Consider the following 56,151-nt stretch of genomic DNA (forward strand, 5'->3'; position numbering starts at 1 on the left):
ATCGGGGAAGACCTGTCCCCCGCCGACGGGGATGTCGGCGACAGCCGCAAGCGGTTGTCCTGCGGACGCGCCGGCCGGGGTCCCGCTGCCGGCATCCTGCGCTGCGGAGGTCTGCCCGGAGGCGGGCTCGTCGCCGTAGGTACTGCAGGCCGCGGTGGCAGCGACGGCGGCCACCCCGGCCCCCAGCAGCACCGAACGGCGGCTGACGGGAAACTGCTCGAGATCCATTTCCGGCTCCGATCGTGGGAGGGACACAGTGGGTTGGGGCGTCAGAACGTGATGCCCGTCGTGCGGAAGAAGTACAGCGCCGAGGTCGTCCACACGACCACGATCGCCGTGAACAGGACACCGCCGGCCAGGGGAACCGCCCATCCCGGCAGGCCCCGCCGGCTGAGGAGCAGCATCTTGGTCACGAACGCCCCGTAGAGGAGGCAACCGGCCAGCGAGTGCCACAGCACCCGCGGCTCACCGGTGCGGAAACCGAGCGCATACAGGCAGTGCACGGCGACGGGGACGGTGGCCAGCACGGCGAGGCGACCCGACCACACGTGCAGGGTCCCGATCCAGCTCGGCGCGCGCAGTCCCGGCAACCGTCCGTACATCCCGGCCGCCGAGACGAGTTGCACCAGTGCCAGCACACCGGCGAGGGTCGCCAGCCACGTCTTGACGGCGGTCGGGCTGGAGAACCCAGCGACGTTGATCGAGAAGAAGGCGGGCTCGTGCACGCTGCCGTAGACACCGAGGCCGACCGCGACGAGGGCGCCGACCAGGAATGCGACGATCACCGGGGTCGTTCGCGGCGGCGCGGTGGGATGGACCTGCGGTGTGCTCATCCGTCCTCCTCTCGGCGTCACCACCCGGTGGCACCGTCAGAATGTGTCGCTGCCGGACACCGGGTCCGCGGTCACGGTCTCCCCGTCGACGACCGCCGTCCCGTCCGGCGCGAGGGCAGGGGCGGGTGTGGTGCCGCCGTCGCCGCCGCGGAGCACACCCGTGACGGTCCCGTCCTGCGTGACGATCCAGCTCGCCCGGACATCGCCGACGTTCGCGAGGTAGAGGCCGGCCGGAGGTTCGGCCGGCGCGGCGTCGAAGGTCCAGCTGCGGTCACCGAGCCACAGGGTGCCGCGCACCGTCTGGCCGTCGAAGTCGCCGTCGAGACGGGCTCCTTCCCGGCCCTCGAGGTCGAGCCGGCCGGCGTCTGCATCGCCGGCCAGCCACGATTCGATCGCGCTGCCGTCGCACGCGTACGCGACGGCGTCCCCGCCCTCGACGGCGATCGCGAGCGTGAGTGTTCCGGTCGCGACGGGGATCTGTCCGACGTAGGTGGCCTGCGCGGGGAATTCCACTGCGGCCGGGGTCGCTGTCGTCGTGGTGGTGGAGTCCGGCGCCGCCGTCGCGGCGGGAGCCGGGGCCGGCGTCGCGTCGTCGTCCTCCTTGGAGACATTCACCGCGAGCAGCACGGCGGCGAGGACCACCACCGCCGCCAAGGTGATCAACGGCCCCCTGCGCACCATGGGGTCCCCTTTGCCGGTCAGCACTTCAGGGATGATGTCGCGGTCGAATCTACTCCGGCCTCCCCCGTCCGCTCAGCGGATCGCGCGGATCAATCGACCACGACGTCCGCACCGCGGGCCCCGGCCGGCCGCGCCTTCAACGGTTTGCGGGCGGGACCTCTGCTCACGGTCCCGTCCAGGCGGAACCGGCTGCCGTGGCAGTCGCAGACGATCTCGTCGGCCACGACACCGGTGATGTTGCACCCCGAATGCGTGCACAATGCGACGAACGCCCGGTAGTCCCCGGCGACGGGTTGCGTCACCACCAGACGCCGGTCGGCGAACAGGACGCCGCTGCCCACCGGGATGTCGGCCGCGGCGGCGACGACCGCGGCGTCCGGACCGGGCTCCGGCGGCGTGGTCGGCGCTGCGGGGGTGCTGTCGGTTTCCTCGGTCTCGGCGCTGCACGCGGACAGGACCGCGGCGGCGGCGACGGCGCCGGCCCCGCCGAAGAGGGCGCGTCGGCACAGGCGCGGCTGTCCGCCTGTCGGCGCGGGGCGTCGGTCGGGGGTGGGGTCGATGCTCATGAAAACGTCCGTTCGGGTCGCCGTCGTGGTGCCGGAACGAGGTTAGCCGCAGACACGCGGAGGGGCCGCGACGTACGTCACGGCCCTTCCGACGGGTGGTTCAGTGGACGACGACCGGCTGCAGTCCCTCTCCTGCCGGATACTTCGCGCGTGTGCGCGGCAGGAACAGCGCGGGGATCACCGCGAGCGCCATGAGAACCGTCGCGACGAGGAACGTGGTCGCGAAGGCGTCGGCGAGCGAGGTGAGAATCGACTCCTGGACGGGTGCGGGCATCTGGTCGAGCGCCGCCGGGTCCATCTGCCCGCCGCCCTCGGGTGCCCCCGCCGGGGTCGCGAGGCGGCTGCTCAGGATCACCGACATGGTCGCGGTGCCCACGGAACCGGCGGCCTGCTGGACGATGTTCATCAGCGTCGACCCGCGGGCCACGCTCTGATGGGTCAGCGTCTGCAGGGCGGCCGTCATCGTCGGCATCATCGTGGCGCCCATTCCCATGCCCATGACGAACAGCGCGCCGAGAAGCAGGACGTAGGAGGTGTCCGTGCCCACCTGCGTGAAGACCGCCATGCCGAGCGTGACGAGGGTCAGGCCGACGAGCACGATCTTCCCGGGACCCATCCGGTCGACGAGCCGGCCGGCGATCGGCATGGTGAGCATGGCGCCGAGGCCCTGTGGTGCCAGCAGGATGCCCGCCGCCAGGGTCGACTCGCCCCGCACCTGGAGGAAGTAGCTGGGGAACAGCAGACCTGCGCCGAAGAACGCGATCGCGAACACCGACATGGTGAGTACCGCGAACGTCAGTTGGCGGTTGCGGAACAGGTACAGGTCGATCAGCGGGTTCCGGGCGCGCAAGGCGTGGAACACGAAGGCGACGATCAGCGCGACGCCGATCACGCCCGGAACGAGGACCCGCGTCGCGGCAACGGTGCCGACCTCCGGAATGGAGGAGACACCGAACAGGAACAGCGCCAGCCCCGGCGACAGGAGCGCCATGCCCACGAAGTCGAAGGACTCGGACCGGCTCGGGCGGTCCTTGGGCAGGATCACCACGGCGGCGACGAGCGCCACGACACCGATAGGCAGGTTGATCAGGAAGATCCAGTGCCAGCTGGCGGTGTCGATCAGCCACCCGCCGAGAATCGGGCCGCCGATCGGGCCCAGCAGCATCGGGATGCCGAGCACCGCCATCACGCGGCCGACCCGGTGCGGGCCCGCCGCGTGGGTCATGATCGTCATGCCCAACGGCATGAGCATGCCGCCCCCGAGGCCCTGCACGACCCGGAATGCGATGAGCGAGGTGATGTCCCACGCCATGCTGCACAGCACGGAGCCGGCGACGAACAGGACGAGTGCGGCGAGGTAGAGGCGCTTGGTGCCGAACCGGTCCGCGGCCCAGCCCGTGAGCGGAATCACGCTGGCGAGGGCCAGCGTGTAGGCGGTCATCGTCCACGCGACGGTCGCGTAGCTGGAGTCGAACTCTTTCATGAACGTCGGCACGGCGACGGAGACGACGGTCACGTCGAGGATCGACATGATGGCGCCGAGCACCACCACCGAGGCGATCTTCAGAACTGCCGCGTCGAGCTTGTCGCTCACCGGCGCGGCGGCCGGGCCCGCATGGGGGGCTGTCATGGGTAGGTCCTCTCGAGGCGCGAGGGCAGGCGGACCTGCCGGAACGGAGTCGAGGGCCGGGCAGTGCCGGACGGCGACGACCGTCTCGGCACGAGCCGCGTGTCACCGCCGGCGTGGACTGCGTGTCACCCTCGACGTGCCCGGCGACCAGCGCGCGCCCCGACAGCGCGGCGGATCGACCTCCCGGCCTGCGCTCCCCCGGCGGACGTCGCCGCGGGCGGTGCCGGGCACCGTCGGACGATTCTAGTGCCGCCGCAGGCGAAGCCCCAACCGGTTATCGGCGGACCAGACGCAGCAGGCCGCGCCCCGACCGGGGGCGGCCGGCCGCCGTCGTCGTCAGGCGTGCGCGATCGGTCAGCTTGACCCGTGGCCGGCCGGCCGCACGGCCGGCGGCGCGCTCGGCCTCGTCGATCTCGTGCCATCCGCTCAGTCCCACGCGGCTCGGGCGCCGCTGCCCGAGCAGGCGATCGAGTTCCCGCCGGCCGTACGCCGGCCGCGTGAGCCGACCGGCGTCGAAGTCGGCGAGCAGAGCCGCGACGGTTTCCTTGGCGCATGCCTTGTTGGTTCCGATCACGCCGCTCGGTCCGCGCTTGATCCACCCGGTGACGTACACACCCGGTCCGGCCCCGGTGACCCGCCCGTTCTCGTTGGGGACGATCGCGCGCCGCTCGTCGAACGGCACCCCCGGGAGCGGAACCCCGCGGTAGCCGATCGAGCGCAGCACCAGCTGCGCGTCGAGGTGCAGAGCCTGCTCGGTGGGGCGGGCGACGAGCGCACCGTCGTCGCCGGGGATCAGTTCGTTGCGCACCGCCCGCAGGCCCGCGACCCGGTCGGTGCCCTCGATCTCGGTGGGTGACACGAGGTAACGGAACACGATGCGCTTGTTTCCCGGCCGGGGTTCGCGGCGCGCGTATTCGCGGGCGAGCCGCATCCGCATGGCGACCGCCGGATCCGCCGCGGCGAGCTGCGCGCTGGCGGGGTCGAGGTCGAGTTCGGACTCGTCGACGACGACGTCGACCCCGTTCAGATCACCGAGGGCGAGGAATTCCGGATTGCTGTAGGCCGCCTGGGCCGGTCCGCGGCGGCCCAGCAGGACGACCTCACGGATGTTGCTCCGGCGCAGCGCCTCGAGGGCGTGGTCGGCGATGTCGGTCCGGGCCAGTTCGTCGACGTCCATGGTGAGGATGCGGGCGACGTCGAGTGCGACGTTGCCGTTGCCGACGAGGACCGCGCGGTCACCGGAGAGGTCGAAGGCCCGGTCGGCGTAGTCGGGGTGGCCGTTGTACCAGGCGACGAACTCGGTGGCGGCGTGGCTGCCGGGCAAGTCCTCGCCGGGAATGCCGAGGCTGCGGTCGGCGGATGCGCCGGTGGCGTAGACGACGGCGTGGTGATGGGCGAGCAGCTCGTCGTGGTCGAGGTCGCGGCCCACCTCGACGTCGAGGTGCAGGGCGAACGCGTCGCGACGGAACGACCATTCGAACGACTCGGTGACGGCCTTGGTCCCGGGGTGGTCGGGCGCGACGCCGCTGCGGACCAGGCCCCAGGGGGTCGGCAGCCGGTCGAACATCTCCACCTCGACGTTCGAGCGCTCGAGCAGTTCCTGCGCGGCGTAGCACGCCGCGGGGCCGGCTCCGACGACCGCGACCCGCAGGGTCTCCTGCCCCCGGGGCGGGGCGGGGGTCGGGGTGAGCGGGTTCCAGTTCTCGGGCATCGGGTGCGCCGTGTAGTAGTCGGCGTTGATGTCCTTGAACCGGGCCTGGGTTTCGGTGAGCCGGTCCTCGGGGAAGATCGCCTCGACCGGGCAGGCGTCCGCGCACGCGCCGCAGTCGATGCAGGTCTGCGGATCGATGTGCAGCATCTCGGTCTGCGCGAACTCGCGCTCCTCCGGGGTGGGATGGATGCAGTTCACCGGGCACACGGCGACGCAGCTCGCATCGTTGCAGCATGTCTGGGTGATCACGTAGGCCATGTCGCGTCCTCGAAGAGCCGGGACCGGATTTCATGTGACATCCGGTAACAGTTATATCGACTGTAGCCTCGGGGTTCGCCCCTCGCAAGATTCGCTGCGGCCCAGCCCCGCAACTGTCAGAATCGGCGGGGCCCGACGAAGACCAGGGGGACGCATGGGTTCGGACACCGCCGCGGCAGCGGCAACCGCGGACACCGCTGCGGAAGCGGCACCGGGAAAGCCCGCACCGGAGGACGCGTGGGCGCAGCCCCTCGACACCACTCCCCCGCCCGACGACGCGTTCCGGTCCACGCGCACGGTGCGCACCGGCGACGTCGACAGCCGGGAACGGCTCCGGCTCGACGGCGTGGCCCGCTACCTGCAGGACATCGGCACCGACAACCTCGACGCCGTCGACGCCACCGACACCGATCCGCTGTGGATCGTGCGCCGCACCGTCGTCGACGTGCACCGGCCGGCCCGCTTCCGGGAACAGCTCGAACTGCGCCGGTGGTGTGATGCCCTGTCCACCCGGTGGGCCAACGTCCGCGTGCGGTTCGAGGGCACCGGCGGCGCCGCGATGGACACCTCGGCGTTCTGGATCAACATCGGGCCCACCAACGGCATGCCGGCTCGGATCAGCGACCGACTCTGGGAACACATGGCTCGTCACGCCGCGGACACCCGCCTGCGGTGGCGGGCGTGGTTGCCGCCTACACCGTCCGCCGACGCCGACGCCGGCACGCACTTCCCGCTGCGGGCCACCGACATCGATCCGTTCGACCACGTCAACAACGCCGCCTACTGGCACGGCATCGAGGAGCACCTGGCCGGACGGCCGGAGTTGCAGACCGCTCCGTATCGTGCGGCGATCGAGCATCTTCGACCGGTCGTCGCCGGCGACACGCTCGTTCTGCGGGCCCGGCACGACGCCGACTCGCTGACCCTGTGGTTCACGGTCGACGACGAGGTGCGGGCGGTGGCACGCGTCGGCCGCCGGTGAACGTCACCGCCTAGGGTGAACCCATGACCCGCACCCTGATCCTGTTGCGGCACGGGAAGTCCGCGTACCCGGACGGCGTCGCCGATCACGAGCGCCCGCTCGCCCCCCGAGGGCGGCGTGAGGCCGGTCTCGCCGGGCGCTGGCTGCGGGCCCACCAGCCCCCCGTCGACGCCGTGCTGTGTTCGACCGCGACGCGGGCCCGCAAGACGCTCGCAGAGGCCGCCGTCGAGGCGGCCACGGACTTCCTCGACGATCTCTACGAGGCCACGCCGAAGCGGATCGTCGACGCGATCCGCCGGGTTCCGGACGACGTGTCCACGCTGCTCGTCGTGGGACACGAGCCCGTCCTGTCGGCGACGACGCTGCTGCTCTCGGCCGACCACGACTCCGACGCGGCCCGTCAGATCCTCGAGAAGTTCCCGACTTCCGCCGTGGCGGTGCTCGAGGTGCGCGGGACGTGGCACGACCTCGGCGCCCGTGGGGCCACCCTGGTCGATTTCCACATCCCGCGCTGACCGGGAGCCGCTACTTCACCGCCGCGGCGAGCGCCTCCAGATAGGCGTCGATCCCCCAGGTCAGGGACAGGACCGTGGGGGGCGACACCGCGGCGATCAGTTCGGTGCCGTTCACCGTCGCCACCCTGCCCTCGGTGACCTGCTGCATGGTCTGTGCCCACGGCTGGGCGAGCGTGCGTTCCTGCGCTGCGGCGTCGTCGGCGTAGGAGAGGAGAATGTCGCTGGTGAGCTTGCCGGCCTCTTCGAAGCTCATCGTGAAGTAGAAACTGGACTCGTCCGTGCTCAGTTCGGTCACGCTCGGGGCGCTGACGAGACCGAGGTCGGTGAGGAACTCCACGCGCGAATCGGCGGGCTTGTAGACGTAGAACGTGTCGCCCGTGTCCCACACCGCGGCGACGGTGCGGCCCTGCAGCTGCGGATACGCCGCGGCCTTGTCGGCGATGATCGCCTCGGTGTCGGCGATCAGGCGCTCTGCGTCGTCGGAGCGGCCCAGCGCCTGCCCGACCGTGGCGACGACGTCGCGCCACGGGGTGGCCCACGGCTCACCGGGGTACGCGACCGTGGGAGCGATCCGGCTGAGGGTGTCGTACTGGTCCTGGGTGAGCCCGGAGTAGTTGGCGAGGATGACGTCCGGGCGGGCCGCCGCGATCTGCTCGACCGGCACGTCCGTGCCGTCGTTCTGCAGGATTGTCGGTGTCTCGGCCTCGAGTTCGGTGAGCTCGTCTCCGATCCACGGCAGGACGCCCTGCTCGTCACCGCCGTACGACTGTGCCGGCATGGCGACGGGGACGACCCCGAGGGCGAGGGCGGCATCGGTGCTCCCGAAGCCCCAGGTGACCACCCGTTCGGGCTCGGTCTCGATCGTGGTGTCACCGAGGGCGTGCTCGATCGTCACAGGGAAAGCGCCCCCGCCCGGCCCGGACGCCTCGGCGGGGTCGTCGCCTCCCGACGAGCACGCGGTCAAGGCGAACGTGAGAGCGAAACCGGCTGCGGCAAGCAACCTCGGGATTCGGGTCGACGGCACTGGCGTTCCCTTCGAAGAATTAGGAGTGCCTACCCAAACTATCGGATCGACCGTGCTGCCGCGCGGGTACCCCCGGAACCCAGAAGGCCCCGCCCCCGAAGAGAAGAGGGCGGGACCTTCGTGGCTACGGCAGGTGCCTGACCGCGGCCGGCGGACCGGCTGCGGCGACGGCTCTACCGGTAGTCGCTGGAGTAACCGTAGTCGTCGAGCGGGACCGCGGCGCCGGTGTTCTGGCCGAAGCCCTCCGGCGAGTAGTACTGATCCTCGTACGACGGGATCGCGTACGCGGCCGCGCGGGCCTCCTCGGTCGGCTGCACCTGGATGTTCCGGTACCGGTTGATGCCGGTGCCGGCCGGGATCAGCTTGCCGATGATCACGTTCTCCTTCAGACCGATCAGCTTGTCCGAGCGGCAGTTGATCGCCGCGTCGGTCAGCACGCGAGTGGTCTCCTGGAACGACGCCGCCGACAGCCACGAATCGGTGGCCAGCGACGCCTTCGTGATGCCCATGAGCACGGGACGGCCGGCAGCCGGCTCCCCGCCCTCGGCGACGACGCGCCGGTTCGAGGCCTCGAACTCGCTGCGCTCGACCAGCGATCCGGGGAGGAACTCCGTCGACCCCGAGTCGATGATCGTCACGCGGCGCAGCATCTGGCGCACGATGACCTCGATGTGCTTGTCGTGGATCGACACACCCTGGCTGCGGTACACCTCCTGGACCTCGTTGACGAGGTGGACCTGCACCTGGCGCGGTCCCATGACCCGCAGCACCTCGTGCGGATCGGCCGCACCCTCGAGCAGCTGCTGACCGACCTCCACGTGGTCGCCGTCCGTCAGGACACCTTCGGTCCCGTCCGCCTTACGGATGACGTGCAGACGCTGACGCTTCGACAGCTTGTCGTACACGACCTCCTCGCCACCGTCGTCCGGGACGATGGTGATCTTGTAGAAGCGGTCGTCGTCCTCGAGTCGCACGCGACCGGAGACGTCGGCGATGGGCGCCTTGCCCTTCGGGACACGGGCCTCGAACAGCTCCTGCACGCGGGGCAGACCGCCGGTGATGTCCTCACCGACGCCACCCTGGTGGAACGTACGCATCGTCAGCTGCGTACCGGGCTCACCGATGGACTGGGCGGCGACGATACCGACGGCCTCGCCGATGTCGACGAGCTTGCCGGTCGCCATCGAGCGGCCGTAGCAGGTGGCGCACACGCCGGTACCGGTGTCGCAGGTCAGCACGGAGCGGACCTTGACCTTCCGGATGCCGGCGGCCAGCAGCGCCTCGATCGCCGGGTCGCCGAGGTCGCTGCCCCGGGTGACGACGACGTTGCCGCCCGCGTCGACCGCATCGGTGGCCAGCGTACGGGCGTACGTGCTGGTCTCGATGTGGGCGTCGCGCACCAGGCGACCGGTCTCGGCGCCCGTCCCGTCCCGCTCGGGCTCGGCGATGATCATCTCGATACCGCGCGGCGTGCCGCAGTCGGTCTCGCGGACGATGACGTCCTGCGACACGTCCACCAGACGACGGGTCAGGTAACCCGAGTCGGCGGTACGCAGCGCGGTGTCGGCCAGACCCTTACGCGCACCGTGGGTGTTGATGAAGTACTCGAGCACGGTCAGGCCCTCGCGGAACGAGGACTTGATCGGGCGCGGGATGAACTCGCCCTTCGGGTTCGTCACCAGACCCTTCATGCCCGCGAGCGAGCGGATCTGGGTCATGTTGCCCGCGGCGCCGGACTTCACGATCGTCGGGATCGGGTTGTCGTCCGGGTAGTGGGCCTCCATGGCCTGACCGACCTCTTCGGTCGCCTCCTGCCACAGCTTGACGAGCGAGTCGCGCCGCTCCTCCTTCGAGAGGGCACCACGAGCGAACTTGCGCTCGAGCTGATCCGCCGACGCCTCGTAGCGCTCGAGGATGTCCTTCTTCTCCGGCGGCACCAGCACGTCCGCCATCGACACGGTCACACCCGAACGGGTGGCCCAGTAGAAGCCGGCGTCCTTGAGCTTGTCGACGGTCTGCGCGACGACGATCATCGGGTAGCGCTCGGCGAGATCGTTGATGATCGCGGCCTGACGCTTCTTCGGCATGACGTCGTTGACGAAGCCGTAGTTCACCGGCAGCAGCTCGTTGAACAGCACGCGACCGAGCGTGGTCTGCACGGTCCAGCCGTCGCCGAAGTTCCAGCCGTCGGGGAACAGTTCCGTCTCGATGTCCCGTGACGGACGCTGCTGCTCCAGGCGCACCTTGATGGGGGCCTGCACCGACAGCACGCCGCGGTCCACGGCCATGATCGCCTCGGCGGGAGACGAGTACACGCCCTGCTCCGGCTCACCGTCGGTGGCCGGCCGGTACGCACCCGGCGCGTCCTCGACCAGACGGGTCAGGTGGAACAGACCCGTCACCATGTCCAGACGCGGCATGGCGAGCGGACGGCCCGATGCCGGCGACAGGATGTTGTTCGACGACAGCATCAGCACACGGGCCTCGGCCTGCGCCTCCGCCGACAGCGGCAGATGCACGGCCATCTGGTCGCCGTCGAAGTCGGCGTTGAAGGCCTCACACACGAGCGGGTGCAGCTGGATGGCCTTGCCCTCGACGAGCTGCGGCTCGAACGCCTGGATGCCGAGACGGTGCAGCGTGGGAGCACGGTTGAGCAGCACGGGGTGCTCGTTGATGACCTCTTCGAGGACGTCCCACACCTGCGGACGCTGCCGCTCGACCATCCGCTTGGCGGACTTGATGTTCTGCGCGTGGTTCAGATCGACCAGACGCTTCATCACGAACGGCTTGAACAGCTCGAGAGCCATCAGCTTCGGCAGACCGCACTGGTGCAGCTTGAGCTGCGGGCCGACGACGATGACCGAACGGCCCGAGTAGTCGACACGCTTGCCGAGCAGGTTCTGACGGAACCGGCCCTGCTTGCCCTTGAGCAGGTCGGACAGCGACTTGAGCGGACGGTTGCCCGGACCGGTGACCGGCCGGCCGCGACGGCCGTTGTCGAACAGCGCGTCCACGGACTCCTGCAGCATCCGCTTCTCGTTGTTGACGATGATCTCGGGGGCACCGAGGTCGATCAGTCGCTTGAGGCGGTTGTTGCGGTTGATGACGCGGCGGTACAGATCGTTGAGATCGGAGGTCGCGAAGCGGCCACCGTCGAGCTGCACCATCGGGCGCAGCTCCGGCGGGATCACCGGCACCGCGTCGAGGACCATGCCCATGGGCGAGTTGCCGGACTGCTGGAACGCCGCGACGACCTTCAGTCGCTTGAGGGCGCGCAGCTTCTTCTGGCCCTTGCCGCTGCGGATGGTCTCGCGCAGCGACTCGGCCTCGGCGTCGATGTCGAAGTTCTCGATGAGCTTCTGGATCGACTCGGCGCCCATCGCGCCGGTGAAGTACTCGCCGTAACGGTCCTGCAGCTCGCGGTAGAGCAGCTCGTCGACGATCAGGTCCTTCGGCTTGAGCTTGGTGAAGGTGTTCCAGATCTCCTCGAGCCGGTCCAGCTCACGCTGGGCACGGTCGCGCAGCTGACGCATCTCGCGCTCGCCGCCGTCCTTGACCTTGCGGCGGACGTCGGACTTGGCACCCTCGGCCTCGAGCTCGGCCAGGTCGGCTTCCAGCTTCTGCGCGCGAGCCTCGAGGTCGGCGTCGCGCTGGTCGGCGACGGACTTCTTCTCGACCTCCATCTCGGCCTCGAGGGTCGAGAGCTCGTTGTGGCGCAGCTCGTCGTCCACGGCCGTGATGACGTACGCGGCGAAGTAGATGATCTTCTCGAGATCCTTCGGCGCCAGGTCGAGCAGGTAACCGAGGCGGCTCGGCACACCCTTGAAGTACCAGATGTGCGTGACCGGCGCGGCGAGCTCGATGTGGCCCATGCGCTCGCGGCGCACCTTGGCGCGAGTCACCTCGACGCCGCAGCGCTCACAGATGATGCCCTTGAAGCGGACACGCTTGTACTTGCCGCAGTAGCACTCCCAGTCCCGGGTGGGGCCGAAGATCTTCTCGCAGAAGAGGCCGTCCTTCTCGGGCTTGAGCGTGCGGTAGTTGATGGTCTCCGGCTTCTTGACCTCACCGTACGACCAGTTGCGGATGTCCTCCGCGGTGGCCAAGCCGATGCGGAGTTCATCGAAGAAGTTGACGTCGAGCACGTAACTTCCTTTCCCCTTCACGGGTTTTGTTGCTGCTAGTTGTCGCTGTTGCTGCCGGGGCCCGACGAGATGCAGTCCGCCGTGCGGGAGTGCATCTCATCGGGTCGGCTCCTAGTTCGCGAGGTCGTCGACCGTGGCCGACTCGTTGCGGGAAAGGTTGATGCCCAGGTTGGCCGCCGCCCGCTCGAGGTCCTCGTCGTCGCCGTCGGCCATCGCGATGGCCGCGCCGTCGCTGGAGAGCACCTCCACGTTCAGGCACAGCGACTGGAGTTCCTTGAGGAGCACCTTGAAGGACTCGGGGATACCCGGCTCCGGGATGTTCTCGCCCTTGACGATGGCCTCGTAGACCTTCACGCGACCCACCACGTCGTCCGACTTGATGGTGAGCAGCTCCTGCAGCGTGTACGCCGCACCGTAGGCCTGCATGGCCCAGCACTCCATCTCGCCGAACCGCTGGCCACCGAACTGCGCCTTACCACCGAGCGGCTGCTGGGTGATCATCGAGTACGGGCCGGTCGAACGGGCGTGGATCTTGTCGTCGACCAGGTGGTGCAGCTTGATGATGTACATGTAGCCGACCGACACCGGGTACGGGAACGGCTCGCCGGAACGTCCGTCGAACAGCGTCGCCTTGCCGTCGGCGCCGACCATGACCTCGCCGTCACGGTTCGGCAGCGTCGAGCCGAGCAGACCCGTCAGCTCGTCCTCGCGGGCACCGTCGAACACCGGGGTGGCGATGTTGGTGTCCGGATCGGCGGCGAGCATGTCGTCGGACAGGTTCTTCGCCCACTCGGGACGCTCACCGTCGCCGGCGACCTGGACATTCCAGCCGGCCTTGCCGATCCAGCCGAGGTGCGTCTCGAGGATCTGGCCGATGTTCATACGACGCGGGACACCGTGCGTGTTGAGGATGATGTCCACCGGGGTGCCGTCGGGCAGGAAAGGCATGTCCTCCTGCGGGAGGATCTTGCCGATGACGCCCTTGTTGCCGTGCCGGCCGGCGAGCTTGTCGCCGTCCTGGATCTTACGCTTCTGCGCCACGTACACGCGGACGAGCTCGTTGACACCCGGGGGCAGATCGTCGTCGTCCTCGCGCGAGAACACGCGGACGCCGATGACCTTGCCGGTCTCACCGTGCGGCACCTTCAGCGACGTGTCACGCACCTCGCGGGCCTTCTCACCGAAGATCGCGCGCAGCAGCCGCTCCTCGGGGGTCAGCTCGGTCTCGCCCTTCGGGGTGACCTTGCCGACGAGGATGTCGCCGTCGCGCACCTCGGCGCCGATGCGCACAATGCCGCGCTCGTCCAGGTCCGCGAGGACCTCGTCCGAGACGTTCGGGATGTCGCGGGTGATCTCCTCGGCACCGAGCTTGGTGTCGCGGGCGTCGATCTCGTGCTCCTCGATGTGGATCGAGGTGAGCACGTCCTCCTCGACGAGGCGCTGCGACAGGATGATCGCGTCCTCGTAGTTGTGGCCTTCCCACGGCATGATCGCCACGAGCAGGTTCTTGCCGAGTGCCATCTCACCGTTCTCGGTGCAGGGGCCGTCGGCGAGGACCTGGCCGGACTCGACGCGCTGCCCCTCGTCCACGATCGGCCGCTGGTTCGAGCAGGTGCCCTGGTTCGAGCGGTCGAACTTGCGCAGACGGTAGGTGCGGCGGGTGCCGTCGTCCGCCATCACGGTGATGAAGTCGGCCGAGACCTCCTCGATCACGCCGGACTTCTCGGTGACGACGACGTCGCCCGCATCGACGGCGGCACGCAATTCCATGCCGGTACCGACGACAGGAGCCTCGTTGCGCACCAGCGGCACGGCCTGACGCTGCATGTTCGCACCCATGAGGGCACGGTTGGCGTCGTCGTGCTCGAGGAACGGGATCATGGCCGTGGCCACGGACACCATCTGCCGCGGCGAGACGTCCATGTAGTCGACCTCGGTCGCCGCGACGAATTCGACCTCGCCGCCCTTCTTGCGGACGAGGACGCGCTCCTCGCTGAAGCGGCCGTCGGCGTCGACCGGCGAGTTGGCCTGTGCCACGACGTGGCGGTCCTCCTCGTCGGCGGTGAGGTAGTCGACCTGATCGGTGACGATGCCGTCCTCGACCTTGCGGTACGGGGTCTCGATGAAGCCGAACGGGTTGACCCGCGCGTACACCGACAGGGAGCCGATCAGGCCGATGTTCGGGCCTTCCGGGGTCTCGATCGGGCACATGCGGCCGTAGTGCGAGTGGTGGACGTCGCGGACCTCGAGGCCGGCGCGCTCACGGGACAGACCACCCGGGCCGAGCGCCGAGAGGCGGCGCTTGTGGGTCAGACCCGACAGCGGGTTGTTCTGGTCCATGAACTGCGACAGCTGGGAGGTTCCGAAGAACTCCTTGATCGCAGCCACGACGGGACGGATGTTGATCAGCGTCTGCGGCGTGATGGCCTCGACGTCCTGGGTGGTCATCCGCTCACGGACGACGCGCTCCATACGGGACAGGCCGACGCGGATCTGGTTCTGGATGAGCTCGCCGACGGTACGCAGGCGACGGTTGCCGAAGTGGTCGATGTCGTCGACCTCGACGGGAACCTCGACGCCGCCCGGCGCCGTCATGGTGTTCTCACCGGCGTGCAGGCGCACCAGGTACTCGATGGTGGCGACGATGTCTTCCTCGGTGAGGGTCGACGCCTCGATCGGCTGGCCGGCGTTCAGGCCCAGCTTCTTGTTGATCTTGTAACGTCCCACGCGCGCCAGGTCGTAGCGCTTGTCCTTGAAGAAGAGGTTCTCCAGCAGGGTCTGCGCGCTCTCCTTGGTGGGCGGCTCGCCCGGGCGCAGCTTGCGGTAGATGTCCAGCAGAGCCTCGTCGGTACCGGCCGTGTTGTCCTTCTCGAGGGTGGACATCATGATCTCGGAGAAACCGAAGCGCTCGACGATCTGCTCGTTGGTCCAGCCGAGCGCCTTGAGCAGCACCGTGACCGGCTGGCGGCGCTTGCGGTCGATCCGCACGCCGACGGTGTCGCGCTTGTCGACGTCGAACTCGAGCCACGCGCCGCGGCCCGGGATCACCTTGACGCTGTGCAGGTCCTTCTCGGTGCTCTTGTCGACCGTGCGGTCGAAGTACACGCCCGGCGAACGCACCAGCTGCGAGACGACGACGCGCTCGGTGCCGTTGATGATGAAGGTGCCCTTGTCGGTCATCATCGGGAAGTCACCCATGAAGACCGTCTGGCTCTTGATCTCGCCGGTGTTGTTGTTGATGAACTCGGCAGTGACGAACAGCGGCGCCGCGTACGTCATGTCCTTGTCCTTGCACTCCTCGACCGAGGCCTTGACCTCGTCGAAGCGCGGGTCGGAGAAGGACAGGGACATCGACCCGGAGAAATCCTCGATCGGAGAGAGCTCCGCGAGGATCTCCTCGAGGCCGCCGACGACGGGACCGTCACCGCGTTCGGCGGCGAGCGCGCGCCAGCGCTCGGAGCCGATCAGCCATTCGAAGGAATCTGTCTGTAGATCGAGGAGCCCGGGAACTTCGAGAGGTTCGCGAATCTTCGCGAACGAGACCCTCTTCGGGGCTCCGGGGATTCCGGCAACTGCCTTGGTCTGGCTAGAGACTGCCAAGATGCGTCCTTCCAGCACCTCACGCGGGCCGCTCCAACCGGTGCGACCGCCGCTGTACCTGCTTCTTCATGTGGGGCGTTATCGCTGGTTGCAACCCGAAAGACAACCCCACCGCGAAGTCGGCGGAACGAACCCCGGAGGGCAACGCTCCCCGCGATGCGGTCGAGAGATGGACAGGAGGCAGCCAGCGCAAAGTCCGAACTTACACCCAAAAGTCGCAGATGTCGAGCGACGGCACGAAAAGAAGCGCCCGACCCCGGGCGCCCAGGACGCATATTCGTGCGTGCGTACCGATAGAGTGACCGCTCACGCCGTCCGCGTCAAGAGCAACCGGGCCGATCCCCGGTCACCGCGCTCGTCAGCGGTCCCGGATCTCGGAGACCAGCCACTTGCCGTCGATCTTCTCCATCCGCACCAGCAGCGGCGCCGACGCACTGCCCTGGGCGACCGCGTCGCCGGTCGCGCTGACGCTGATGAACGCCGCGACCTCGGCCCGGTCGTCGTCGAGCATCGACGCACCGATGTGGTCGATGCGCACCTCCGTCGCGGTGTGCGTCTGCACCGCGGCCTGCTTGGTGACATCCGCGGTCAGATCGAACTCCTCCCGCATCGGCGGGGTGAGGACCTCTCGGATCGCGGCGAAGTCCTCGTCGATCGTCTCGTGGTTGTAGCCGTGCATCGTCTCGATCGCATTGCCGGCGGCGGCGGTGACCTCGGACGTCGCGGCGCTGTCGACCCATGCCTCGTTGGTCACCGTCGCCCCGGGACGGGCGGCGGCGACCGCGGCGAACGCACCGAGCGCAAGCGCGGCACCGCCGACGATCACCACCGGACGCCAGCTGCCGCGCGAGACGGTGCCGCCGGTCTGCGCTGCCGGTTCCGCCACGTCCCCACCGTCGTCGACGGGCGACGGTTCACGCGGCTCCGGGGCGCTCTCGAGGTCGGAGTCGGAGTCCTGCCCTATCGGGGCCGCCGAGGGCTCGGACCCGGTTGCTTCGGGGGCCGCCGTTCCCGCCCGGGCCGTCGGAGACGGGGTGGGCTCGGGCGGGGTGGACGCGGTCGGGGCGATCTCGGTCGAGGTCGGCTCGGTCGAGGTCGGCTCGGTCGGGGTCGGCTCGGTCGGGGTCGGCTCGGGGCGGGCGGCACCGCCCGCAGCCGGGGTCCGGCCCGTCCCCGCGATCTTGGGCCGTCGGCCCCTCGGAGGACCGGCCGGATTGGGCTTGCGACGCTGCGGGGGCACTACACATTCTCCTTCATCGGCTCACTCGCCTGCGGCGGGTCCGGGTTCGGCCGGGGGCACGGGGGTGGGTTCGGGCGGCGCGGGTTGCTGCGCTCCCTCCGCCGGCCCGGCACCGAGCTGCACGGAGTCCAGCGGCTGGATCGTCTCCGCCTTCCACACGTCGCCGTCCTTGCGCATCGCCACGTTCACGGTGACCTTGTTCTCGACGAAGTTGTCGGGCCAGGTGGTCTTCACCGCCAGGACGACCAGGGCCTGCGCCGTGTCGGCGTCCGTGTCGAGCGCCGTCAGCGAACCGAACAGCACGTCTGCCGACATGCCCGTGCCCGTCTGGGCCACCTGTTCCCGGATCTGCTGCTCCGTCGCGGCGAGATCGTTGTTCAGGGCCTCGCCGGTGATCGAGGACCGCATGTTCTCGATCGACGTGTCGACATCGGCGGCGTCGACGCTGTTGAGATTGATCGCGGCCTGCATCGCCCCGGACAGGGCGGCGTCCCGCGCCTCGGCGGCCGGACGGTCCACGAGCAGGGTCCGCCCCCATCCGAAGCCGAACCAGGCGGCCGCGGCGAGCGCGATCACCGCCAGCACGCTCACCACTACCAGAACGATCCTGCGCATCTTGTCGCCGCCCGCCCCCGCCGTCTGCGGGGGACGGGACGTCGTGTCTGAACTCACTACACCAACCTACTTACCTACTTCGGGGTGACTCCGAGCAGCGGCGCGAGCTGCGTCGCGATCGGATTCAGATTGAGCTTGTCCGGGTCCTTCTTCGGTGTGAAGTCCCACGGCTGGATCGTGGCCGGGTCGGCGAACACGATCCGGTTCGCGCTGCGCACGCCGGTGACGCTGCCCTGCGGAACCTCGCAGGACGCCTCCGTGTTGAACGGGAAGTCCTGCTGGGTGTCGTCGAAGTTGGGGTCACGGCGCTGCATCTCGTCGAGGATCGCCTGGGTGCCCTCGTACCCGATGGTGCACGACGGCGGGTTGTTCGTCTCGAACAGGATGCCCTGCCGGACCGTTCCGTCGCCGGGCGCGACGGTCCCGGCGCTGGCCGCGACGGCCGGCAGGAACGCGAGCAGCGGCTGCAGGGCTACGGCCTGCGGGCCGAGCTTGTCGCCGAGCAACGCCAGGTTCGTCAGGTTCGCCGTCAGACCGGGGCCCGAGTCCGCGACCAGCTGCGTGAGTTCCTCGCTCGCCGCGGTCCCGGTCTCGAGGAGGCGCCGGACGTCCGGGTCGCTGTCGCGCAGCTGCGCGGTCACCAGGTCCAGGTCCGCACTGAACTGCCGGATCGCCGACGCCTGCACCGACTGGGTGTCGAGCACGGTCTGGCTGTCGCGGATCAGCGACACCGTCTGAGGCAGGTACTGCACTCCGGCGTCGCTGAGCTGGGCCAGGGAGTCCACGAGGGTCTGCAGCTGGCCGCCGCGGCCGTCGAACGCGGCCCCCAGTTCGGTCACCACCGTGCGCAGCGAGTCCACCGGCACCGAGCGGACGAGCGCGTTCGTGCTCACCAGGAGGTCCTGCACCGGCACCGGCACATCGGTGGCGTCCTCCCCGATCACCGATCCGTCCTCGAGGTACGGACCCTCGTCGGTGTCCGGTAACAGGTCGACGTACTGCTCACCGATCGCCGAGCGGTTCGCCACCACGGCGCGGGTCGACGCCGGGATCTGCGGCCCGCCGTTGTCGAGGAGGAGGGTGACGTCGATGCCGTCCTCGGTCAGACCGAGTTCCCCCACCCGCCCGACCGGCACACCCCGGTAGGTGACCTCGGCGTTGGTGAAGATGCCACCCGAATCGGCGAACCGGGCGTGGACGGTGTACTGCCCGAACCCGAGCAGGTTGTCGAGGCGCACGTACCGCGCACCGACGAACACCACGCCGAGCAGCGCGATCACCACGAACGCGACGATCTGTACCCGCAGCAACCGCGATCTCATCATCGCCCTCCCCCGACTCCGAGCTGATCGAGCAGGCCTTCCAGCGGATTGGCCGGCGCCGCACCGGAGTCCGGCGCCGCGGCGGGCAGGCCGGGCAGCGTCACCCCCGGCGGCAGTTCGAGTCCCGCCGGCAGCCTCGGCTCCGGGAGTTCCGGCAGCAGCGAGACCGTGGGCCAGCCCCGTCTCGGCCCGTTGCCGTTGTAGTACGGATTCGACGGATCCACGACGGGCTTGGGCTCACCGAACTTCGGCTGCCGGTAGACCGGATCACCCTGTCCGACGCCGAGCGAAGCCAGCGCGTCCCCGATCTGCAAGTCCACGGCGAGGAACAGGTTGACCGAGCCGCCGAGGGCGATCCTCTCGACCCCGTCCGGGAAGGGCACCGTCGGGATGAACGGCAGCGCCTTCACCAGGTCGTCCCCGGACGCGGCGAGCTGCTGCAGGGTGGGGCGCAGGGCCAGCAGATCCGCGATCAGGTTCTCCTTGGACTGGTCGAGCACGTCGGTGCCCACGGTTCCCAGTCGGTCGAGCTGGACGAGCAGCTCCGTCAGCTGGGGACGCTGCTGCTCGAGCACCGCCGTGGCCACCGGAAGGTCGTCGAGGATCGCCGCGACACGCTCGTTCTGTTCCGCGACCCGGACGGTGAGCACGTCGAGGCCGTCGAGGGCGCGGGTGATGTCATTGCGTTGCTGATCGAGACCGTCGATGAGCCGATCCGCCTGCTGCAGAAGGCTTTTCGTGGTACCTTCGCGTCCCTCGAACGCGGTGGACAGCTCCTCGACGACCGGCTGCAACTGGCCGACGCCGCCACCGTTGAGCAGCAGCGAGAGGGCACCGAGTACGGGTTCGAGTTCCGTGGCGTGCCGGGTCCGGTCCAGCGGAATGACGTCGCCGTCGGCGAGCAGTTCGCTCGACGGGTCGCTCGGCGGCGGAGTGAGCTGGACGAACTTCTCGCCCAGCAGGCTGGTCTGTTCCACCGCCGCATACGCGTTGGCCGGCAACTCCACCGCCGAGTCCACCACGATCCCGACGTCCGCGGTCCACCCGTCGGGTCCCACGGAGACCGTCTCCACCCGGCCGACGGGCACGCCGTCCACCTTGACGGTCGACTGCGGCACGAGGTCGAGCACGTCGTCGAACTGCACGGTCACGTGGATGGGGTCCGAGCCGACGTCCGCGCCACCGGGCAGGGGCAGGCTCTCGGCGCCACCGCACGCAGACACCGTGAGGGCCGTCGCGCATGCTCCGGCACCGAGAATCACCGAGCGTCTCACTGTCCGCCCTCCTCGAGGTTCAGGCGCTGGGATTCGACGCCGGGCACCGTGCCGGGCACCACCTGACGCTGGATGTTCTCGCCGCTGAGGACACCGAACGGCAGGATCAGATCCGGGGTCCGGATGTCGTTGGTGATCTGTTCGGCGAGGCCGGAGCACTGGTCGATCAGCGGCTGCATCTGCCGGCCCAGCTGCTCGAACCTCGGGTCGCCCGGCACGAGCCGACCCAGATCGATGAGCTTGCACATCACGCCGGCCGGGTCCTGCAGATCGGTCACCACCAGGCGGGAGGCGAGCGACCCGGACTCCGCGTCGTACGAGTTGACGAGGTTGCTCACCGCCAGGGGCAGCAGGGTCAGCGAGTTCACCAGTGAATCCCGGTTTGCGGCGAGGTTGTTCGTCACCGGGACCAGGGCGTCCACGTTGTCCTTCAGCGCCGCCTGGTTGTCGTTCACGAACTGCGCGACCACCCCGAGCGACTCCGACAGCTGATTCAGCGCCAGCCCGAGGTTCTCCCGCTCACCGGCCAGATAGCCGGACAGGTCCGACAGCTGGGTATTGAACTCGCGCACCTGCTGATCGTTCGCCGCCAGTGCGGACACGAAGATCTGCAGGTTCTCGATGGTGCCGAACAGGTCACCCCGCGACTCGTTCAGCGTGCGCGACGCAGCGGAGAGCTGCTCGATGGTCTGGCCGAGCGCAGCACCGTTGCCCTCGAGGTTCTCGGCGCCGGTCTCCACGAAGCGGGTCAGTGCCCCGTCCTTGTTCGCGCCCTCCGGGCCGAGAGCCCGCGACAGCTCGTCGACGCTGGCGTACAGCTCGTCCACCTCGACCGGGGTGGCGGTCCGTTCCCGCGGGATGACGGCGCCGTCGGTCATCGTCTCGCCACCGGTGTACGCGGGGGCGAGCTGCACGTAGCGGTCCGCGACGACCGACGGGGTGATCTGCACGGCTTTGGCATCGGCGGGGATGTCGACGCCACGGTCGACACGCATGTCCACCCGCACCTGGTCCCCTTCCGGGACGACCGCGGTGACCTTACCGACCTCCACGCCGAGGACCCGGACGTCGGACCCCTCGTACACGCCGACGGCCTTGTCGAAGTACGCGGTGATCTCGGTGGTGCCCATGCGGTTGAAGACCCACCACAGCACGCCCGCGATCAGCACCACGGCCGCGACGATCGCGGCGATCAGCACGATCGGGCCGCGCCGGGAGCCGCCACCGGACTCGGCATGCGACATCAGTTCTCTCCCAACGTGCGAACCGGATCGCGGTATCCGGGGATCTCGGGCAATCCGGGCGGAATGAGGTTGACGACGACCTGGTCGAACCAGCGGCCGTTGCCGACGACGTTCGAGTACAGCCGGACGAACGGCTCGTACAGCTTCATCGCCCGGTCCAGGTCGTCGTTCCGGTCCTGCAGGATCTGGACGACACCCCGCAGCTGATCGAGCGCCGGACCGATCGTCGCCTCGTTGTCGCGAACCAGGCCGGTCAGCTCCGCCGACAGACGCTGCGTCCCCGTCAGCAGCTGTGAGATGGCCTGCTGGCGATTGTTGAGTTCGGCGATCAGCAGTGCTCCGTCGCTGATCAGTCGATTGAACTCCGCGTTGCGGTCCGCAAGGATCTGCGACGTCCGGCCGGTCGCCTCGAGCAGCCGCTTCAGTTCCTGGTCCCGGCTCGCCACGGTCTGCGAGAGCCTGGTGACCCCGTCCAGCGAGGCCCGGATGTCGTCCGGTGTCTGGGAGAACGCCTCCGAGAGGGTGTCGAAGCTCGTGGCCAACTGCTCGGAGTCGATCTCGCCCAGGGTGGTGGCCGCCGACGAGAACGCCTCGATCACGTCGTACGGGGCGACGGTGCGCGACAACGGGATCCGGTCGTCCGGATCGAGCACCTCGGTGCCCCGAGGTTCGAGGGCGAGGTACTTCTGGCCGAGGATGGTCTTGATCTGGATCGAGGCGGAGGTGTCGTTGCCGAGCCAGGCGTCCTTGACCTTGAACGACACGAGCACCCGGTCACCGTCGAGTTCGATGTCGGTGACCTGGCCGACCTTGACGCCGGCGATGCGCACCTCGTTGGTGGGCTTGAGGCCGGCCGCCTCGGTGAACTCCGCGCGGTAGGTGGCGCCCGCCCCGATGATCGGCAGCGAATCCAGGAAGAAGGCCGACAGGGTGGCCAGCAGGACCACGAGAATTCCGAGGGCGCCGGACACGGCCGGACTGCGACGTCTGCTCATCGTCCCTGCAACTCCTGCATCCCGTCCTGCGTACAGCGCTTCGCGGCGTTGGTGTAGATCGGCTGGTTCACCGTGGGCAGACCGGTCGGCAGATTCAGGTACGGAACCGAACCCGGCCCGGCGATCACGTCGATGCCGCACAGGTAGAACTGGAACCACGACCCGTAGCTCGCGACCCGGCCCAGCTTCTCGAGCTTGACCGGAAGGGTCGCGAGGACCTCGTCGACCGCGTCGCGGTTGTTGTTCAGGTTCGCCCCGAGCTGCTCGACCGCCGTGATCGAACCGGCGATCGCCGGCCGGGTCGGCTCGAGCAGATCGGCCGTCGCGTCCGTCAGCCCGGCCAGCGACTGTACGGCCGCACCCACCGTGTCGCGGTCGGCGGCAAGCCCGCTGACCAGCGCCTGGGTGTTGACGAGCAGCGAGTCGAGCTGCTCGTCCCGCTCGTTGATGTTGGTGAGCACCGAGTTCAGGTTGTCGATGACCGCACCGATCACCCGGTCCTTGTCGGCGATCGTGTTGGTCAGGCTCGCCGTCGTGCGCACCAGGTCGTCGACGGTTCCGGATTCGCCCTGGAACACCTGGACGATCTGGGACGAGAGTCGGTTGACGTCGTCGGCGCTGAGGGTCTGGAACAGGGGGCGGAAACCGTTGAACAGGGTGGTCAGGTTCACGGCCGGCTTGGTGCGTTCGAGCGGGATGGTGTCGCCGTCGGTCAGCTTCATCCCCTGCATGCCCTCGCCCTGGTCGAGAGCGATGTACCGCTGGCCGACGAGCGTGCGGTAGCGGATCGTCGCCGTGGTCGCGGCGGGCAGCCAGTCCCGATCGGACACCGAGAACGTCACGCGCGCCTCGCTGCGGTCCACGATCTCGATCTTCTCGACCTGGCCGACCCGGACGCCGGCGATCCGGATGTCGTCACCCTCGTTGAGCGAGGTCACGTCCGAGAAGATGGCGTGGAACTTCGTCCCGCCCCCACCGCCGAGGCTCGCGATGGTTGCCGCGAGCATTCCGGTGGCGAAGATCGTCACCACGGCGAAGACGATCAACTTGATCAGCGGTGCTGCCAGGCCTCTCATCGGAAGCTCACCTCCGTTCCACGCAGCGCAGGCGCACCCAGGCGGGTCGTCCAGGTCGGCACGTCCTCGGGCGCGATGCCCGTCGCCTCCGCATACACGACGTCGAGGGCGTCCTGCTCGGCACGGGACCCGGAGTACGAGACCTGCGTCGTCGCCGGGGTCGTCCCGGTCAGCTCGCCGACGTCGTCCGGCACCCCGGACCCCTCGGGCGCCGGGAAGTAGGACATGGACTCCGGTCCCGGATTCCGGGACGGCACCTGGTAGGAGCCGTCGTTGATGGAGCCGCCGGGGTACTGCGGGAAGAACCGTCCCGGAGCCGTGACGTTGTCGTAGCAGGTGGGGCCACGAGTATCGAGCAGGCGCGGCTCGTCCTGGTTCGGCAGGTACCGGCCCTTCGGATTGACGAACTGGACGCTCGCCCGGACGCCGGGGAACGGGTCGTCGGCCGCGAGCACGCCGGCAGCCGCGGGCGCCGCGTCGGCGAAGCCCTTCAGCATGCACGGGTACGACGGCGAGTACCGCGCCAGCAACTGCAGGGCCTGCTTGGAGTCGGCGGCGATGCTGATGATCGAGGCTGCGTTCTGTTCGAGCAGCCCGGCGGTCGCCGACGACGCTCCTGTCGCCGTGACGAGCAACGTCTCGAGCTGGTTCTCCTGCTCGACCACCGTGTTGCCGGTGGTGCGCAGGTTGTCGAGGGCACTGATCAGATCGGGCGCGGCGTCGGAGTAGGTCTGGGAGAAGTCCGCGAGTCCGCGCAGGTCCTCCTGCACGGCCGGGAGTTCCACATTGACCTCACGGAACACCTGTTCGAGCCGGTCCACGGTCTGTCCGAGGGTCTCGCCGCGGCCGCTCAGGCCCTGAGCCAGGGCGCCGAGGGTGTTCGCGAGGTCCTGCGGCGGGATGGCCTCCAGGAGGGGCAGCAGCCCGTCGAGCACCTGGCCGAGTTCGACGGTTTCGGCACTCGTGTCCTGCACCAGGGTGTCCCCTGCCTGGACCGGGCGCGCCGGCTGGTCCGGCAGGATCAGCGAGACGTACCGTTCGCCGAACAACGTCTTCGGCAGCAGTTGGGCGGTCGCGTTCGCGGGGATCAGGGCGGCCTTGTCCGGTTCGAGCGCGAGATGCGCGGTCACCGTCCCGCCCTCGGCCGTCGTGCCGCGAACCTCGCCGACGATCAGTCCCCGCACCTTGACGTCCGCGTTCAGCGGCAGCGCGTTACCGACCTCGTCGGTCACGAGGTCCACCTCGACGACCTTCTTGAAGGTCTTGTTGTACATCGCAATCGTGACGAACAGGAACAGTCCCAGCACGACGAAGAACATGAGGCCGAGGACCCTCCGCTTGAGGGTCGAGGGGGTCGAGTTCATCCGGCCACCCTCACGGTCGTGGTCGTACCCCAGATGGCGAGGCTGAGGAAGAAGTCGAGCACTGCGATCGTGACGATCGCGGTGCGCACGGCACGGCCGACAGCCACGCCGACGCCGGCGGGACCACCGCTGGCGTTGAAGCCGTAGTAGCAGTGGATGAGGATCAGGAAGAACGCGAAGACGAGAACCTTCGCGAAGGAGTACAGCACGTCCTCCGGTGGGAGGAACAGGTTGAAGTAGTGGTCGTACGAACCCGACGACTGCCCGTTGAACATTGTGCTGATCACGCGTGTCGCGAGGTACGCGGCGAGCAGGCCGATGATGTACAGCGGGATGACGGCGACGAAACCGGCGATCATCCGGGCGGTGACGAGGAACGGCACCGACGGCACCGCCATCACCTCGAGCGCATCGATCTCCTCACTGATCCGCATAGCACCGAGCTGGGCGGTGAAGCCACAGCCCACCGTCGCCGACAGTGCCAGCGCCGCCACGATCGGCGCGAGTTCGCGCGTGTTGACGTATGCCGACAGGAAGCCGGTGAGCACCGAGGAGCCGAGTTGCTCGAGGGCGGCGTAGCCCTGCAGGCCCACGACGACGCCGGTGAATCCCGACATCATCGCGATCACGCCGATGGTGCCGCCGATGACGGCGAGCGCGCCGCTGCCGAAGGTGACCTCGGCGAGCAGCCGCAGCACCTCCTTGCGGTAGTGGACGAGGGTGCGTGGGGTCCAGGCGATGGCCCGCGCGTAGAACGACATCTGGTCGCCTGCCCGATCCAGCATGTCGAGAGGAGCGCGCACGATTCTGCGCCCGCGGAGCCAGATGACATCTCCGCGGCCCTTTGCGATTGTCATCGAGTCAGGATCCCTTCGCCGGAACGATCTGCAGGTACACCATCGTCAGGATCAGGTTCGCGAAGAACAAAAGCAGGAAGGTGATGACGACGGTCTGGTTGACGGCCTCACCGACCCCCTTCGGCCCGGCACCGGGGTGCAGGCCCTTGTAGGCCGCGACGACGCCGGCGATGACACCGAAGATCGCCGCCTTGATCTCGGCCACGTAGAGGTCGGGCAGCTGGGCCAGGGCCGAGAAGGAGGCCAGGTAGGCGCCCGGAGTTCCGCCCTGCAGGATCACATTGAAGAAGTAGCCGCCGGCGATGCCGACCACGGACACCAGTCCGTTGAGCAGCAGCGCGACGAGAACCATCGCGAGCACGCGCGGGACCACGAGGCGCTGCACGGGGTTGATGCCGAGCACCTCCATCGCGTCGATCTCCTCGCGGATCGTGCGCGACCCGAGGTCGGCGGTGACCGCGGAGCCGGCCGCACCGGCGATCAGCAGCGCGGTCACGATCGGACTGCCCTGCTGGATCACCGCCAGGACGCTGGCGGCACCGGTGAACGACTCCGCGCCGAGCTGCTTGATCAGCGACCCGGTCTGCAGCGAGACGACGGCGCCGAACGGAATCGCCACGAGGGCAGTGGGCAGGATCGTCACGCTCGCGATGAACCACGCCTGCTCGATGAACTCGCGGAACTGGAACGGCCGGCGGAACATGTTGCGCACGACGTCGACGAACAACTCGACGATGTTTCCGGCCTGGGTGAGTGCACCGTGTATCGGACGCACGAACGAGCTGGTGCCCGAACCGACCCCCATGTGTTCTCCTAGCTGGTGTGGTGGCGGGCGGACTCGTCGTACCCGTCAGCGGGGTACGCCGGAATGACCTGTGTGTCGTCGTCGCGGTAGGAATGGTCCTGATACGCCGGTGCGGCGTGCGATCCGTTGTTCTCCTCGAAGGACTCGAGGATGGCATGCTGGGCGGGCTCGGGCAGGGTGTGGAGGATGTGCCGCACCCGGTCCTGCCGGCGGCGCACCGCCTGACGCTCGGGCATCCCCGGGGTGGCCTTCATCTGCGGGACGATGCCCTCGATGTCGTCCACGCCACCGGCGTGGTGCCCGGCCTCGACGAGCGCCTGTTCCTGCGCCATCGTGGCCTCGTCCTTCTCCTCCGACATCCCGATCGGGCCGATCATCGTGCCGTTGAGGAACTGCTTGACCACCGGCTCGTCGCTGGTGAGCAGCACCTCACGCGGACCGAACATCACCAGCTCGCGGCGGAACAGCATGCCGATGTTGTCCGGCACCGTCCGCGCCAGGTTGATGTTGTGCGAGACGATCAGGATCGTCGCGTCGATCTCGGCGTTGATGTCGATCAGCGTCTGGGAGATGTAGGTGGTGCGCACGGGGTCCAGACCCGAGTCCGGCTCGTCGACCAGGATGATCTGCGGATCCAGCACCAGGGCGCGCGCCAGTCCCGCACGCTTGCGCATGCCGCCGGAGATCTCGCCCGGCAGCTTGTCCTCGGCGCCGAGCAGACCGACGAGCTCGAGCTTGTCCATCACGATCTTGCGGATGTCGGATTCGGACTTCTTGGTGTGCTCCCGCAGCGGGAACGCCACGTTGTCGTAGAGGTTCATCGACCCGAACAGCGCGCCGTCCTGGAACAGCACCCCGAACAGCTTGCGGATCTCGTAGAGCTCCTTGCTCGAGCACTGCAGGATGTCGGTGCCGTCGATGACGATCGAGCCCTGCTCCGGCCGCAGCAGACCGATCAGCGACTTGAGGAACACCGACTTGCCCGTGCCGGACGGGCCCAGCAGGGCACTCACCTCGCCTGCCGGGAGGGTCAACGTCACGTCCTGCCAGATCCGCTGAGACCCGAAGGACTTCGTCAAGCCCTCGACAGCTACTTCGACTCCCACCATTACCTCCGCACGGCTCGATGCTGTTCCCCACTGTGGATTGCGTCACTGTAGCGCATCGAAGTGTTACCTGTGACACGGGATCCTACTAGCGAGTAAGAACACAGGTCAACTCGGGCATAACACCCGTCGATCAGGGTGATGACCTGCGTCTTTGCCGTCCCCGTGCGGCATCGACTCAACCTATCGCGGATGGAATCCGCGTGCCTGCCGAACCGGTCACGAATAGGCGAAAAGGCCGCTGCCCACGGACGTGAATCCGTGGGCAGCGGCCTTGCCGAATCGCTCGACCGGGATGCGGTCGGGCAGCCTCGTACGTCTTACTTGACGGTGACCTTGGCGCCGGCCTCTTCGAGCTTCGCCTTGGCGGCGTCGGCAGCGTCCTTGGCGACCTTCTCCAGGATCGGCTTCGGAGCACCCTCGACGAGGTCCTTGGCCTCCTTCAGGCCGAGGCCCGAGACGATCTCGCGGACGACCTTGATGACCTGGATCTTCTTGTCGCCGGCACCCTCGAGGATGACGTCGAACTCGTCCTGCTCGGACTCGGCCTCGGCGGCGGCGGCCGGGGCACCGGCAGCAGCGACGGCGACCGGAGCGGCAGCGGTGACCTCGAAGGTCTCCTCGAAGGCCTTCACGAACTCCGAGAGCTCGAGGAGGGTCAGTTCCTTGAACGCGTCGAGCAGCTCTTCGGTGGTGAGCTTCGCCATGGTGGCGGTCCTTCCTTGTGGATCCCATGTCGCTGATCCGCGACCGGATGGGATACGCGCCGGGGCGCGCGGGGTGGGTGGGTCAGTGATTCGCGATGGTGCGGATCAGCTTGCGGCAGACTCCTGGTCCGCCTTCTTCTCCTGCAGAGCAGCCGCGAGACGGGCCACCTGCGAGGCAGGAGCGTTGAACAGGCCGGCGGCCTTTGCCAAGTTGCCCTTCATCGCGCCGGCGAGCTTGGCCAACAGCACCTCGCGGGACTCGAGGTCCGCGATCTGGTTGACCTGTTCCACGGACAGCGCAGCGCCGTCCATGTAGCCGCCCTTGATGACGAGCGCCTTGTTGTCCTTCGCGAAGGTCTTCAGGGCCTTCGCAGCGTCGACCGGCTCGCCCTTGATGAACGCAATGGCGGTCGGTCCGACGAACAGGTCGTCAAGGCCCTCGACGCCCGCCTCCGCGGCGGCACGCTTGACCAGGGTGTTCTTGGCGACGGAGTAGGTGGCACCCTCTCCGAGAGCGCGTCGCAGCTGCGTCAGACTGGTCACCGACAGACCACGGAACTCCGTGATCACGGCGGCAGTCGAGTCCTTGAACTGCTCGGTGATCTCCGCAACCGCGGAAACCTTCTCAGGCTTTGCCATACTTCGCCTCCTCTCAGTAACAGTCGTTTTCCCGCTCGGGAAGTTCCACTCGAAATCCGCAAAATGCAAAACGCCCCGGTGCAGGGCACACGGGGCGTACAGAGAGAAGGACGGCATCGCGAGCGATGTCGTATCTCCCCTACCTCGTCCTCCTGCGTGGGCCGCCGGGCAATCCCGGACCTTCAACCGAATCCGCACGCGGACCCGGTGACCAACGGTCTTGGGTAGAACATGATCGGGGTGAAGATCGGCACGCGCCGAACTCCGCAAGCCAGCGTACCGGACGAGGCGCACGGACGCAAAACGGCCGGCACGGAGCAGTTCCGTGCCGGCCGTTCGGTGCGTTGCCTGCGAAGACCGGGTACCGGTCTCCTTACTCGGCGTCCTCGAGGAGGTTCCGGGTGCGCGACGGGTCCACCGGGATGCCCGGGCCGGTGGTGGTCGCGATCGTGACCTTCTTGACGTAACGCCCCTTCGCGGTGGACGGCTTCGCACGCAGGACCTCGTCCAGCGCGGCAGCGTAGTTCTCCACCAGCTTCGCGTCGTCGAACGACGCCTTGCCGATCACGAAGTGCAGGTTCGAGTTCTTGTCGACGCGGAAGTTGATCTTGCCGCCCTTGATGTCCGCGACAGCCTTCGTGACGTCCGGGGTGACCGTGCCCGTCTTCGGGTTCGGCATCAGGCCGCGCGGGCCGAGGACACGCGCGATGCGGCCGACCTTGGCCATCTGGTCCGGGGTCGCGATTGCGGCGTCGAAGTCCAGCCAACCGCCCTGGATCCGCTCGATGAGGTCCTCGGCGCCGACGGCGTCCGCACCGGCGGCCTCGGCCTCGGCGGCCTTCTCGCCCACCGCGAACACGATGACGCGGGCGGTCTTACCGGTGCCGTGCGGCAGGTTGACCGTGCCGCGGACCATCTGGTCCGCCTTGCGGGGGTCCACACCGAGGCGCATGGCGACCTCGACGGTGGCGTCGTAGTTCTTCGACGAGGTCTCCTTCGCGAGCCGAGCGGCCGCGAGGGGGCTGTAGAGCGTCGAGGCGTCGATCTTCTCAGCGGCGGCGAGGTACGCCTTGCTGCGCTTTGCCATTGTTCTGTCCTAACTTGTCACCGGAAGGTGAACGGTTCGGTCGTGGTTGTCGAGCCTGGCCGGCCCTCCCACGGATTACTGCTGCCGGGCACTCGGCCCTGCGGGTTCCGAGCGGCGCTGCGCTCAGCCCTCGACCGTGATGCCCATCGAACGCGCGGTGCCGGCGATGATCTTCGCGGCGGCCTCGACGTCGTTGGCGTTCAGGTCTTCCTGCTTGGTCTTGGCGATCTCGCGCACCTGGTCCATGGTGACCTTGGCGACCTTGGTCTTGTGCGGCTCGCCGGAGCCCTTCTGCACACCCGCGGCCTTCAGCAGCAGCTTGGCAGCCGGCGGGGTCTTGAGCTTGAAGTCGAACGAGCGGTCCTCGTAGACCGTGATCTCGACCGGCACGACGTTGCCGCGCTGCGACTCGGTCGCCGCGTTGTACGCCTTGCAGAACTCCATGATGTTGACGCCGTGCTGACCCAGCGCGGGGCCGACCGGCGGAGCCGGGTTGGCCTGACCTGCCTGGATCTGGAGCTTGATGAGCCCGGCAATCTTCTTCTTCTTCGGGGGCATCTCTATTCCTAGTTTCTTGCTCGGTGTGGTTCTTGCGTACTGCTATCGCAAGTTTGAGTGGGTCGGACCGTCAGATCTTCGACACCTGGTTGAAGGACAGCTCCACCGGGGTCTCGCGACCGAAGATCGACACCAGGACCTTGAGCTTCTGCTGCTCGGCGTTGACCTCGCTGATCGACGCCGGCAGCGTCGCGAACGGCCCGTCCATGACGGTGACGGACTCGCCGACCTCGAAGTCCACCTCGATGGTGGGCTTGGCAGCGGTCGCAGCGCCTTCGGCGGCAGCGGCAGCGGCGGCGGGCTTCTTCTTCGCCTGCTGCGGCAGGAGGAACTTCACGACCTCCTTGATCGTCAGCGGCGACGGGCGCGAGGTGGCACCCACGAATCCGGTGACTCCGGGAGTGTTGCGCACCGCGCCCCACGATTCGTCGTTCAGTTCCATCCGAACCAGGATGTAGCCCGGCAGAACCTTGCGGTTGACCTGCTTGCGCTGGCCGTTCTTGATCTCGGTGACCTCTTCGGTGGGCACCTCGACCTGGAAGATGTACTCCCCGAGGTCCAGGTTCTGCACACGGGTCTCGAGGTTGGCCTTGACCTTGTTCTCGTAACCGGCGTAGGAGTGCACGACGTACCAGTCGCCGGGCTCGAGCCGCAGCTGCTTCTCGAGGGCCTCCGCGGGATCGACTTCCTCCGCCGGGGCCTCCGCGGGCGTCTCGGACTCGTCACCGGCCGTCTCGTCGGTCTCGATGCCCGCCACCGCCGAGCCGTCGGCCGCTTCCACCGCCGACTCGTCGGCCGGCTCTACTGCCGACTCGTCGGCCGGCTCGGCCGTCACGGAGTCGTCGACAAAGACCTCGTCCGAAACGCGCTCTTCGGCCGAGGGCTCGTACGAGTCGTTCTCGGGGGTGCTCACCGGGCACTTTCCTCTCGTCGATCACATTTGCCGGCACGCTGACGCGCTAGCCGAACAACCAGCTGACGCCCTTCACGAACGCCAGATCCAATCCAAAGATGAGCGCGGTCATGACCGCCACGAAGACCACGACGACCGTCGTGTACGTGACCAGCTGCTTGCGATTCGGCCAGATCACCTTGCGCAGTTCGGCGAGGACCTCGCGGAAGAAGCGCCGCAGGCGCTTGAAGATGTTCTCCGTGCCCTGGGCACCGGAGCGAGCAGCGGACTTGGCCGGCTGCGATTCGGCCCGCCGAGCGGGCGCCACCGCGGTCGACGCCGGAGCGGCGGAACGTCGCGGGGACTTCTTGCCGGTGGGGGCAGCGGATGCGGAGGAAGCGCCGGGGGTCGCGTCGGTCGCCGATCCGGCGTCCTCAGGGCTGGAAGTCCCTGCGGTACCGCCGTCGCGCTTACCGCGCTCCTCGCTCACATCGTTCCTCTCGGTCGCTGGCAGTCCGGGGGCAGGGGCGACAGGACTTGAACCTGCAACCTGCGGTTTTGGAGACCGCTGCTCTGCCAATTGAGCTACGCCCCTCTGGTCGATGCCTCCGCCGGAAACCGGCGTCTCGATCGACCCATCTGCGACCACATGACATGCGCGCCACCCCGTGGGCCGTTACGGCCTTCGAGAGCAGCGCGCTGCGCTATGCGATCCCAGAAGTCTTAGTGTACTTCATAGCCCCGGGACAAACCCAATCCGCCGGCCGGTCAGGCCAGACGGACCGTTGCCGTGGCTCGCCCGAAGATCTTACGTCCTTCGGACTTCGCCACGATCGCGACCACTGCTGTCTTGCTGTCCGCGTCCACCGACTTGACCTTGCCGGAGAACTCCACCTCGGCGGCCCGATGGGCCTCGACGTAGACCGGACTGGTGAACCGAACGTTGTACTCGGTCACCGCTCCTGGGTCACCGAGCCAGTCGGTGACGAAACCGGCCGCGATGCCCATGGAGAGCATGCCGTGGCCGACCACGTCGCGCAAGCCGGCGAGCTTGGCGACCTCGTCGCTCCAGTGGATCGGATTGGGATCACCCGACACACCTGCGTAGTTCACGAGGTTGCCACGGGTGAGCGTCACCACCCGTACGGGCAGCTCCTCACCGACCGAGACGTCCTCGAACCTACGGCGCGACATGCATCATCACATCCTTGACTGCGTGGGCGATGTTCTCGTCCACCTCGCCACCGGTGCGGCCCACCAGGGTGGTCCACGTGGTCATCACGACGTTGTCGTGCTGATCGGTGATGATGTTCTTGGTGGTGATGATGTCGCTGCCGGCGGCCTGACGGAAATCGTCGAGGTACACATCGCAGAACAGTCGATCGCCCACCTGGATCGGCCGGTGGAACACCAGCCGCTGGTCCGTCTGCATGATCTGGCTGAGGTCGTATCCGGTGACGACCTCGTCGAACAGCTTGCGCTGGGCGATCATGCCGACGATGGAGATGAAAGTGAGCGGCGCGACGAGGCCGTCGTAGCCGAGGCCCTTCGCCGCTTCCTCGTCGTGATGCGCCGGATTGTTGTCCAGCACGGCGCGCGCGTACTCGCGGACCTTCTCCCGCCCGACCTCGTAGAAGTCCTCGACGCGATAGTGGTGACCGACCATCGAGGCCGCATGTGCCGCTACATCGAACTGGATCCCGGCCTGTTCGGTGCCGTCCACGACCGATTCTTCACTCACGAATGTGCCCGTCATACGCAGAACTCCCGCAACTTCGCCCGGACGCCGGCCGGCGTGGGCGATTGTGCGGGGAGCTCACGCGTCGACGTCGACCCTGTACGACTACTTCGACTCGCGGTGTGCGCGATGAGTGCCGCAGTTGGGGCAGAACTTCTTCAGCTCCAACCGATCGGGGTCGTTACGACGGTTCTTCTTCGTGATGTAGTTGCGGTGCTTGCACACCTCGCAGGCCAGGGTGATCTTCGGCCGAACGTCGGTGGAGGAGGCCACGGGATGCCTTCTTTCGCGTCAATCTGATCAACGACGATCAGGGTGGTTCATTCAACTGTGGTAGCGGTGACCGGACTTGAACCGGCGACGCAACGATTATGAGTCGTTTGCTCTACCAACTGAGCTACACCGCCTCGGTGTCGAGTGTCGCGAACAACGGCGGCACACAATCCAGCGAGCCCCCTGACGGAATCGAACCGTCGACCTTTTCCTTACCATGGAAACGCTCTGCCGACTGAGCTAAGGGGGCGCGACCACCGTGAGCATCTCTGCTCGCTGCGGCCTCCAAAAGATTACACACACTCCTCTGCAGGAACAAAATCGGCAGTTCAGGGGCTGTAAATCCACTTTTCACCCCCTCTCGGCCGAGCGTCCGAAGGTGCTCTCGGCGTGCGCCGGCCGCACACCGGGACCCAGCGACGTCGGCTCCGGAACGACCGCGAACGCAGAACGGCCCCGATCCGTTCGGATCGGGGCCGTTCCGGTGGCAGGTGTAGGATTCGAACCTACGTAGGCGTAAGCCGACGGATTTACAGTCCGCTCCCATTGGCCGCTCGGGCAACCTGCCGGGCGCGATCGGGACCGTGTCCCTGGCGCGTTTGAAACAATACAACGCACACCCCCCTGTAGTGCAAACCGGGTGGACAGCGGCACCGCGCCACCCGATAGCGTCGGGGCGGCAACCCGTACAGAACCGATCCGAAGTGGAGTGCACGTGGCTGATTCGTCGTTCGATGTGGTGAGCAAGGTCGACCGCCAGGAGGTGGACAACGCGCTGAACCAGGCCGCCAAGGAGCTCGGCACCCGTTTCGACTTCCGCAACACCGGGGCGGGCATCGAGTGGAGCGGCGAGGAGTCCATCACCCTGACCGCCGACACGGAGGAACGCGTCAACGCCGCCCTCGAGGTGTTCAAGGAGAAGCTGATCCGGCGCAATCTCTCCCTGAAGTCCTTCGACGCCGGCGAGCCCACCCAGTCCGGCAAGGTCTACAAGATCAGCGGGTCCCTGGTGCAGGGCATCAGCACCGAGAACGCCAAGAAGATCTCCAAGCTGATCCGGGACGAGGGACCCAAGGGCGTCAAGGCGCAGATCCAGGGCGAGGAGCTGCGCGTGACCAGCAAGAAGCGCGACGACCTGCAGGCCGTGATCGCACTGCTCAAGAATGCCGACCTCGACATCGCGCTGCAATTCGTCAACTACCGGTAGGCGGTGATGACCGGTATGCAGTGACGACCGGTTGGCACGGCGGGCGTCAGCCCCCGCGGGCCATGCGCTCGAGCCGGTCGATGCGCTCCGCCATGGGCGGGTGGGTCGAGAACAGTCGGCTCATCCGCTCCCCCGGACGGAACGGGTTCGCGATCATCATGTGCGACTGCGCGGCGATCCGGGGTTCGGGCGGCAGCGGCGCCGCCCGGGTGCCCTGCTCGAGTTTGCGCAGCGCCGAGGCCAGCGCCAGCGGATCGCCGGTGAGTTCGGCGCCGGACTGATCCGCCTGGTACTCGCGGGAACGCGACACCGCGAGCCGGACGACGGTCGCCGCGATCGGCCCGAGCAGCGACACCAGCAACAGGGCCAGCGGATTGGTGCCCTGGTCGCGGTTGCCGAACATGTTCGCGAAGAATGCGAGATTCGCCAGCCCCGAGATCACCGCCGCCATTGCGCCGGCCACCGACGAGATCAGGATGTCCCGGTTGTATACATGCGACAGTTCGTGTCCGAGCACCGCGCGCAGCTCGCGCTCGTTCAGGATCTGCAGGATCCCGGACGTGCAGCACACCGCGGCGTGGCGGGGATTGCGGCCGGTCGCGAACGCGTTGGGTGCGCTGGTCGGGCTGATGTACAGCCGGGGCATCGGCTGATGCGCCGTCGTCGCCAGCTCGCGCACGATCCGGTAGATCACCGGTGCCTGCACCTCGGTGATCGGCTGGGCGTGCATGGCCCGCAACGCCAGTTTGTCGCTGTTGAAGTAGGCGTAGGCGTTCATCCCGACGGCCAGGACGATCGACCCGATCAGGATCGTCGGGTTCCGGAACAGGGCGCCGATGAACACGATGAGGGCGGACATCCCGATGAGGAGCCCCGCCGTCTTCAGCCGGTTCGCATTCCCGTGCACGTCACGCCTCTTCCCGTCGATCTGGCCCGAGCGTTCAACGAAGCGGGGTGGGGCGCGGGTTCCCCGCCGTCACCGGCCGAAACCGCGTCCCGGCGTGCGGCCCCCTACCCCACGCGCGCGATCGTGTAGTCGACGAGCCGGCGCAGCGCTTCGTTCGCCGGTCCCTGCGGCAGCGACGCCAGCTCCGCGCGGGCCTTGTCCGCGTACTCGCCCAGCGTCCGCTTCGCCGCAGCCATTCCCGGCGACCGCGCCAGCAGCTCCAGCGCCTCGGTGACGGCGGCTTCGTCCTCGACCGGTCCGGCGAGCAGTTCGCGCAGCCGATCGGCCTCGGGCCCCGTCTCACGGAAGGCGTACAGCACCGGCAGGGTGTGGACACCCTCGCGCAGGTCCGTTCCCGGCGTCTTGCCGGACTCCGTCGACGCCGACGAGATGTCGATGATGTCGTCGGCGATCTGGAATGCGGTACCGACGGCGTCGCCGAGCCGTTCCAGATGCGCGATCTGGTCCTGGTCGGCGCCGGAGAACGTCCCGCCGAAGCGTCCGCTCGTCGCAATCAGCGAGCCGGTCTTCTCCCACACGACCTTCAGGTAGTGCTCGACCGGGTCCCGATCCTTCCCGCTGCCGATGGTCTCGCGCATCTGCCCGGTCACGAGTTCGGCGAACGTCTCGGCGATGGTCCGTACCGCAGCGGGACCGAGCGTCGACACCAGCCGCGACGCGTGCGCGAACAGGAAGTCCCCGGCGAGGATGGCGACGCTGTTGCTCCACCGCGCGTTCGCGCTGGGTGCGCCCCGGCGCATGGTGGCCTCGTCCATCACGTCGTCGTGGTACAGCGTGGCCAGGTGCACGAGTTCGACCGCGGTCGCCGCCGTCACCACCGCCGGATCGTTCGGCTTCGGGCCGAGCTGGGCGGTGAGGAGGGTGAACAGCGGACGGAACCGCTTGCCGCCGGCCTTGGCGAGATGCAGTGCGACCTCGGTCAGGAAGTCCTCGCCGTCGGACAGCTCCGAGATCAGCACTTCCTCGACTCGGGCGAGACCGTCCCGGACGGCGCCCGCCAGGACCGGATCGCCGAGGTCCACCCCGGCCACCACCGTGTCCGACGTCGCGCCGGACGGACCGGCGGACTGCGCCGCCCCTTCAGTGCTCACGATGAGGTACCCATCCTGTTCTGTCGACCCGGCTACCGCTGTCCGCTGTCGAATCGGCTCCACGGTAGTGAACCTAGCCGCTCCGCCGGCCGGCTACCTCCCCGAGGCACCGAAGCCGTACCTGGAAGGATGGAGCCGTGGTGGCAGAACACGCTGGGTCCGAACCGCGGCCCGACCTTCCGGATCTCCCCGACCGTACCGACGTGCTCGTCGTCGGCGCAGGTCCTGCCGGGTCGGCCGCTGCCGCTTGGGCGGCCCGCGACGGACGCGACGTGCTGCTCGTCGACGCCGCGACCTTCCCGCGGGACAAGACGTGCGGCGACGGCCTGACCCCGCGGGCGGTAGCCGAGCTCGACCGCCTCGGCCTCGGCGACTGGGTGCGCACGCGCACCGTCAACCGGGGCCTGCGGCTGGAAGGCTTCGGTCGCAGCCTCGAGCTTCCGTGGCCGTCGGGTTCCTTCCCGGCGCAGGGCAGCGCCGTGCCGCGCACCGAGCTCGACGACCGGATCCGCCGAGTCGCCGTCGAGTCGGGTGCCGCAGCGGCCGAGGGAACCAAGGCCGTCGCCGTCGAGCGCGAAGGGGCGCGGGTGACCGCGGTGACCTTCGCGACCGCGCGCGGGCCGCGCACCGTCGGATGCGAACGGCTCGTCGTGGCGGACGGGGTCCGTTCTCCGCTGGGCAAGCTACTCGGCCGGCAGTGGCACCGCGACACCGCGTACGGGGTCGCGGCCCGCGCCTACGCCACCTCCCCCCGCAGCGACGACCCGTGGATCACGTCGCACCTCGAGCTGCGCGACGACGCGGGCACGCTGCACCCGGGCTACGGCTGGGTGTTCCCCCTCGGCACCGGGGAGGTCAACATCGGCGTGGGCACGCTCGCCACCTCCAAGCGGCCGGCCGCCGGGTCGCTGCGCCCGCTGATCGAGCTGTATGCGTCGCGACGGCGCGGGGAGTGGGGACTCGGCGAGACCACCCGGGTGGCGTCGGCGCTGCTGCCGATGGGCGGTGCCGTGTCCGGTGTGGCGGGCCCGAACTGGGCCCTGATCGGCGACGCCGCGGCGTGTGTGAATCCGCTCAACGGCGAGGGCATCGACTACGGCCTCGAGGGCGGGCGGCTCCTTGCCGGCGTCCTGGAGGCGGACGACCTCACGCAGCTGTGGCCGGCCCTGCTGCGCGAACGCTACGGCCGGGCGTTCTCCGTGGCCCGGCGGCTTGCCGGGCTGCTGACGTTGCCGAGGTTCCTGCCGGCCACCGGACCCGTGGGGATGAGTTCGACGTCGCTGATGACGGTGGCCGTCCGGGTCATGGGCAACCTCGTCACCGAGCGCGACGAGGATGTCGTCGCACGGGCGTGGCGGGCCGGGGGCGGCGCGTCGCTGCGCTGGGACCGCCGACCGCTCTTCGCCTGACCGCGTCCGGTCAGCGCACCGCCCGGTGCAGGGCCACGATCCCGCCGGTGAGGTTGCGCCACTGCACCGACCGCCAGCCGGCGGCCCGGATCCGCTCGGCGAGTTCGGGCTGTGTGGGCCACGCCCGGATCGACTCGGCGAGATAGACGTACGCGTCGGGGTTGCTGCTGACGGTCCGTGCGACCCGCGGCAGCGCCCGCATCAGGTATTCGAGGTAGAGCACGCGCAGCGGGGCCGACACGGGTGTGGCGAACTCGCACACCACGAGGCGGCCTCCGGGCTTGGTCACCCGCGCGATCTCGCGGAGCCCGGCCTCGAAGTCGGAGACGTTGCGCAGCCCGAAGGAGATGGTGGCGGCGTCGAAGACCGCGTCGGCGAAGGGCAGGCGCATCGCGTCGCCTGCGACCATCGGCACCTGCCGGAACGCGCCGGCCTGCAGCATTCCCGTGGAGAAGTCGGTGGCCACCACCCACGCGCCGGACCGGCCGAGCTCCACCGTCGACACCCCGGTGCCGGCGGCGAGATCGAGGACGCGCTCCCCCGGCCGCAGGTCCAGGGCCGCTCGGGTGGCTCGTCGCCAACTGCGGTCCTGCCCGAAGGAGAGCACGGTGTTGGTGATGTCGTATCGCTGGGCGACGTCGTCGAACATCGACGCGACCTCGCGCGGATCCTTCGCGAGCGAGGCCCGCGATCCGTGAGTAGTTGCCACGGTCGAAACGTTACCGCTACGCGCCGCGCCGCAGCGTGCCCGGCTACGCGCTGCGCCGCAGCGTGCCCGGCCGGACCGAGCAGACCTGCTCGTAGTGCCCGAGCAGTTCGTGGCACACCGCGGGCCAGGTGCGGCCGAGAACGCTGCGCCGCGCGGCCGCGCCGAACCGGGCGCGGAGCACCGGGTCGGCGAGGGCGCCCACCGCACCCGGCAGCAGTTCGGTGAAGCCGTCGACCGGCAGCCGGTAGCCGTTGCGGCAGTGGGCGACGAGATCGCGCGGGCCGCCCGCGTCGGGCGCGATCACGGGGACGCCGCTGGCGAGCGCCTCCTGCACGGCCTGGCAGAACGTCTCGTGCTCCCCCGGATGGACGAACACGTCGAGGCTCGCGTAGGCGTCGGCCAGTGCGTCACCGCCGAGGTGGCCGGTGAACACCGCCCCGGGCAGGGCCGTTTCGAGCCGGGCGCGTTCGGGACCGTCCCCGACGACGACGAGCCGGTAGCGGGGGTCGGCCGACAGGACTGCGAGACGTTCGACGTGCTTCTCCGGGGCGAGCCGGCCCACGAAACCGACCACGAGCCGGCCGTCGGACGACCAGGCTCGGCGCAGCGCCTCGTTACGCCGGGCCGGGGTGAAGCGTGCGGTGTCGACGCCCCGCGCCCAGCGGTGCACCCGGGGGATGCCGTGTGCGGCGAGGTCGGCGGCGGCCGCCGTCGACGGTGCGAGCGTGCGGTCACAGGCCCGGTGGATCCGGCGCGTCCACTGCCAGGCGGCACGGGCCGCGAGGCCGAGCCCGTAGCTGGACGCGAATCCGGCGACGTCGGTCTGGTAGACCGCGACGGTGGGCAGGTCGAGTCTGCGGGCCGCGCCGAGGCCGCCGGCACCGAGCAGGAACGGCGACGCCAGATGCACGACATCGGGCGCGAACCCACGCAGGATGCCGGTGAGCGCGGGCTGTGGCAGCCCCACGGGCAGGGAGCTGACCTTCGGCACGTGCACCGCCGGCACCCGGTACACCGGGATGCCGTCGTGATGGGCGGGGGCCGGCGGCAGACCGGCGACGGTGTCGGGAGCGACGACCAGGGCCTCGTGGCCGTGGCGGTCGAGGTGCTCGAGCACGCGCAACACCGAATTGGTGACGCCGTTGACGTTCGGGAGGAAGGATTCCGCGACGATGGCTACTCGCACCGGCCCAGCATCGCGGTGGCGGCAGTCCGGGCGGGGTGGTCGAGGTGTCCGCCCGGCGAAGTTCCGGCGAATCCTCCCGGCGGCACCGCTACACGCGCGCCTCGCTGCGCCGCCGGAGATACGCGAGCACAGGTGCCGCGACCAGCCAGGTCACCACGATCAACGAGGCGGCGGGCACGAGAGCGACCCGGACGTCGCGGCCGGTGACCCGCACCAGGTCGGGGTCGCTGCGGGCGTACTCGACGGCGATCCGCTGCCCCGCCGTGAGTCCCGTCGGATACAGCACACCGAGCTCGGGGTTGTGGGTGACGCCGTCGGGGGTGACGAAGCTGATCGCCGAGCGCAGCGACCCGGCGGAAAGCACCTCTGCGGTGGCAGTGCCCATGTCGGAGGCGATCAGATGGTCGTTGCGCCACGCCGCGAGGACCAGGATCACGGCGAGCACCGAGATGCCGATCGCGACGCCGAGCACCGCCCGGCGTGCCCTGTCGATTCCGCTCATGCGTCCGTCACAGCTGGGCGCGCACGGCCGCGTGCAGTTCCCGCAGGCCGGAGCGGTCGGTGATCACCTCGAGCACCCGGATACCGCTGGGGGGCTCGGTCCGGTCGGCCAGCGCGGCGGTCAGTGCGGGAAGGTCCACCCGCTCGTGCGGTACCCGGTACGCGGCACACAGCGCGGCGAGGTCCATGCCGTGCGGGGTGCCGAACACCCGCTCGAAGACGCCGGCGTACTGCGGGTCGCCCTGCTCGAGCAGCTCGAAGATGCCACCGCCGTCGTCGTTGGCGACGACGACGGTCAGGTTCTGCGGTCGCGGTTCGGCGGTGCCGATCAGCAGCCCCGAGGCGTCGTGCAGGAACGTCAGGTCGCCCATCAGAGCGACGGTGCGGCCCTGGGGGTAGGCCAGGGCGGCGCCGACGGCGGTCGAGACGGTGCCGTCGATACCCGCGACACCCCGGTTGGAGAGCACTCTCACTCCGTCGCGCGGGTAGCTCACCAGCGCCGCGTCGCGCACCGGGTTGGAGGCCCCGAGCAGCAGCTGGTCCCCTTCTCGCAGCGCATCGGTGACCGTCGCTGCGACGTGCAGGCCGGTCGGCTTCGGATGGGCGTCGAGCTGGGCGCGCACCGCCTTGTCGGTGTGGGCGGACAGGTTCCGGCAGCGTTCCAGCCAGGCCGGATCAGGCCGGCCGGTGACGACGGCGCGGGTGCCGGTGGCGAGGACGTTGCCGGACACGTCGGGCCAGCGGGGTCCGGTGGTGAGGGCGTAGACCGCCACCGAGGGATCGGCGAGCAGCTTGGAGACCGGCCGGTGCAGAGTCGGCCTGCCGGTGATGATTGCCTGCCGCGGTTTCAGATGCGGCAGCGCCATCGGATGCAGCGGGACACCGTGGAGCGGCGCGGTGGGTTCGGCGACGGTCGGCAGGGCCGACAGTTCGGGCCGGTAGGCGGAGCCGTGCCCGGAGATCACCACGGTGTCGGCGGTGATGTCGAGGTCCATCGGCACGTCGAGGGTGGCGTGCACCGTGGTGGTCCAGGCGCTGCCGTCGGCGCGGCCCTCGGGCACCGGGCCCTGGGGATGCACGTCCGGGACGAGCGGCTCGCGCAGCGGGATGTCGAAGTGGACGGGACCGGCGTTTCCGGAGCGGGTGCCGCGGGCGGCGGCGAGGACGCGGCTGACCGCGGAACGCCACTGGCTGTTCTGCTCGATCCCTTCCGCCAGGCCGAGGCTGATGGTGGCGCGGACCTGGGTGCCGAACATGCCGAGCTGTTCGACGGTCTGGTTGGCGCCGGTGCCGAGCAGCTCGTAGGGCCGGTTGGCGCTGAGCACCACGAGCGGCACCCGGGCGTAGTTGGCTTCGAGCACGGCCGGCGCGAGGTTGGCGACCGCGGTGCCGGAGGTCATCACGACGGGCACCGGACGGCCGGAGGCAACGGACAGGCCGATCGCGAGGAATCCGGCGGTGCGCTCGTCGATGCGCATGTGCAGCCGCAACCGGCCCGCGTTGTCGGCGGCCTGCAGCGCGAAGGCGAGCGGTGCGTTGCGGGAGCCGGGGCACAGCACGACGTCGCGGACGCCCCCTCGGGCGAGTTCGTCGACGACGGCGGTGGCCTGGGCGGTGGACGGGTTCACGGAACCCAGAGTAGTGCGGGACAAACGACGCACCCCGGTCCCCTGGGCGGCACGGGACGCGGGTCACAGTGACAATGGATCGATGCGCACCGTCTTCGATCCCAGCGAGCTGGGCACCGGCCGTTTCTACCGACTGATGACCGCCGCGATCGTGCCGCGGCCGATCGCGTGGGTGTCGACGGTGTCCGCGGACGGTGTGCCCAACGTCGCGCCGTACAGCTTCTTCACCGTCGCCGCAGTGAACCCGCCGGTGGTGCAGTTCACCTCGGTGGGACGCAAGGACAGCGTCCGCAACATCGAGGAGACCGGCGAGTTCGTGATCAACGTCGCGACCGTGCCGCTGATGGAACGAGTCAACGCGACGTCGGCGGGGTTCGCGCACGACGTGGACGAGTTCGCGACCGTGGGCCTGCGGCCCGAGCGCAGCGAGCGGGTGCATCCACCCCGGGTCGCGGAGTCACCGGCGGCGATCGAGTGCACGCTGCACCGGGTGATCGAGGTCGGCGACTGCTTCGTGGTGATGGGCGACGTGGTGGCCGTGTCGGTCCGGGCCGACGTGCTGGCCGAGGACGGGCTGCCGGACGTCGCGGCGCTGGCACCGGCGAGTCGGCTGGGGCGGAACGAGTGGGGTCTGACGCCGCAGGTGCGCCACCTCGATCGACCCGAATGATAGGTTAGCCTCCGCTGATTTCATCGTCGACCGAGTTTCGCCGACGACCCCCGGCGTCTCGGGACGGAGGTTCTGTATGGCTGCGCGCACCACGACCCGGACGCCTCCCGCCACCCGCGAGATCGTCACCGCCCACGTCCTTGCGACCGAACCACTCGGTGCGAGCTTCGTGCGCGTGACCCTCGGCGGCGACGGACTCGCCCGGTTCGCGCCGATGGGGTTCGACCAGTGGTTCCGGATGTTCCTGCCCGGTCCCGGCCGGCACGAGCCGACCCTGCCGGCAGCCGCCGACCACAGCTGGTGGCCGCAGATGCAGGCGATGCCGGAACAGGTGCGTCCGATCCTGCGCAACTACACGGTGCGCGACTACCGGGAGACCGGCTGCGGCCGCTACGGGCCCGGAGCGGAACTCGTCGTGGACGTCGCGACCCACGGCGACACCGGGCCGGCGTCGGCGTGGGCGCGGAAGGCGGAACCGGGTGCGGCGCTCGCGCTGCTCGACGAGGGCATCATGTTCCACCGCCCGGCCGGGGCGGCCTGGCAGATCGTCGTGGGCGACGAGAGTGCGCTGCCGGCGATCGCCGGCATCCTCACGTCGTCGGCGGAGCGGAACGACGCGACGGTCACGGAGGTGTTCGTCGAGGTTTCCCAGCTCGAGGACGTCGTGGCGCAGAACCTGGTAACGGGACCGCGGACCCGCGTGCACCCGGTGATCCGGACGGATGTGCGGCCCGGAGCACAGGTGCTCGACGCGGTGCGCGCCGCGGAGCTGCCGGACGGGCCGGGCTACGGATTCGTCGTGGGAGAGTCCGGGTTGGTGACGACGATGCGCCGTCACCTCGTGCGGGAGCGGGGCCTGGAGAAGTCGGCCGTGACGTTCAGCGGCTACTGGAAGTACGGGGCCGCCGCGTACTGACGTGGTGCCCTTCCGGTCCAGGACCGAAAGGGCACCACGGCCGCCTCAGCCGGCGTGCTTCTGCACCAGCGCGCCCACGCGGGGCAGGGCCTCGACGACGTGCTTCTGCGCCGACGGACGCAGCTTGTCGTAGACCTTCTTGATCGCCGTGCGCGACGAGGCCGCGATGCGCGCGTCCGTCACACCGAGCAGCGCGTCCGCGACCGTCTCGCTGCGGGCGGTGAGGTAGTCGGCGAAGTCACCGTTGCCGGCGTAGTCCTGCCAGAACGGCTGGATCTTGGCGACGAACTCCGGCAGCAGACCCTCGACGGCGCTGGGCACGATCGACGGGCCGAGCTTCGTCACCGCCGCATAGCCGGCCTTGAGCGCGAGACCCGACGCGCCCTTCTTGTCCGCCACCTCGGCGTCGATCAGCGCCTCGACGTCGGCGACGACCGCCGGGACCTTGTCGGCGCCGAGCAGGGCATCATCCAGAGCTGCAACCACTTCCACTGCCTCCGTAATGTGACTCGTGAGTACGAACGCCCGGAACGATATACGACGACCCGAGCCGCACCTAGTCGAGCGCGGCGCGGCAGCGCCGCACCCGGTCGAACCACCAGCGCGCCCGTTCGGGGTCGGCTCGCACGGTGTCGAGGAGCGCCGGATCCGGTGTCACCTGCCCCACCGGGAGCTTCCCGTCGGCCATCGTCCGTGGCGCTGCCACGTCGGCGGTGAAGAACCCACCCGTGCCCAGTCCGCACGCGTAGGGCAGCGCGGGCAGCGCGGCCGCGGCGGCCAGTCCGGCCCCCATGCCGACGGCCGAGTCGAGTGCGCTCGACACCACCACCGGCACGCCGTGCCCGGCCAGTTCGTCGGCCAGCACCAGCAGCCGTCGCATCCCCCCGAGCGGGGCCACCTTGACCACCGCCACGTCGGCGCCGCCGGCCCGGACCACCCTCAGGGGGTCTTCGGCGCGCCGGATGCTCTCGTCCGCCGCGATCGGCACGTCGGGCATCCGGCGACGCACCTCGACCAGCTCGGGCACGGTCGCGCAGGGTTGCTCGGCGTACTCGAGCGGGCCGTCGGCGACGAGTTCCCCGAGCGCCACGACGGCCTCGTCGACGCTCCACCCGCCGTTCGCGTCGATGCGGACGTTGGGCACCAGCTCGCGCACGGCCCGGACCCGTGCGACGTCCTGGGCGAGGTCCTGTCCGCGCTCGGCGACCTTGACCTTCGCGGTGCGGGCTCCGGGGAACCGGGCCAGGATCTGCGGCACGTCGCCGGGGCCGACGGCCGGGACGGTGGCGTTGACGGGCACGGTGTCCCGGCGCGGAGCCGGAGGCCCGAGCCACGCGGATTCGAGGGCCGAACGCAGCCAGTGGGCCGCCTCCTCGTCGGCGTACTCGGGGAACGGCCCGAATTCTCCCCACCCGGCGGGACCCCGCACGAGCACGAGCTCCCGTGCGGTGATGCCGCGGAACCGCACCCGCATGGGCAGCGACACCACGACGGCGGCGTCGAGGATCTCGTCGAGGGGCGGCAGGGCCGCGGCGGTCACGGCTGGCCGGGCCGCAACTGGACCATCAGGGCCTCGCAGTCGGCGAGCAGCGTGCCGTCGGCCTCGCGCAGCTCGGCCGAGCAGAACAACTTGCGCCCGTCGACCCGGTCGACCCGGCCCTCGACGACGAGTTCCGTCTCGAGCGGAGTGATCTTGCGGTAGTTCACGTGCAGGTAGGCGGTGCGGGCGATGGGATGACCGGCCGCGTGGACGACCATCCCGAACAGGTCGTCGAACAGCAGGGGAAGGGTTCCGCCGTGCGCCGCGCTGTTGCCGCCGCGGTGATAGACCCGGAACGTGCCCCGCGAGCGAACCGACTCGGCATCGAACTTCTCGAGCATCCACGGCAGCATCAGCAGGCTGCCGCGCCCGGGCAGGTCGACGTTGAAGCCGGCCGGAGACCGGCCTTCGGGCACGACGTGCGGCTCGAGCAGGTCCCCCAGCGCCTCGGCCTGCTCGATGGCGCGGTCGACGACGTCGTCGGGGATATGGGTGGAGACGGCGAGATCCTGCAGTCGCCGCAGGGCCTCGACGAAGCGGCCGAAGTTCGGTCCCGCCTTCACGGGCGTGTACACCGGGAATCCGCCGTGGTGTTCGTACTCGGCGTCCACCGTGCTGTCCGTCTGCTCGCTCATCCCTGCACGGTAACGCGTTCCAGCACGACCGGCTCCCGGCACGACCGGGTTCCGGCAGGACCGTGGCCAGCAGGACCGTGGCCCAGCAGGGCCGTGACCCAGCAGGGCGCCGGTGCCGGGACGGCGCGTCGGATCTATGGTCGACGGGTGACTTTCCATTCCGAGCTGTGGCGGCCCGTACCCGGGTTCGAGAACCTCACCGACATCACCTACCACCGGCACGTCACGCAGGGCACCGTCCGCGTCGCGTTCGACCGGCCGGAGGTGCGCAACGCGTTTCGTCCGCACACCGTCGACGAGTTGTACCGGGCGCTGGACCACGCCCGCATGACGTCCGACGTCGGCGCGGTGCTCCTGACCGGCAACGGGCCCAGCCCGAAGGACGGCGGCTGGGCCTTCTGCTCCGGCGGCGACCAGCGGATCCGTGGGCGCAGCGGCTACCAGTACGCGAACGGCGAAACCGCCGACACCGTGGACAGGGCCCGGGCGGGCCGGCTGCACATCCTCGAGGTGCAGCGGCTGATCCGGTTCATGCCGAAGGTCGTGATCGCTCTCGTCAACGGCTGGGCCGCCGGCGGTGGGCACAGTCTGCACGTCACGTGCGACCTGACCCTCGCGTCCCGGGAACACGCCCGGTTCAAGCAGACCGACGCCGACGTGGGCAGCTTCGACGGCGGCTACGGCAGCGCGTACCTCGCGAAGATGGTGGGGCAGAAGTTCGCCCGCGAGATCTTCTTCCTCGGTGAGACCTACACGGCCGAGGAGATGCACCACATGGGTGCGGTCAACCGCGTCGTCGACCACGCCGAGCTCGAGAACGTCGCGCTCGAATGGGCCGCGAAGATCAACGGCAAATCCCCGCAGGCCCAGCGCATGCTCAAGTACGCGTTCAACCTGCAGGACGACGGGCTCGTCGGCCAGCAGCTGTTCGCGGGCGAGGCCACACGGCTGGCGTACATGACCGACGAGGCGGTCGAGGGTCGCGATGCGTTCCTGCAGAAGCGCGAACCGGACTGGTCGCCCTACCCCTGGCACTACTGAGCGGGAGTTGCCGGTGCCGAGCGGGAGGTTGTCGCCTCGTCGTTCGAGTGCGGTGCGCGACAACCCCCCGCTCGTCGCAAGAACGTCCCGATTGAAACGGCCCGAATCGGGCACACTCCTGACCATGACGGATCGCGAGCGACCACTCCCCGACCACATCCGGCCCGACGGCGTCTCCGACGAGACGGTCGAGGCCGCCGGCAAACTCTCCGAAGCGCTCGAGACAGTCGAGCAGGCCCGTGGCAATCTGTACGCCTTCCACCAGCTGATGGGCCGCGCCGACCTGTTGCTCGGCGACGCCGTCGACAAGCTCGCCGAAGCCGGTCACCACGAACTCGCCGACCGGGTCCGGACGGAGATGGTGGGACGCAACGTCCTCGAGGGGCGGTGGACCTTCCAGATCGTGGAGGACTTCGACGACGGCTACTGGACGGAGTTCCGTGAGCTCGACCGGCAGGTGCGCGACGAGCTGGTCCGCGGCCGCCGGCATCTGTTCGAGGCGGAGATGAAGGAGGACCGCCGCACCCATGGGCGACGCGGGCACGAGGCCCGACCGGCCGAGGACGGTTGAGATGGAGATCCTCGCCGGCCGGACGATCCTGCGCCCGTCCGACTACGACGTCGCCCTGGAGTTCTACGGCGACGTCCTGGGCCTGGCGATCTACCGCGAATATCCCGGCGGGACGGTGTTCTTCGCCGGTCAGTCGCTCATCGAGGTGGCCGCGCACGGCGGCAGCGCCCGGCCGCAGCACTTCGAGGGCGCACTGTGGCTGCAGGTGCGCGACGTCTACAACGCGGAGGCCGAGTTGGTGACGAAGGGCGTCCCCATCGTGCGGGGGGCCCGGCAGGAGCCGTGGGGTCTGCACGAGCTGTGGATCGCGGATCCGGACGGCATCCCGATCGTGCTCGTGCAGATCCCCGCCGATCACCCGCTGCGCCGCGACACCCGCTGAGCGGTGTGTCCTTCGGGCTGCCCTGGCAGCCCGAAGGACACACCGGCCGCGTCAGCGGCGGGTTTGGAGGGCAGCCGCGATCTGCTCGGTGTGGGCCTGCGACTCGTAGAGCTGACGCAGCAGCCACAGCCTCAGCACGCGGGCGATCGCGCCGGCGACGTACAGCGCGGCGCCGAGGATCGCGACGATCAGCAGCGCTGTGGCGAGGATCTGGTACGACGCGATGTTGCGCAGGTCCGCCTGGGTGAGCGAGGCGAAGTAGACGACGAACGCCGCGACGGCACCGCCGATCATCAGCACGAGCCCGCCGATTCGTGCGGGGCCGTCCCCCTTCGCGGATCCGGTGTCGAGCTTCAGCTCCGCCGCGTCCTGCCGGAACTTGGCGCGCCGCTCCTCGGTGAGTGCGGTCATGGTCATCCTCCTAGATAACTGGTCGAAAGTTCGTTCTCGATGTCGGCCGGATCCCCGATCCGCACGACGCGGCCCTGCAGCATCAGCGCGGCCGACGTCGCGATGGGCAGCACCGCCCGCGCGAACTGCTCAGCGACGAGGATCGACAACCCGTCCTCGACGAGCCGGCCGACGATGTCGTACATCTCGGTGACGATCCGCGGGGCGAGCCCCATGGACAGTTCGTCGAGCAGCAGCACAGTGGGAGCGGTGCCCAGGGCGCGCGACAGGGCGAGCATCTGCTGCTCGCCGCCCGACATCGAACCCGCGAGCTGGCCGCGCCGCTTCCCGAGGATCGGGAAGCGCTCGTAGGCGACGGTCTCGAGGTCCTCGAGCGACACGCCGGTGCCGGTGGCGACCCACAGGTTCTCCCGGACGGTGAGGTTGGGGAAGATCCCCCGCCCCTCCGGGATGGTGCAGACGCCGAGCCGGGCGAGCGCGGCGGCGTCGACACCGTTGACGACGCGACCGGCGACGCGCAGTTCGCCGTGCTCGACGGGCAGGACGCCCGAGCACACCCGAAGCGTCGTGGTCTTGCCGCCGCCGTTCGGCCCGAGCAGGGCGACCACCGAGCCCGGCTGCAGCGTGAGGTTCACCCCGTGCAGCACTTCGATGGGTCCGTAGCTGGCCCGCACGTCGACCAGCTCGAGCAACGGGGTCGGTTCGTCGCCGGAGATGTCGGCGAGATCGGTGACGGGGGCGTTCATGCCACCTCCTCGGTTCCGATGTATGCGGCGATCACCGCGGGGTCGTTGCGGATCTGCTCCGGGCTGCCCGAGGCGATGAGGGCGCCGTAGTCGAGGACGTGGATGCGCGAGCACACCCGCATCACGAGCGGCAGGTCGTGCTCGACCAGGCAGATCCCGAGGCCGTCGTCGGCGAGCCGGCACAGCAGGTCCGCGAAGTCGTCCGTCTCCTGCTCCGTCTGCCCGGACGCCGGTTCGTCGAGCAGCAGCACGCGCGGCCGGGTCATCAGCGCCCGTGCGACCTCGACGACGCGGGCGCGGCCGGTGGGAATGTCGGAGACGTCCATGTCTGCGACGTCGGTGAGTCCGGTCAGTTCGAGCAGCCGGTCGGTCTCGGCGTCGATGTCGTGGCGGGCACGGGTCGCGGTGCGGTGCATGTCGCCGGCGACCCGCAGGTTGTCGCGCACCGACAGCGACAGGAACAGCTCGAGCCGCTGGAAGGTGCGGGCCAGTCCGCGCCGGGCGCGCTTGTAGGGCGCGGCGCGGGTGAGGTCGACGCCATCGAGCAGCACCTGCCCGGCGGTCGGCTTCTGCAGTCCGGTGACGGTGTTGAACAGGGTGGTCTTGCCGGCGCCGTTGGGGCCGATCAGCCCCGTCACGGTGCCCGCGGCGACGGTGATGCTCACGTCGTCGACGGCGGTGTGCCCGCCGAACCGGACCGTGATGCCCCGGGTCTCGAGCAGGGTGTCAGACATGCGCGCTCAGCTCCTTCGCGACGCTCGCGGACGGTTCGGGCGCCGCCGGGGTGGGCCGCGCCGCGGGCAGGCCCAGTTCCCGGTCCAGCCGGTAGCGCCCCTCGGCGGTGTACGGCTCGTCGAGACCGACGAGTTCGGGCGGGGTGGTGCGGCGCCGTTCCACTTCGTCGGCTCCGAGTACCGCACCGGGCATGAGCCACTCGCCGACGACCGGCAGCAGGAACACGATCGTGATGGTCAGGGCCGCGAACCACCAGTTGCCCAGGACGCCCGTCAGGGCCAGGACGTAGAGCAGCGCGATCACGGCGCCGCCGCCGTAGAGCACCGGCCGGGCGGAGAGCAGACGGCGGTAACCCTCGACCATCTGGTGCACACTGCCGGACGGGTTGTGACCCACCCCGATGCCGATCAGCGCGGGGCTGACGGCGGCGATGTTGCCGAGCAGCAGGTACAGGCCCTCGAGTTCGGGCTGCGTCTTGGCGAGGTTGTTGAACGAGACCATGATGACCGCGAAGCCCACCCCGGCCATGACACCGCCGAACAGCGCGCCGCTGACGTATCCGATGCCCGCGACGACCGTGAGCATGAGCAGGGTCAGGCTCACGATGATGTTGAAGTTCTCGCCCGCGACGGCGCCGGTGGCGCTCGACATCAGCACCCCGCCGAGCCCGGCGATGGCGGCCGAGAGCATGAACACGCTCAGCTTGAGGGTGATCAGGTTCTGCCCGAGCATGGCCGAGGCGGCGGGACTGTCCTTCATCGCCGCCAGGCGACGACCGTAGCCCCTGTTGCGCAGTGCGACGACGCCGACACCGAGCAGCGCGAACAACACCGTCGCCGTCATGAGGAACGTCGTCTCGTCCTGCAGGTCGAGCGGGCCGATCCGCAGGGGCGGGATCACCAGCGAACCACCCGAGAAGATCGAGAACTTCACGCCGAACAGTTCGTGCTCGGTGGTGTCACGCAGCACCATGTTGGAGACGAAGACGCCGAATGCCATGGTGGCGAGCGCGAGGTAGAGACCCCGCAGGCGTAGCGCCGGGAGGGCGACGAGCCCGCCGACGAGCGCGGTGACGGCCACGGCGAGCAGCACACCCCACACGGTCAACCGCTGGTCGAGTCCGGTGCCGGTGATCCCGAAGTGGAACACGACGATCGTGGCGATCGCCCCGAACGACAGCGGGGCGAGATTCATCTCCCCCGCGTACCCGGTGAGCAGGGTCAGCGACAGCGCGACGATCGCGAAGGTCATGCCGAGGGTGAAGGTGGTGATCGCGGATTCCACCATGAGCAGCCGGATGAGGTAGACGATCGCAACGAGCGCGACCGCCCACACCACGGCCTTGCGCACGCTCGGCACGTGGTAGCGCTCGCGGGTGCGCATCGCTGCGCCGCGCAGCCGGTCCTGGGGCAGCACGATCAGCACCACGAACAGCGCCACCATGGGCAGCGAGACCCGCAGGTTCGACGTCCACGCCCACGAGGAGGGCGCGTAACCGATCAGGTAGGCGCCGGCGAGGCCCAGGACGAGGGCGCCGACGAAGGTGCGCGGGATGGAGCTGAGCCGGCCGAACATGGCGGCCGCGAATGCGTCGATGACGAGCAGGGTGAGCATGTTCGCCTCGAGGCTGCCGCCGCTGATCGGGGTGATCAGCACGCCGGCGAGGACGGCGAGGGTGGAGCCGAGCGCCCACGAGAACGCGGCGATCCGCTCGGGGTTGTGCCCGTTGAGCCGCAGCAGGTCGGGATCGTCGACGACGCCGCGCATCGTGGCGCCGGTCCGGGTGCGCTGGAAGAGCATGCGCAACCCGACCGCGATCCCGACGGCTGCGAGCACGCACAGGATCTCGTGGACCCGGACGAACGCCCCGAGCACCCTGATCCCCGTGTCGTCGCCGAAGAACATGCCCAGCGAGCGGGGCTTCTCCGGATGCCAGAACCACTGGGACAGGAACAGCATCCCCAGCATGATCGAGACGGTCACGACGATCTTGGTGACCTCGGCGGTGTCCCGCAGGCCCCGCATGATCACCACGTACAGCGCCAGGCCCATGAGCGGCCCCGCGAGGAACAGCACCACCAGCAGGGCCAGCGGGACGGGCAGCCCCCATCCGGCCGTGAGCTGCCAGTAGAGGAATGCGCCGAGCATCGCCTGGGCGCCGTGCGCGAAGTTGAAGATTCCGGAGGTGTTGTAGGTCAGAACGAGCCCGGAGGCCGCGATCGCGTACACGGACCCGAGCACGAGGCCCAGGATCGTGAACGTCACGAATGTGTTCATGGTGAAGCCCTGTCGGTAGAGAACCGGTCGTGTGGAGGCGGGGCGGCGCCGCGCGGGCACCGCCCCGCCGGTGGGAGCAGGCCGGTCAGTCCTGCGGCGCGAGCACGTTCGGGTTCATGAACTTGGTGGCGATCCGGTCCGGACCGAGTTCGGTGCCCCACGTCTCGGGTGCGGTGGCGACGAGGTAGGAGTCGTTGCATTCGAACTCGGCGGAGGACTGCGGGAACGCCTGCGTGTACGCGTCGCCCTTCAGCGAGACCACCAGTCCGCACTTGGCGGGCATGTTGGCGCCGGGATCGGTGACGGCGTGCAGGCCGCCGCCGTCCCACTCGTGGATCTGCGAGAGCTCGTTGATCATGCACTGCCGGGTCAGGTCCGACCCGCACTCCTCGGCCGCGGTGGCCCACAGCAGGAACGACGACGTCGCCTGCATGCCGAGCAGCGCGGTCTTGCCGCCCTGCTCCTCGACGAGGTCGACGTACTGCTGCACCGCCGGCACCTTGTCGGCGTTCTCGAGCATCTGGAAGCCCATGCCCGCATACAGGTTGTCGAGCAGGCCGCCGGCGTTGGCCTCCTTGACGGTCTCGCCGTACCAGGTGGCCTCACCCATCAGGACGGGATCGATGCCGACCTGGCCGAGTGCCTTGAAGAAGTTCAGTTCGTTCGGCACGGGCGACCGGGAGGTCCACAGGCCCTCGACGCCGCACTCCTTGAACTTCTCGGCGAACGGGACGTAGCTGGCCTCGCCGTCGTAGTTGATGGTGACGCCGCAGTTCTTCAGCTCGAATCCGGCGGCCTCGGCGATCGAGCGCACCTTCGTCAGGGACGTGACGATCGTCGGCATCGTGCTGCCGACGAGGTCGAACTTGTCCTTCAGGTCCGGCCGCAGCTGCGCCAGCTGGAACCAGGCCGAGCCGTTGGCGTAGTCCACGGGGAACGGCACGCCCTGGTAGGTCATCGGCCCGTTGGCCGCTTCCGGCGAGACGGTGAACCCGGGGACCGCCGCGAGGTTGCAGGCCACGCGGGTCTGCTCGGCGGTCTGGTCCATCGCGAAGCCGTGACCGACCAACATGAACTCGGAGCGGCACGCGTCCTGCATGACCGAGTTGGCCTGGGTCATCGCTGCGTCGTAGTCGGTGCCGACGATGGTGCGCCCGTTGATGCCGCCCTGGGCGTTGCACCAGTCGATCATCGCGGAGACGGCGTCGGACATCTCCTTGTTCAGGCCGGGGCTCTTGGCGTAGCCGCGATCGTCGCCGTAGCCGATCCTGATCTCGGTGTCGGTCACGCCCTGGTCGGTGGCACCCGTGGCGTCGCCCTCGCCGCACGGCGAGTCCAGGGTGCCGAACTTGTCCACCGCGAGGGTGTCGGCCGCGGCAGCTCCGGTACCGCCGGTGCCGGCCCCGCCCGACGGGTCGGCGCCGCGTTCGCCGGCACAGGCCGAGAGCAACGCCACAGAGGCCGTGAGCGCCAGCACGGACCTGGCGAGTGTGTGCTTGTTCAAAGTCGGGTGTCTCCTTCGTCACAGCAACCCCTGTCCGGCGGTCGGCTCGGGAGGGGTGGTGCGGCGAAAGCTAGCCAGGGCCGTGGAGGCCGCGACGTGGGATTCCCGGTCAGTGAGACCTACCGTGAAGTCGGTCACACGCCCATCGGTGAGTGAAACTCCGCACAGCGGGGAACCGGCGCGGGCACGCTGCCACCGGCGGAGCCGTCGAGGTGTCGGTGTTCACCGAACCGTCGCTGTACTTTTACCCACCGGCTACCTCACAATCGGCAGATGTGACCGCAGAGCTTGTCGTCCTCCTGGTGGTGGTAGTCACTGCCCTCGCATTCGACTTCACCAACGGCTTCCACGACACCGGGAACGCGATGGCGACATCGATCGCCACCGGCGCCCTGAAACCGAAGGTCGCGGTCGCCCTCTCCGCCTCGCTCAACCTGATCGGCGCATTCCTGTCGGTCGAGGTTGCCGCGACGGTCGCCAAAGGGGTGGTCAACCTCGACAGCACCGGCGGCGAGGCCCTGTTGCTCATCGTGTTCGCCGGGCTCGTCGGCGGCATCCTCTGGAACCTCGCGACGTGGCTGTTCGGCCTGCCGTCGAGCTCGTCGCACGCACTGTTCGGCGGCCTCATCGGCGCGTCCCTGGCGTCGCTCGGCATCAACGGCGTGGTGTGGGACGGGGTGATCGGCAAGGTGATCATTCCGGCGCTGCTGGCGCCGGTGGTCGCAGCACTCGTCGCCACCGTGGGCACCTGGTCGGTGCACCGCATCACCCGCGCGGTGCCCGACGAGACCCGCGGGCACGGCTTCCGTATCGGCCAGATCGGCTCGGCCTCGCTGGTCTCGCTCGCGCACGGCACCAACGACGCACAGAAGACGATGGGCGTGATCTTCCTGGCGCTCGTCGCACACGGCAGCATCACCGCCGACGCGGAGATGCCGTTCTGGGTGAAGTTCTCCTGCGCCGTCGCGATCGCCCTGGGCACGTACCTCGGCGGCTGGCGCATCATCCGCACGCTCGGCAAGGGGCTGGTGGAGATCGCACCCCCGCAGGGCATGGCGGCCGAGTCGTCGTCGGCCGCGATCATCCTCACCTCGAGCCACTTCGGTCTGCCCCTGTCGACCACCCACGTGGCGACCGGGTCGATCCTGGGTTCCGGACTCGGCACCCGCTCGGCGAACGTGCGCTGGGGCGTCGCCGGCCGCATGGCCGTCGCCTGGCTGATCACCCTGCCGTCGGCGGCCCTCGTCGGCGCCTTGTGCTGGGGGCTGGCCCATCTGATCGGCGGCCTGCCGGGTGTGGTGGTGGTGTTCGCGGTGCTGTGCGCGCTGTCGCTGCTGATGTACGTGCGCTCGCGCCGGCAGCCGATCGACGCCTCCAATGTCACCGCGGAGTGGGACGGCAAGCTCGCTCCCGCGCAGACCCCGGTCCCGGCTCCCGGCGACGTGCCGGCCGCACCGACCACTCCCACGGAGGGACGCAAGTGACCCTGTTGACGAACACCCTCGGATCGTTGTGGCAGGTCGTCCTCGTCGGACTCTTCTTCGGGGCGGGCCTGCCGGCGGTCTTCGCCCTCGGCATGCGCTCGCTCGTAGCGGGCCGCGCAGGTGAGCAGGCCCGGCCGAACCCGCTCGGCATCGCCGGCGCCGTCGTCTGCTTCGCCGTCGTGCTGATCGCGATCGTCGCGGGGATACTGTTGCTGGCTTCGGATTTCCTGTCGAGCACCTTCGGCCTCGACATCTTCTGAGCCACCACTGCCTCTCCGCCCGTCCCACGAAAGAACGACATTGCCCAAGTACTCGCTCCGCTCGGTCCTCGACTGGCTGCGCGCCGGCTACCCGGAAGGCATCCCGGCCAAGGATCACTTCGCGCTGCTCGCCGTGCTGCGACGGCGTCTGACGGACGAGGAGATCGCCGAAGTGTGCGAGATGTCGATCGCCACGGCCCACGAGCATCCCGAGCGCTACGTCGACTACGACACGCTCGAGCAGATCATCGCCGGCGTGCTCCACGAGGAACCGTCGGAGGAGGACATCGAACGAGTCGCCGGGCACCTCGCCGCGGGAGGCTGGCCGGTGGTCGCCGAGGACGGGACCGTGGTGACCGCCGGCGACGGGACGAACTGAGGAGGTGCCCCCGTGACGCTTCCGCCGTTCCTCACCTCCATCATCGAATGGCTGCGCGCCGGTTACCCGGAGGGCGTGCCGGAACAGGACTACGTGCCCCTGTTCGCGCTGCTCAGCCGGCGGCTGTCGGAGGACGAGGTCGACCAGGTCGCGCACGCCCTCGTC

General features: G+C 69.2%; 56 protein-coding genes and 4 tRNA genes (2 of these 60 cut by a window edge). 13 read left to right on the forward strand and 47 right to left on the reverse strand.

What is annotated here, in order from left to right:
- The 6 genes from ACM26Y_RS17895 to ACM26Y_RS17920 form a co-directional block, all read right to left on the reverse strand.
- Positions 1-228: the 5' portion of a ubiquinol-cytochrome c reductase iron-sulfur subunit gene (locus tag ACM26Y_RS17895; RefSeq protein WP_003937643.1), read on the reverse strand. Its footprint begins 225 nt before the window's first position; the window shows 228 of its 453 coding nt (coding positions 1-228); the start codon lies at positions 226-228; its stop codon lies off the left edge, out of view.
- Positions 229-269: 41 nt separating this feature from the next.
- Positions 270-833, reverse strand: a complete 564-nt coding sequence (locus ACM26Y_RS17900) for a DUF6529 family protein (protein ID WP_289381269.1) — start codon at positions 831-833, stop codon at positions 270-272.
- 36 nt (positions 834-869) lie between these two features.
- Positions 870-1,514 (reverse strand): hypothetical protein, encoded by a 645-nt coding sequence (locus tag ACM26Y_RS17905; protein ID WP_416061501.1) that lies wholly within the window; start codon positions 1,512-1,514, stop codon positions 870-872.
- An 89-nt stretch (positions 1,515-1,603) separates the two neighbouring features.
- The gene (locus ACM26Y_RS17910) at positions 1,604-2,080 is read right to left on the reverse strand and encodes a ubiquinol-cytochrome c reductase iron-sulfur subunit (protein WP_416061502.1); all 477 of its coding nucleotides are present in this window, start codon (positions 2,078-2,080) and stop codon (positions 1,604-1,606) included.
- A gap of 100 nt (positions 2,081-2,180) precedes the next feature.
- Positions 2,181-3,710 (reverse strand): DHA2 family efflux MFS transporter permease subunit, encoded by a 1,530-nt coding sequence (locus tag ACM26Y_RS17915; protein WP_289381263.1) that lies wholly within the window; start codon positions 3,708-3,710, stop codon positions 2,181-2,183.
- Positions 3,711-3,984: 274 nt separating this feature from the next.
- Positions 3,985-5,679: an FAD-dependent oxidoreductase gene (locus tag ACM26Y_RS17920; protein ID WP_416061503.1), complete on the reverse strand. Its 1,695-nt coding sequence runs from the start codon at positions 5,677-5,679 to the stop codon at positions 3,985-3,987.
- A gap of 154 nt (positions 5,680-5,833) precedes the next feature.
- On the opposite strand from ACM26Y_RS17920, the gene ACM26Y_RS17925 reads away from it, so the two are divergent.
- A complete protein-coding gene (locus tag ACM26Y_RS17925) occupies positions 5,834-6,661 on the forward strand; it encodes an acyl-[acyl-carrier-protein] thioesterase (RefSeq protein ID WP_416061504.1) in 828 nt (275 codons plus the stop codon).
- A gap of 23 nt (positions 6,662-6,684) precedes the next feature.
- Complete coding sequence (locus ACM26Y_RS17930) at positions 6,685-7,176, forward strand: SixA phosphatase family protein (protein WP_003937636.1); 492 nt, start codon at positions 6,685-6,687, stop codon at positions 7,174-7,176.
- 10 nt (positions 7,177-7,186) lie between these two features.
- Here ACM26Y_RS17930 and ACM26Y_RS17935 read toward each other — a convergent pair whose 3' ends face one another.
- The 27 genes from ACM26Y_RS17935 to ACM26Y_RS18065 form a co-directional block, all read right to left on the reverse strand.
- Positions 7,187-8,071 carry an iron-siderophore ABC transporter substrate-binding protein gene (locus ACM26Y_RS17935; RefSeq protein WP_416061505.1) on the reverse strand — a complete coding sequence of 295 codons (885 nt, stop codon included), beginning with the start codon at positions 8,069-8,071 and terminating at the stop codon, positions 7,187-7,189.
- Positions 8,072-8,373: 302 nt separating this feature from the next.
- Entirely contained in the window at positions 8,374-12,345 is a 3,972-nt protein-coding gene (locus tag ACM26Y_RS17940) for a DNA-directed RNA polymerase subunit beta' (protein WP_003937634.1), read from the reverse strand.
- Between the two features lie 111 nt (positions 12,346-12,456).
- Positions 12,457-15,963 (reverse strand): DNA-directed RNA polymerase subunit beta, encoded by a 3,507-nt coding sequence (locus ACM26Y_RS17945; RefSeq protein WP_003937633.1) that lies wholly within the window; start codon positions 15,961-15,963, stop codon positions 12,457-12,459.
- Positions 15,964-16,303: 340 nt separating this feature from the next.
- Positions 16,304-17,185 (reverse strand): hypothetical protein, encoded by an 882-nt coding sequence (locus ACM26Y_RS17950; protein ID WP_416061506.1) that lies wholly within the window; start codon positions 17,183-17,185, stop codon positions 16,304-16,306.
- Between the two features lie 21 nt (positions 17,186-17,206).
- Positions 17,207-17,779, reverse strand: a complete 573-nt coding sequence (locus ACM26Y_RS17955; RefSeq protein WP_003937631.1) for a type II restriction endonuclease — start codon at positions 17,777-17,779, stop codon at positions 17,207-17,209.
- A gap of 95 nt (positions 17,780-17,874) precedes the next feature.
- Positions 17,875-19,122 carry an MCE family protein gene (locus ACM26Y_RS17960; RefSeq protein WP_416063705.1) on the reverse strand — a complete coding sequence of 416 codons (1,248 nt, stop codon included), beginning with the start codon at positions 19,120-19,122 and terminating at the stop codon, positions 17,875-17,877.
- The gene (locus tag ACM26Y_RS17965; RefSeq protein WP_289381910.1) at positions 19,122-20,396 is read right to left on the reverse strand and encodes an MCE family protein; all 1,275 of its coding nucleotides are present in this window, start codon (positions 20,394-20,396) and stop codon (positions 19,122-19,124) included. Before ACM26Y_RS17965 ends, ACM26Y_RS17960 begins: the two co-directional genes overlap by 1 nt.
- Complete coding sequence (locus tag ACM26Y_RS17970; protein WP_003937628.1) at positions 20,393-21,640, reverse strand: MCE family protein; 1,248 nt, start codon at positions 21,638-21,640, stop codon at positions 20,393-20,395. The genes ACM26Y_RS17965 and ACM26Y_RS17970 overlap by 4 nt, the downstream gene beginning before the upstream one ends.
- Positions 21,640-22,635: an MCE family protein gene (locus ACM26Y_RS17975; protein WP_003937627.1), complete on the reverse strand. Its 996-nt coding sequence runs from the start codon at positions 22,633-22,635 to the stop codon at positions 21,640-21,642. Before ACM26Y_RS17975 ends, ACM26Y_RS17970 begins: the two co-directional genes overlap by 1 nt.
- A complete protein-coding gene (locus ACM26Y_RS17980) occupies positions 22,632-23,711 on the reverse strand; it encodes an MCE family protein (RefSeq protein ID WP_003937626.1) in 1,080 nt (359 codons plus the stop codon). The genes ACM26Y_RS17975 and ACM26Y_RS17980 overlap by 4 nt, the downstream gene beginning before the upstream one ends.
- Positions 23,708-25,075 carry an MCE family protein gene (locus tag ACM26Y_RS17985; protein ID WP_416061507.1) on the reverse strand — a complete coding sequence of 456 codons (1,368 nt, stop codon included), beginning with the start codon at positions 25,073-25,075 and terminating at the stop codon, positions 23,708-23,710. The genes ACM26Y_RS17980 and ACM26Y_RS17985 overlap by 4 nt, the downstream gene beginning before the upstream one ends.
- On the reverse strand, positions 25,072-25,932 hold the full coding sequence (locus ACM26Y_RS17990; protein ID WP_040783020.1) for an MlaE family ABC transporter permease: 861 nt from the start codon (positions 25,930-25,932) through the stop codon (positions 25,072-25,074). Before ACM26Y_RS17990 ends, ACM26Y_RS17985 begins: the two co-directional genes overlap by 4 nt.
- A 4-nt stretch (positions 25,933-25,936) precedes the next feature.
- Positions 25,937-26,737, reverse strand: coding sequence for an MlaE family ABC transporter permease (locus ACM26Y_RS17995; RefSeq protein ID WP_003937623.1), 801 nt, complete (start codon positions 26,735-26,737; stop codon positions 25,937-25,939).
- An 8-nt stretch (positions 26,738-26,745) separates the two neighbouring features.
- Positions 26,746-27,846 carry an ABC transporter ATP-binding protein gene (locus ACM26Y_RS18000; protein ID WP_289381913.1) on the reverse strand — a complete coding sequence of 367 codons (1,101 nt, stop codon included), beginning with the start codon at positions 27,844-27,846 and terminating at the stop codon, positions 26,746-26,748.
- A 317-nt stretch (positions 27,847-28,163) separates the two neighbouring features.
- Entirely contained in the window at positions 28,164-28,550 is a 387-nt protein-coding gene (rplL, locus tag ACM26Y_RS18005; protein WP_003937621.1) for a 50S ribosomal protein L7/L12, read from the reverse strand.
- Between the two features lie 105 nt (positions 28,551-28,655).
- Complete coding sequence (rplJ, locus tag ACM26Y_RS18010; RefSeq protein WP_003937620.1) at positions 28,656-29,189, reverse strand: 50S ribosomal protein L10; 534 nt, start codon at positions 29,187-29,189, stop codon at positions 28,656-28,658.
- Between the two features lie 373 nt (positions 29,190-29,562).
- A complete protein-coding gene (rplA, locus tag ACM26Y_RS18015; protein ID WP_003937619.1) occupies positions 29,563-30,276 on the reverse strand; it encodes a 50S ribosomal protein L1 in 714 nt (237 codons plus the stop codon).
- A gap of 123 nt (positions 30,277-30,399) precedes the next feature.
- Entirely contained in the window at positions 30,400-30,834 is a 435-nt protein-coding gene (rplK, locus tag ACM26Y_RS18020; RefSeq protein WP_003937618.1) for a 50S ribosomal protein L11, read from the reverse strand.
- A 70-nt stretch (positions 30,835-30,904) separates the two neighbouring features.
- The gene (gene nusG / locus ACM26Y_RS18025; RefSeq protein ID WP_416061508.1) at positions 30,905-31,747 is read right to left on the reverse strand and encodes a transcription termination/antitermination protein NusG; all 843 of its coding nucleotides are present in this window, start codon (positions 31,745-31,747) and stop codon (positions 30,905-30,907) included.
- Positions 31,748-31,793: 46 nt separating this feature from the next.
- Positions 31,794-32,216 carry a preprotein translocase subunit SecE gene (secE, locus tag ACM26Y_RS18030; RefSeq protein ID WP_416061509.1) on the reverse strand — a complete coding sequence of 141 codons (423 nt, stop codon included), beginning with the start codon at positions 32,214-32,216 and terminating at the stop codon, positions 31,794-31,796.
- 32 nt (positions 32,217-32,248) lie between these two features.
- A tRNA-Trp gene (locus tag ACM26Y_RS18035) sits at positions 32,249-32,321 on the reverse strand.
- A 173-nt stretch (positions 32,322-32,494) separates the two neighbouring features.
- Positions 32,495-32,920: a (3R)-hydroxyacyl-ACP dehydratase subunit HadB gene (hadB, locus tag ACM26Y_RS18040; RefSeq protein WP_003937615.1), complete on the reverse strand. Its 426-nt coding sequence runs from the start codon at positions 32,918-32,920 to the stop codon at positions 32,495-32,497.
- Positions 32,907-33,482 carry a (3R)-hydroxyacyl-ACP dehydratase subunit HadA gene (hadA, locus tag ACM26Y_RS18045; protein WP_003937614.1) on the reverse strand — a complete coding sequence of 192 codons (576 nt, stop codon included), beginning with the start codon at positions 33,480-33,482 and terminating at the stop codon, positions 32,907-32,909. The genes hadB and hadA overlap by 14 nt, the downstream gene beginning before the upstream one ends.
- Before the next feature lie 87 nt (positions 33,483-33,569).
- Positions 33,570-33,737, reverse strand: coding sequence for a 50S ribosomal protein L33 (gene rpmG, locus ACM26Y_RS18050; RefSeq protein ID WP_003937613.1), 168 nt, complete (start codon positions 33,735-33,737; stop codon positions 33,570-33,572).
- A gap of 58 nt (positions 33,738-33,795) precedes the next feature.
- A tRNA-Met gene (locus ACM26Y_RS18055) sits at positions 33,796-33,871 on the reverse strand.
- Between the two features lie 43 nt (positions 33,872-33,914).
- Positions 33,915-33,987 (reverse strand) — tRNA-Thr (locus tag ACM26Y_RS18060).
- Between the two features lie 235 nt (positions 33,988-34,222).
- Positions 34,223-34,305 (reverse strand) — tRNA-Tyr (locus tag ACM26Y_RS18065).
- Positions 34,306-34,452: 147 nt separating this feature from the next.
- On the opposite strand from ACM26Y_RS18065, the gene ACM26Y_RS18070 reads away from it, so the two are divergent.
- Positions 34,453-34,944, forward strand: coding sequence for a YajQ family cyclic di-GMP-binding protein (locus tag ACM26Y_RS18070; protein WP_003937612.1), 492 nt, complete (start codon positions 34,453-34,455; stop codon positions 34,942-34,944).
- A 46-nt stretch (positions 34,945-34,990) separates the two neighbouring features.
- Here ACM26Y_RS18070 and htpX read toward each other — a convergent pair whose 3' ends face one another.
- Positions 34,991-35,851 (reverse strand): zinc metalloprotease HtpX, encoded by an 861-nt coding sequence (htpX, locus tag ACM26Y_RS18075; RefSeq protein WP_003937611.1) that lies wholly within the window; start codon positions 35,849-35,851, stop codon positions 34,991-34,993.
- Positions 35,852-35,955: 104 nt separating this feature from the next.
- Positions 35,956-37,002 (reverse strand): polyprenyl synthetase family protein, encoded by a 1,047-nt coding sequence (locus tag ACM26Y_RS18080; protein ID WP_003937610.1) that lies wholly within the window; start codon positions 37,000-37,002, stop codon positions 35,956-35,958.
- Between the two features lie 137 nt (positions 37,003-37,139).
- On the opposite strand from ACM26Y_RS18080, the gene ACM26Y_RS18085 reads away from it, so the two are divergent.
- Positions 37,140-38,411, forward strand: a complete 1,272-nt coding sequence (locus tag ACM26Y_RS18085) for a geranylgeranyl reductase family protein (RefSeq protein WP_416061510.1) — start codon at positions 37,140-37,142, stop codon at positions 38,409-38,411.
- Between the two features lie 10 nt (positions 38,412-38,421).
- Here ACM26Y_RS18085 and ACM26Y_RS18090 read toward each other — a convergent pair whose 3' ends face one another.
- The 4 genes from ACM26Y_RS18090 to menD all read right to left on the reverse strand — a co-directional run bounded on the left by ACM26Y_RS18090 (position 38,422) and on the right by menD (position 42,435).
- Positions 38,422-39,120 carry a demethylmenaquinone methyltransferase gene (locus tag ACM26Y_RS18090; protein ID WP_081005223.1) on the reverse strand — a complete coding sequence of 233 codons (699 nt, stop codon included), beginning with the start codon at positions 39,118-39,120 and terminating at the stop codon, positions 38,422-38,424.
- Between the two features lie 43 nt (positions 39,121-39,163).
- Positions 39,164-40,306 carry a glycosyltransferase family 4 protein gene (locus tag ACM26Y_RS18095; RefSeq protein WP_003937607.1) on the reverse strand — a complete coding sequence of 381 codons (1,143 nt, stop codon included), beginning with the start codon at positions 40,304-40,306 and terminating at the stop codon, positions 39,164-39,166.
- An 88-nt stretch (positions 40,307-40,394) separates the two neighbouring features.
- The gene (locus tag ACM26Y_RS18100; RefSeq protein ID WP_003937606.1) at positions 40,395-40,808 is read right to left on the reverse strand and encodes a DUF3592 domain-containing protein; all 414 of its coding nucleotides are present in this window, start codon (positions 40,806-40,808) and stop codon (positions 40,395-40,397) included.
- 7 nt (positions 40,809-40,815) lie between these two features.
- Complete coding sequence (gene menD / locus ACM26Y_RS18105) at positions 40,816-42,435, reverse strand: 2-succinyl-5-enolpyruvyl-6-hydroxy-3-cyclohexene-1-carboxylic-acid synthase (RefSeq protein WP_416061511.1); 1,620 nt, start codon at positions 42,433-42,435, stop codon at positions 40,816-40,818.
- Between the two features lie 82 nt (positions 42,436-42,517).
- On the opposite strand from menD, the gene ACM26Y_RS18110 reads away from it, so the two are divergent.
- Together ACM26Y_RS18110 and ACM26Y_RS18115 are read left to right on the forward strand one after the other, a co-directional pair.
- Positions 42,518-43,105, forward strand: coding sequence for a flavin reductase family protein (locus tag ACM26Y_RS18110; protein WP_416061512.1), 588 nt, complete (start codon positions 42,518-42,520; stop codon positions 43,103-43,105).
- A 76-nt stretch (positions 43,106-43,181) separates the two neighbouring features.
- Positions 43,182-44,021, forward strand: coding sequence for a siderophore-interacting protein (locus tag ACM26Y_RS18115; RefSeq protein WP_416061513.1), 840 nt, complete (start codon positions 43,182-43,184; stop codon positions 44,019-44,021).
- 45 nt (positions 44,022-44,066) lie between these two features.
- On the opposite strand, the gene ACM26Y_RS18120 is transcribed toward ACM26Y_RS18115, so the two are convergent.
- The 3 genes from ACM26Y_RS18120 to ACM26Y_RS18130 form a co-directional block, all read right to left on the reverse strand.
- Entirely contained in the window at positions 44,067-44,507 is a 441-nt protein-coding gene (locus tag ACM26Y_RS18120) for a DUF6918 family protein (RefSeq protein ID WP_040783088.1), read from the reverse strand.
- A 70-nt stretch (positions 44,508-44,577) separates the two neighbouring features.
- Complete coding sequence (locus ACM26Y_RS18125; protein ID WP_416061514.1) at positions 44,578-45,561, reverse strand: o-succinylbenzoate synthase; 984 nt, start codon at positions 45,559-45,561, stop codon at positions 44,578-44,580.
- On the reverse strand, positions 45,558-46,196 hold the full coding sequence (locus ACM26Y_RS18130) for a PaaI family thioesterase (protein WP_416061515.1): 639 nt from the start codon (positions 46,194-46,196) through the stop codon (positions 45,558-45,560). Before ACM26Y_RS18130 ends, ACM26Y_RS18125 begins: the two co-directional genes overlap by 4 nt.
- Before the next feature lie 147 nt (positions 46,197-46,343).
- Here ACM26Y_RS18130 and ACM26Y_RS18135 point away from each other — a divergent pair, with 147 nt between their 5' ends.
- The 3 genes from ACM26Y_RS18135 (at position 46,344) to ACM26Y_RS18145 (ending at position 48,190) form a co-directional block, all read left to right on the forward strand.
- Positions 46,344-47,237 carry a 1,4-dihydroxy-2-naphthoyl-CoA synthase gene (locus ACM26Y_RS18135; protein WP_003937599.1) on the forward strand — a complete coding sequence of 298 codons (894 nt, stop codon included), beginning with the start codon at positions 46,344-46,346 and terminating at the stop codon, positions 47,235-47,237.
- 124 nt (positions 47,238-47,361) lie between these two features.
- Complete coding sequence (locus ACM26Y_RS18140) at positions 47,362-47,808, forward strand: hypothetical protein (protein ID WP_040783086.1); 447 nt, start codon at positions 47,362-47,364, stop codon at positions 47,806-47,808.
- A gap of 1 nt (position 47,809) precedes the next feature.
- A complete protein-coding gene (locus ACM26Y_RS18145; RefSeq protein ID WP_003937597.1) occupies positions 47,810-48,190 on the forward strand; it encodes a VOC family protein in 381 nt (126 codons plus the stop codon).
- Between the two features lie 51 nt (positions 48,191-48,241).
- On the opposite strand, the gene ACM26Y_RS18150 is transcribed toward ACM26Y_RS18145, so the two are convergent.
- The 5 genes from ACM26Y_RS18150 to ACM26Y_RS18170 form a co-directional block, all read right to left on the reverse strand.
- Complete coding sequence (locus ACM26Y_RS18150) at positions 48,242-48,601, reverse strand: hypothetical protein (RefSeq protein ID WP_003937596.1); 360 nt, start codon at positions 48,599-48,601, stop codon at positions 48,242-48,244.
- A gap of 2 nt (positions 48,602-48,603) precedes the next feature.
- Positions 48,604-49,347: an ABC transporter ATP-binding protein gene (locus ACM26Y_RS18155; protein ID WP_003937595.1), complete on the reverse strand. Its 744-nt coding sequence runs from the start codon at positions 49,345-49,347 to the stop codon at positions 48,604-48,606.
- Complete coding sequence (locus ACM26Y_RS18160; RefSeq protein WP_003937594.1) at positions 49,344-50,081, reverse strand: ABC transporter ATP-binding protein; 738 nt, start codon at positions 50,079-50,081, stop codon at positions 49,344-49,346. Before ACM26Y_RS18160 ends, ACM26Y_RS18155 begins: the two co-directional genes overlap by 4 nt.
- On the reverse strand, positions 50,074-52,359 hold the full coding sequence (locus ACM26Y_RS18165) for an ABC transporter permease (RefSeq protein WP_289379471.1): 2,286 nt from the start codon (positions 52,357-52,359) through the stop codon (positions 50,074-50,076). The genes ACM26Y_RS18160 and ACM26Y_RS18165 overlap by 8 nt, the downstream gene beginning before the upstream one ends.
- An 85-nt stretch (positions 52,360-52,444) precedes the next feature.
- On the reverse strand, positions 52,445-53,863 hold the full coding sequence (locus ACM26Y_RS18170; protein ID WP_003937592.1) for an ABC transporter substrate-binding protein: 1,419 nt from the start codon (positions 53,861-53,863) through the stop codon (positions 52,445-52,447).
- 275 nt (positions 53,864-54,138) lie between these two features.
- Here ACM26Y_RS18170 and ACM26Y_RS18175 point away from each other — a divergent pair, with 275 nt between their 5' ends.
- The 4 genes in view from ACM26Y_RS18175 to ACM26Y_RS18190 are tightly spaced (at most 40 nt apart) and all read left to right on the forward strand, a layout consistent with a single transcriptional unit that may run on beyond the window.
- A complete protein-coding gene (locus ACM26Y_RS18175; RefSeq protein ID WP_416061516.1) occupies positions 54,139-55,347 on the forward strand; it encodes an inorganic phosphate transporter in 1,209 nt (402 codons plus the stop codon).
- Positions 55,344-55,607 carry a hypothetical protein gene (locus ACM26Y_RS18180; RefSeq protein ID WP_416061517.1) on the forward strand — a complete coding sequence of 88 codons (264 nt, stop codon included), beginning with the start codon at positions 55,344-55,346 and terminating at the stop codon, positions 55,605-55,607. Before ACM26Y_RS18175 ends, ACM26Y_RS18180 begins: the two co-directional genes overlap by 4 nt.
- 40 nt (positions 55,608-55,647) lie before the next feature.
- Complete coding sequence (locus tag ACM26Y_RS18185; protein ID WP_416061518.1) at positions 55,648-55,986, forward strand: DUF3349 domain-containing protein; 339 nt, start codon at positions 55,648-55,650, stop codon at positions 55,984-55,986.
- Positions 55,987-55,998: 12 nt separating this feature from the next.
- Positions 55,999-56,151, forward strand: partial view of a DUF3349 domain-containing protein gene (locus ACM26Y_RS18190; protein WP_003937588.1) — the 5' portion only. The gene runs 147 nt beyond the window's last position; the window shows 153 of its 300 coding nt (coding positions 1-153); its start codon is at positions 55,999-56,001; its stop codon lies off the right edge, out of view.

Source organism: Rhodococcus indonesiensis (genome assembly GCF_047782815.1).
Lineage (GTDB): Bacteria > Actinomycetota > Actinomycetes > Mycobacteriales > Mycobacteriaceae > Rhodococcus > Rhodococcus indonesiensis.

Excerpts from the sequence above, each read along its gene's own strand:
- ACM26Y_RS17985 (WP_416061507.1), bottom strand. The coding sequence starts at position 25,075 with ATGAACTCGACCCCCTCGACCCTCAAGCGGAGGGTCCTCGGCCTCATG.
- ACM26Y_RS18000 (WP_289381913.1), bottom strand. The coding sequence starts at position 27,846 with ATGGTGGGAGTCGAAGTAGCTGTCGAGGGCTTGACGAAGTCCTTCGGG.
- ACM26Y_RS17930 (WP_003937636.1), top strand. The coding sequence starts at position 6,685 with ATGACCCGCACCCTGATCCTGTTGCGGCACGGGAAGTCCGCGTACCCG.
- ACM26Y_RS18115 (WP_416061513.1), top strand. The coding sequence starts at position 43,182 with ATGGCTGCGCGCACCACGACCCGGACGCCTCCCGCCACCCGCGAGATC.
- hadB (WP_003937615.1), bottom strand. The coding sequence starts at position 32,920 with ATGTCGCGCCGTAGGTTCGAGGACGTCTCGGTCGGTGAGGAGCTGCCC.
- ACM26Y_RS17920 (WP_416061503.1), bottom strand. The coding sequence starts at position 5,679 with ATGGCCTACGTGATCACCCAGACATGCTGCAACGATGCGAGCTGCGTC.
- ACM26Y_RS18160 (WP_003937594.1), bottom strand. The coding sequence starts at position 50,081 with ATGTCTGACACCCTGCTCGAGACCCGGGGCATCACGGTCCGGTTCGGC.
- ACM26Y_RS17980 (WP_003937626.1), bottom strand. The coding sequence starts at position 23,711 with ATGAGAGGCCTGGCAGCACCGCTGATCAAGTTGATCGTCTTCGCCGTG.
- ACM26Y_RS17990 (WP_040783020.1), bottom strand. The coding sequence starts at position 25,932 with ATGACAATCGCAAAGGGCCGCGGAGATGTCATCTGGCTCCGCGGGCGC.
- ACM26Y_RS18140 (WP_040783086.1), top strand. The coding sequence starts at position 47,362 with ATGACGGATCGCGAGCGACCACTCCCCGACCACATCCGGCCCGACGGC.
- rplA (WP_003937619.1), bottom strand. The coding sequence starts at position 30,276 with ATGGCAAAGCGCAGCAAGGCGTACCTCGCCGCCGCTGAGAAGATCGAC.
- hadA (WP_003937614.1), bottom strand. The coding sequence starts at position 33,482 with ATGACGGGCACATTCGTGAGTGAAGAATCGGTCGTGGACGGCACCGAA.
- ACM26Y_RS18110 (WP_416061512.1), top strand. The coding sequence starts at position 42,518 with ATGCGCACCGTCTTCGATCCCAGCGAGCTGGGCACCGGCCGTTTCTAC.
- ACM26Y_RS17995 (WP_003937623.1), bottom strand. The coding sequence starts at position 26,737 with ATGGGGGTCGGTTCGGGCACCAGCTCGTTCGTGCGTCCGATACACGGT.
- rplK (WP_003937618.1), bottom strand. The coding sequence starts at position 30,834 with ATGCCCCCGAAGAAGAAGAAGATTGCCGGGCTCATCAAGCTCCAGATC.
- rplJ (WP_003937620.1), bottom strand. The coding sequence starts at position 29,189 with ATGGCAAAGCCTGAGAAGGTTTCCGCGGTTGCGGAGATCACCGAGCAG.
- ACM26Y_RS17975 (WP_003937627.1), bottom strand. The coding sequence starts at position 22,635 with ATGAGCAGACGTCGCAGTCCGGCCGTGTCCGGCGCCCTCGGAATTCTC.
- ACM26Y_RS17925 (WP_416061504.1), top strand. The coding sequence starts at position 5,834 with ATGGGTTCGGACACCGCCGCGGCAGCGGCAACCGCGGACACCGCTGCG.
- ACM26Y_RS17910 (WP_416061502.1), bottom strand. The coding sequence starts at position 2,080 with ATGAGCATCGACCCCACCCCCGACCGACGCCCCGCGCCGACAGGCGGA.
- ACM26Y_RS18145 (WP_003937597.1), top strand. The coding sequence starts at position 47,810 with ATGGAGATCCTCGCCGGCCGGACGATCCTGCGCCCGTCCGACTACGAC.
- rplL (WP_003937621.1), bottom strand. The coding sequence starts at position 28,550 with ATGGCGAAGCTCACCACCGAAGAGCTGCTCGACGCGTTCAAGGAACTG.
- ACM26Y_RS17970 (WP_003937628.1), bottom strand. The coding sequence starts at position 21,640 with ATGTCGCATGCCGAGTCCGGTGGCGGCTCCCGGCGCGGCCCGATCGTG.
- ACM26Y_RS18165 (WP_289379471.1), bottom strand. The coding sequence starts at position 52,359 with ATGAACACATTCGTGACGTTCACGATCCTGGGCCTCGTGCTCGGGTCC.
- ACM26Y_RS17905 (WP_416061501.1), bottom strand. The coding sequence starts at position 1,514 with ATGGTGCGCAGGGGGCCGTTGATCACCTTGGCGGCGGTGGTGGTCCTC.
- ACM26Y_RS18150 (WP_003937596.1), bottom strand. The coding sequence starts at position 48,601 with ATGACCGCACTCACCGAGGAGCGGCGCGCCAAGTTCCGGCAGGACGCG.
- ACM26Y_RS17900 (WP_289381269.1), bottom strand. The coding sequence starts at position 833 with ATGAGCACACCGCAGGTCCATCCCACCGCGCCGCCGCGAACGACCCCG.
- ACM26Y_RS17915 (WP_289381263.1), bottom strand. The coding sequence starts at position 3,710 with ATGACAGCCCCCCATGCGGGCCCGGCCGCCGCGCCGGTGAGCGACAAG.
- ACM26Y_RS18130 (WP_416061515.1), bottom strand. The coding sequence starts at position 46,196 with ATGAGCGAGCAGACGGACAGCACGGTGGACGCCGAGTACGAACACCAC.
- ACM26Y_RS18100 (WP_003937606.1), bottom strand. The coding sequence starts at position 40,808 with ATGAGCGGAATCGACAGGGCACGCCGGGCGGTGCTCGGCGTCGCGATC.
- ACM26Y_RS17960 (WP_416063705.1), bottom strand. The coding sequence starts at position 19,122 with ATGAGATCGCGGTTGCTGCGGGTACAGATCGTCGCGTTCGTGGTGATC.
- ACM26Y_RS18155 (WP_003937595.1), bottom strand. The coding sequence starts at position 49,347 with ATGAACGCCCCCGTCACCGATCTCGCCGACATCTCCGGCGACGAACCG.